The sequence below is a fragment of the Sphaerochaeta halotolerans genome (assembly GCF_003429665.1).
Lineage (GTDB): Bacteria > Spirochaetota > Spirochaetia > Sphaerochaetales > Sphaerochaetaceae > Sphaerochaeta > Sphaerochaeta halotolerans.
Window position 1 is genome coordinate 57672 of record NZ_QUWK01000008.1, and the last position, 57671, is coordinate 115342.

49 protein-coding genes and 1 other RNA gene (2 of these 50 cut by a window edge) are annotated in these 57671 nt (G+C 43.8%); 42 read left to right on the forward strand and 8 right to left on the reverse strand.

Translation table 11 applies throughout. The features are described 5' to 3' along the window. The 7 genes from DYP60_RS08610 to DYP60_RS08645 form a co-directional block, all read left to right on the forward strand. Positions 1–283 carry the final stretch of a peptidylprolyl isomerase gene (locus tag DYP60_RS08610; RefSeq protein ID WP_117330606.1) on the forward strand. It extends 761 nt beyond the left edge of the window, so the window shows 283 of its 1044 coding nt (coding positions 762–1044); its start codon lies off the left edge, out of view; its stop codon occupies positions 281–283. 1 nt (position 284) lies between these two features. Beyond that, the gene (nusB, locus tag DYP60_RS08615; protein ID WP_117330607.1) at positions 285–743 is read left to right on the forward strand and encodes a transcription antitermination factor NusB; all 459 of its coding nucleotides are present in this window, start codon (positions 285–287) and stop codon (positions 741–743) included. Beyond that, positions 724–1479 (forward strand): type I methionyl aminopeptidase, encoded by a 756-nt coding sequence (gene map, locus DYP60_RS08620; RefSeq protein WP_117330608.1) that lies wholly within the window; start codon positions 724–726, stop codon positions 1477–1479. The genes nusB and map overlap by 20 nt, the downstream gene beginning before the upstream one ends. A 19-nt stretch (positions 1480–1498) precedes the next feature. Beyond that, positions 1499–2116 (forward strand): phosphoribosyltransferase, encoded by a 618-nt coding sequence (locus DYP60_RS08625; protein ID WP_117330609.1) that lies wholly within the window; start codon positions 1499–1501, stop codon positions 2114–2116. Positions 2117–2571: 455 nt separating this feature from the next. Beyond that, positions 2572–2736 carry a type II toxin-antitoxin system HicA family toxin gene (locus DYP60_RS14755; protein WP_117330708.1) on the forward strand — a complete coding sequence of 55 codons (165 nt, stop codon included), beginning with the start codon at positions 2572–2574 and terminating at the stop codon, positions 2734–2736. Continuing rightward, complete coding sequence (locus tag DYP60_RS08640; RefSeq protein WP_117330611.1) at positions 2723–3253, forward strand: type II toxin-antitoxin system HicB family antitoxin; 531 nt, start codon at positions 2723–2725, stop codon at positions 3251–3253. Before DYP60_RS14755 ends, DYP60_RS08640 begins: the two co-directional genes overlap by 14 nt. Then, positions 3253–3708: a protein-export chaperone SecB gene (locus tag DYP60_RS08645; protein ID WP_117330612.1), complete on the forward strand. Its 456-nt coding sequence runs from the start codon at positions 3253–3255 to the stop codon at positions 3706–3708. The genes DYP60_RS08640 and DYP60_RS08645 overlap by 1 nt, the downstream gene beginning before the upstream one ends. Positions 3709–3786: 78 nt before the next feature. Here DYP60_RS08645 and DYP60_RS08650 read toward each other — a convergent pair whose 3' ends face one another. After that, positions 3787–4896: a hypothetical protein gene (locus tag DYP60_RS08650; RefSeq protein WP_117330613.1), complete on the reverse strand. Its 1110-nt coding sequence runs from the start codon at positions 4894–4896 to the stop codon at positions 3787–3789. Between the two features lie 11 nt (positions 4897–4907). Continuing rightward, positions 4908–5504 (reverse strand): TP0733 family outer membrane beta-barrel protein, encoded by a 597-nt coding sequence (locus tag DYP60_RS08655; RefSeq protein WP_117330709.1) that lies wholly within the window; start codon positions 5502–5504, stop codon positions 4908–4910. 176 nt (positions 5505–5680) lie between these two features. Between DYP60_RS08655 and folD the strand changes: the two genes are divergently transcribed. From folD to ssrA, 10 genes are all read left to right on the forward strand, one after another. Beyond that, complete coding sequence (gene folD / locus DYP60_RS08660; protein ID WP_117330614.1) at positions 5681–6565, forward strand: bifunctional methylenetetrahydrofolate dehydrogenase/methenyltetrahydrofolate cyclohydrolase FolD; 885 nt, start codon at positions 5681–5683, stop codon at positions 6563–6565. Beyond that, entirely contained in the window at positions 6562–7857 is a 1296-nt protein-coding gene (gene miaB, locus DYP60_RS08665) for a tRNA (N6-isopentenyl adenosine(37)-C2)-methylthiotransferase MiaB (RefSeq protein WP_117330615.1), read from the forward strand. The genes folD and miaB overlap by 4 nt, the downstream gene beginning before the upstream one ends. 11 nt (positions 7858–7868) lie before the next feature. Next, the gene (locus DYP60_RS08670; RefSeq protein WP_117330616.1) at positions 7869–8666 is read left to right on the forward strand and encodes an NAD-dependent protein deacylase; all 798 of its coding nucleotides are present in this window, start codon (positions 7869–7871) and stop codon (positions 8664–8666) included. 37 nt (positions 8667–8703) lie between these two features. Further along, entirely contained in the window at positions 8704–10233 is a 1530-nt protein-coding gene (locus DYP60_RS08675) for a response regulator transcription factor (protein ID WP_165849545.1), read from the forward strand. Continuing rightward, the gene (locus DYP60_RS08680; RefSeq protein ID WP_117330618.1) at positions 10226–11242 is read left to right on the forward strand and encodes a sensor histidine kinase; all 1017 of its coding nucleotides are present in this window, start codon (positions 10226–10228) and stop codon (positions 11240–11242) included. The genes DYP60_RS08675 and DYP60_RS08680 overlap by 8 nt, the downstream gene beginning before the upstream one ends. Before the next feature lie 2 nt (positions 11243–11244). Then, positions 11245–12702, forward strand: a complete 1458-nt coding sequence (locus tag DYP60_RS08685; RefSeq protein WP_117330619.1) for an ATP-binding cassette domain-containing protein — start codon at positions 11245–11247, stop codon at positions 12700–12702. 74 nt (positions 12703–12776) lie between these two features. Next, positions 12777–14300, forward strand: a complete 1524-nt coding sequence (locus tag DYP60_RS08690; protein ID WP_117330620.1) for a sugar ABC transporter ATP-binding protein — start codon at positions 12777–12779, stop codon at positions 14298–14300. A gap of 10 nt (positions 14301–14310) precedes the next feature. Then, positions 14311–15324, forward strand: a complete 1014-nt coding sequence (locus DYP60_RS08695; RefSeq protein ID WP_117330621.1) for an ABC transporter permease — start codon at positions 14311–14313, stop codon at positions 15322–15324. 43 nt (positions 15325–15367) lie between these two features. After that, a complete protein-coding gene (locus DYP60_RS08700) occupies positions 15368–16279 on the forward strand; it encodes an ABC transporter substrate-binding protein (protein ID WP_117330622.1) in 912 nt (303 codons plus the stop codon). A 104-nt stretch (positions 16280–16383) separates the two neighbouring features. Next, positions 16384–16760: a transfer-messenger RNA gene (ssrA, locus tag DYP60_RS08705) on the forward strand. A 203-nt stretch (positions 16761–16963) separates the two neighbouring features. Here ssrA and DYP60_RS08710 read toward each other — a convergent pair. Next, positions 16964–17272 carry a hypothetical protein gene (locus DYP60_RS08710; protein WP_117330623.1) on the reverse strand — a complete coding sequence of 103 codons (309 nt, stop codon included), beginning with the start codon at positions 17270–17272 and terminating at the stop codon, positions 16964–16966. Between the two features lie 472 nt (positions 17273–17744). Here DYP60_RS08710 and DYP60_RS08715 point away from each other — a divergent pair, with 472 nt between their 5' ends. The 5 genes from DYP60_RS08715 (at position 17745) to DYP60_RS08735 (ending at position 25944) form a co-directional block, all read left to right on the forward strand. Then, positions 17745–18911 carry a DUF819 family protein gene (locus DYP60_RS08715; RefSeq protein ID WP_160525529.1) on the forward strand — a complete coding sequence of 389 codons (1167 nt, stop codon included), beginning with the start codon at positions 17745–17747 and terminating at the stop codon, positions 18909–18911. A 331-nt stretch (positions 18912–19242) separates the two neighbouring features. Further along, positions 19243–20466 carry an exonuclease SbcCD subunit D C-terminal domain-containing protein gene (locus tag DYP60_RS08720; protein ID WP_117330625.1) on the forward strand — a complete coding sequence of 408 codons (1224 nt, stop codon included), beginning with the start codon at positions 19243–19245 and terminating at the stop codon, positions 20464–20466. Positions 20467–20475: 9 nt separating this feature from the next. Beyond that, positions 20476–23721 carry an AAA family ATPase gene (locus DYP60_RS08725; RefSeq protein ID WP_117330626.1) on the forward strand — a complete coding sequence of 1082 codons (3246 nt, stop codon included), beginning with the start codon at positions 20476–20478 and terminating at the stop codon, positions 23719–23721. 101 nt (positions 23722–23822) lie between these two features. Continuing rightward, a complete protein-coding gene (locus DYP60_RS08730; protein ID WP_420820488.1) occupies positions 23823–24755 on the forward strand; it encodes an IS1595 family transposase in 933 nt (310 codons plus the stop codon). Between the two features lie 217 nt (positions 24756–24972). Beyond that, positions 24973–25944, forward strand: coding sequence for a calcium/sodium antiporter (locus DYP60_RS08735; protein WP_117330627.1), 972 nt, complete (start codon positions 24973–24975; stop codon positions 25942–25944). A 7-nt stretch (positions 25945–25951) separates the two neighbouring features. Here the strand turns inward: DYP60_RS08735 and DYP60_RS08740 are convergent, their stop codons facing one another. The 4 genes from DYP60_RS08740 to DYP60_RS08755 form a co-directional block, all read right to left on the reverse strand. Next, the gene (locus tag DYP60_RS08740) at positions 25952–26767 is read right to left on the reverse strand and encodes a metallophosphoesterase family protein (protein ID WP_117330628.1); all 816 of its coding nucleotides are present in this window, start codon (positions 26765–26767) and stop codon (positions 25952–25954) included. Positions 26768–26878: 111 nt separating this feature from the next. Beyond that, entirely contained in the window at positions 26879–28084 is a 1206-nt protein-coding gene (locus DYP60_RS08745) for a tyrosine-type recombinase/integrase (protein WP_117330629.1), read from the reverse strand. A gap of 619 nt (positions 28085–28703) precedes the next feature. Continuing rightward, complete coding sequence (gene smpB, locus DYP60_RS08750; protein ID WP_117330630.1) at positions 28704–29174, reverse strand: SsrA-binding protein SmpB; 471 nt, start codon at positions 29172–29174, stop codon at positions 28704–28706. After that, positions 29175–30623 carry a formylglycine-generating enzyme family protein gene (locus tag DYP60_RS08755; protein WP_117330631.1) on the reverse strand — a complete coding sequence of 483 codons (1449 nt, stop codon included), beginning with the start codon at positions 30621–30623 and terminating at the stop codon, positions 29175–29177. A gap of 65 nt (positions 30624–30688) precedes the next feature. Between DYP60_RS08755 and lepB the strand changes: the two genes are divergently transcribed. The 7 genes from lepB (at position 30689) to queA (ending at position 36908) form a co-directional block, all read left to right on the forward strand. Further along, positions 30689–31696: a signal peptidase I gene (gene lepB, locus DYP60_RS08760; RefSeq protein WP_117330711.1), complete on the forward strand. Its 1008-nt coding sequence runs from the start codon at positions 30689–30691 to the stop codon at positions 31694–31696. Next, positions 31696–32877: a radical SAM family heme chaperone HemW gene (gene hemW, locus DYP60_RS08765; RefSeq protein ID WP_117330632.1), complete on the forward strand. Its 1182-nt coding sequence runs from the start codon at positions 31696–31698 to the stop codon at positions 32875–32877. The genes lepB and hemW overlap by 1 nt, the downstream gene beginning before the upstream one ends. A 62-nt stretch (positions 32878–32939) precedes the next feature. Then, entirely contained in the window at positions 32940–33689 is a 750-nt protein-coding gene (locus tag DYP60_RS08770; protein ID WP_117330633.1) for a YebC/PmpR family DNA-binding transcriptional regulator, read from the forward strand. A 3-nt stretch (positions 33690–33692) separates the two neighbouring features. Beyond that, positions 33693–34187, forward strand: coding sequence for a crossover junction endodeoxyribonuclease RuvC (ruvC, locus tag DYP60_RS08775; protein WP_117330634.1), 495 nt, complete (start codon positions 33693–33695; stop codon positions 34185–34187). Further along, positions 34184–34816, forward strand: a complete 633-nt coding sequence (gene ruvA / locus DYP60_RS08780; protein ID WP_117330635.1) for a Holliday junction branch migration protein RuvA — start codon at positions 34184–34186, stop codon at positions 34814–34816. The genes ruvC and ruvA overlap by 4 nt, the downstream gene beginning before the upstream one ends. A 15-nt stretch (positions 34817–34831) precedes the next feature. Beyond that, positions 34832–35893, forward strand: a complete 1062-nt coding sequence (gene ruvB / locus DYP60_RS08785) for a Holliday junction branch migration DNA helicase RuvB (RefSeq protein WP_117330636.1) — start codon at positions 34832–34834, stop codon at positions 35891–35893. Beyond that, the gene (gene queA, locus DYP60_RS08790; RefSeq protein WP_117330637.1) at positions 35868–36908 is read left to right on the forward strand and encodes a tRNA preQ1(34) S-adenosylmethionine ribosyltransferase-isomerase QueA; all 1041 of its coding nucleotides are present in this window, start codon (positions 35868–35870) and stop codon (positions 36906–36908) included. The genes ruvB and queA overlap by 26 nt, the downstream gene beginning before the upstream one ends. Here queA and tmk read toward each other — a convergent pair. Then, a complete protein-coding gene (gene tmk / locus DYP60_RS08795; protein ID WP_117330638.1) occupies positions 36905–37510 on the reverse strand; it encodes a dTMP kinase in 606 nt (201 codons plus the stop codon). The two genes, queA and tmk, sit on opposite strands and share 4 nt — an antisense overlap. Positions 37511–37659: 149 nt before the next feature. Here tmk and DYP60_RS08800 point away from each other — a divergent pair, with 149 nt between their 5' ends. From DYP60_RS08800 to dut, 13 genes are all read left to right on the forward strand, one after another. Continuing rightward, the gene (locus tag DYP60_RS08800) at positions 37660–42303 is read left to right on the forward strand and encodes a translocation/assembly module TamB domain-containing protein (RefSeq protein ID WP_117330639.1); all 4644 of its coding nucleotides are present in this window, start codon (positions 37660–37662) and stop codon (positions 42301–42303) included. A 22-nt stretch (positions 42304–42325) separates the two neighbouring features. Continuing rightward, a complete protein-coding gene (bamA, locus tag DYP60_RS08805; protein ID WP_117330640.1) occupies positions 42326–44869 on the forward strand; it encodes an outer membrane protein assembly factor BamA in 2544 nt (847 codons plus the stop codon). 2 nt (positions 44870–44871) lie between these two features. Next, positions 44872–47472 (forward strand): DNA mismatch repair protein MutS, encoded by a 2601-nt coding sequence (mutS, locus tag DYP60_RS08810; RefSeq protein ID WP_117330641.1) that lies wholly within the window; start codon positions 44872–44874, stop codon positions 47470–47472. Positions 47473–47506: 34 nt separating this feature from the next. Then, positions 47507–48151: a ComF family protein gene (locus DYP60_RS08815; protein ID WP_117330642.1), complete on the forward strand. Its 645-nt coding sequence runs from the start codon at positions 47507–47509 to the stop codon at positions 48149–48151. 118 nt (positions 48152–48269) lie between these two features. Further along, complete coding sequence (locus DYP60_RS08820; protein WP_117330643.1) at positions 48270–48770, forward strand: LSm family protein; 501 nt, start codon at positions 48270–48272, stop codon at positions 48768–48770. Further along, positions 48760–50262, forward strand: coding sequence for a transcription termination factor NusA (nusA, locus tag DYP60_RS08825; RefSeq protein WP_117330644.1), 1503 nt, complete (start codon positions 48760–48762; stop codon positions 50260–50262). The genes DYP60_RS08820 and nusA overlap by 11 nt, the downstream gene beginning before the upstream one ends. A gap of 15 nt (positions 50263–50277) precedes the next feature. Next, positions 50278–53052, forward strand: a complete 2775-nt coding sequence (gene infB, locus DYP60_RS08830) for a translation initiation factor IF-2 (RefSeq protein WP_117330645.1) — start codon at positions 50278–50280, stop codon at positions 53050–53052. Further along, positions 53049–53411: a 30S ribosome-binding factor RbfA gene (gene rbfA, locus DYP60_RS08835; protein ID WP_117330646.1), complete on the forward strand. Its 363-nt coding sequence runs from the start codon at positions 53049–53051 to the stop codon at positions 53409–53411. Before infB ends, rbfA begins: the two co-directional genes overlap by 4 nt. Next, positions 53395–54297 (forward strand): tRNA pseudouridine(55) synthase TruB, encoded by a 903-nt coding sequence (gene truB, locus DYP60_RS08840; RefSeq protein ID WP_117330647.1) that lies wholly within the window; start codon positions 53395–53397, stop codon positions 54295–54297. Before rbfA ends, truB begins: the two co-directional genes overlap by 17 nt. Then, the gene (locus DYP60_RS08845) at positions 54284–55120 is read left to right on the forward strand and encodes an FAD synthetase family protein (protein ID WP_117330648.1); all 837 of its coding nucleotides are present in this window, start codon (positions 54284–54286) and stop codon (positions 55118–55120) included. Before truB ends, DYP60_RS08845 begins: the two co-directional genes overlap by 14 nt. Then, positions 55117–55383, forward strand: coding sequence for a 30S ribosomal protein S15 (rpsO, locus tag DYP60_RS08850; RefSeq protein WP_117330649.1), 267 nt, complete (start codon positions 55117–55119; stop codon positions 55381–55383). The genes DYP60_RS08845 and rpsO overlap by 4 nt, the downstream gene beginning before the upstream one ends. A gap of 116 nt (positions 55384–55499) precedes the next feature. Next, positions 55500–57608 (forward strand): polyribonucleotide nucleotidyltransferase, encoded by a 2109-nt coding sequence (gene pnp, locus DYP60_RS08855; protein ID WP_117330650.1) that lies wholly within the window; start codon positions 55500–55502, stop codon positions 57606–57608. A 1-nt stretch (position 57609) separates the two neighbouring features. Then, on the forward strand, positions 57610–57671 hold the start of the coding sequence (dut, locus tag DYP60_RS08860) for a dUTP diphosphatase (protein ID WP_160525890.1). Its footprint extends 388 nt past the window's final position; only the first 62 of its 450 coding nucleotides appear in the window; it begins with the start codon at positions 57610–57612; its stop codon lies off the right edge, out of view.

Sequence of the window (57671 nt, forward strand, 5' to 3'; positions counted from 1 at the left end):
TGGAGATGCATTCTTTGATGTTGCATTCACCACGGATGTAGGGAACGTGAGCGATGTCGTAACCAGTAATACCGGTTATCATATTCTGAAGATACTTGCCTACAATGATACCAAGATCTTGCAGTTACAGGACCAGATCAGCCCAACCACCTCCACGACAGTAGAGCAATATATAAGAAGTGAACTTGCAGCACAGAAACAACAAGCCAACTACTATGCGGCGATCAACAGTCTGGTGGATGACCTGAGAAAGTCTGCGACCATAAACATTTTATATAAATGATATGAAAACACGACATAAAGCACGCGAATTGGCGCTTCAGACTCTCTACGCAATGGACTTTAACCATACACTTTCGTTGGAATCTATTCCGTATATCTTCAGTGGGATAACCGAGGAAGAGTATGGTTTGCTAGAAGACGAAGTCAAACTGTATGGCATGTACTTGATCAAGGGTACCTTGGAAAATCTAGAAAACATTGATGATTTGATTCGTAAGTACTCACTTAATCGTCCTCTGGAGCGTATTGACATTGTAGACAGGAATATCCTGAGGATGAGTGTATTCTGTCTTATGTATGGGGATATTCATCCTCATATTATCATCGACGAAGCGGTAAAGCTGAGTCAGGATTTCTCCACTGAGGTAAACTATAAGTTCATCAATGGGATTCTGGATGCAATGCAAAAACAGCTTTTCCCGGTTCAGGAGAAACATACTGATGATTCGTTTGAAAACTGAAACTCAGATTGCTGAGATACGGGAAGCCTGCCACCTTACAGCAGAACTTATGCATAATCTTTCCTCTTATATTCAGGAGGGAATGTCCACTTTTGATATTGACCAGTACTGTTATCAGTTTATTGTCTCTCACAAAGGGATACCTGCATTCCTCAACTATGAAGGGTTTCCTGCGACAGCGTGTATTTCTGTCAACGAAGAGATAATCCACGGAATTCCTTCAAAGAAACGAATCATCAAAGAAGGTGATTTGGTGGATGTTGATTTGGGGATCAACATGAATGGACATTTCTCTGATATGTCCAGGACATTCGTGGTTGGAAAGACAAATGATGAATACCAAAAACTCTGTGATGTTACTGAAGAAAGTCTACGACTTGGCATTGAGGCTGCCTCTATGAAAGGAGCACGTATCCAAGATATTGGTGCAGCAGTTTACAAGCATGCCAGGAAACATGGCTATGGTGTAGTGAGAGACTACTGTGGCCATGGTGTAGGCCTGGATGTTCACGAAGAGCCTGAAATTCCCAATTACACCAGTTCTTATCTGCCAAATCCGAGGATTCGGGAAGGAATGGTTTTGGCAATTGAACCTATGATCAACCTAGGGACCCATAAGGTGAAACTTCTCACCAATGACTGGACTGTGGTTACTGCAGATGGGTTGCCATCAGCACATTTTGAGGATACTGTTGCTATTACAAAACATGGCTTGGAAGTTCTGACGGTTTTCTAGTCTCTTGGGGGTCTTTTCTATGGTTAAAAAGGAATTCATAACGTGCGACGATATCCGTGACAGTGCCTTGAAACTTGCACACAGAATGTACAAGGAAGATCATTTCGTTCCAGACATTATCTATGCTTCACTCAGAGGTGGTGCCTATATGGCAAACGTCTTTAGTGAGTATTACAAAATGGTACGTATCAGAGAGCAGGGTAGACCTGTATTCTATGCGGCTGTTGTAGCCCGTTCCTATGGGTATCTCCGTACCCAGACAAATGTCATGGTGGATGGTTGGACCTATAGTCCTGAACATCTCAGGACAGGGGACAGGATTCTTTTGGTCGATGATATATTCGATACTGGGAAAACGGTCAATGCACTTGCTGATATTATTATGCACAAGGGTATCCCTCGTGAAGATCTGAAGATTGCTGTCTTTGATTATAAGGTTCCTCTTTACAAGAAAGAAGAACCTCTTCCAGTTCAGCCTGATTATTACTGTCGTAAACACATTCTCAACAGCCCTGATGATGAGCGATGGATCCATTACAACTGTCATGAATTTCTTGGTCTCAGTAGCAAGGAGATTGATGAACAGTTCCAGGATGAAGAGGTCAGGGATATCCTCCATGAGGTGAGGGGAGACTGAGCCGATTTACTCTTCAAATAGATATTCCAGAAAACCAATGATTGCTTCCTAGTTTGGGGCACTTTCTGGAATAACAAGCACTGAAGCTTCAGAATTGGCATACCTGCTTTCTTCAAGATTGAGCAGGTATGTTTTTCTTTGTCTATTAAGTTCCTTTACCAGTTCTAGATGCGACCCAATAATCTTTAGCGAGGGATATGAATCCACTAGTGTAGAGAGATCCGTCATGGGTAACCTGGCAACGTAGTGCTCCACAACATGGTGTGTGATTTATTATCAATATCACAGATGATTTTACCTCTATCTTAAAATAGCTTGCATATATACTAAATATAGTATCACTGTAAGTGAATTGGAGGAGTAGTGTGCCATCGAAATTGAATAAAGTCATAAGAAAGATGGTAACACAACCGAACAATATTAGCTTCGAAGAGTAAAAGTATGTACTTTTAGCTATAGGATGCGAGAAACGTGATGGGAAAGGAAGCCATTACATTTTCTATATTCCAGGTACTAATTCACGGCTTACTGTTCCCAAACATAAGCCAGTTAGAGCGTGTTATATCAGACAAGCACTGAAGATGTTTGGTTTGGAGGAAATACGAGATGAAGAAAATTGAAGATTATTTAAAATTACCCTATACGCTTGAGTTAAAAAAAGAAGATGACGGATCATATTTTATTTCAGTTAAAGAGCTTGAAGGATGTTTTTCTGTTGGTGATACCGTCGAAGAAGCCCTCGTAATGATCGAGGACGCAAAAAAAACGTGGATTTCGTATAGTCTTGAGAAAGGGTTGCCTATACCTGAACCAGAAAGTATAGATACTAAATCTTATAGTGGAAAATTTATTGTAAGAGTTACTCCAGAATTGCACAAGAAATTATCGCTTCAGGCAAAATCATATGGAGTAAGCTTAAATTATTATGTTAGCGAAATCCTTGCAGGGAAAAGCTCTGTTATCGAAGCTCAAAAGCGTCTTATTGAGACATTTACGAATCAGTTTATGAGACAAACAACAAAGCTATTAACGTCAGGTACTGGGAGATTAGAGATTCAGAAGGAATCTATGACGTCTCAATGGAAATTACAATCCAAAGTGATGGATTTTCCTGCTAAGAAAAAAGGATGTAATTAATGATACTTAAAGAGTTCCTTTCTGAAGTGAACATTAATTCTGTAACGATTCCTGAATACTGTTACTACTTCGACCAAACCAAGTTCGAATCTGGTGCTTCACTGTATTATCAATTTTTTGTTGATGAAAAGAAGGTGTCTTTTAAGCAAAAAGGGGGAAAAATTGACATTAAGATTCCCTATTTCTTTTCAGCTTCAACAAAAGAAGGTGTTAAATCTCGCAAGAACAAAGAAGAAATATTTTTTAGCTTAGATATTATATACAATCTAATAATTACATTAGAGAAGGAAATTGAGATAGAAGAAGATCTCAAGAAGGCCTTTATTGAAAGGATTGCTCCAAGGATTTTGCATCCATATTTTAGACAATCTGTGGCTGAGTCCTTGCAAAAAGCAGGGTTACCTCAATTGAATCTACCTTTATTTGAGAATCTTTCTGAGCATCTAGATTTTTAACTAGTGATTATTCAACATAACTACCCTTCACTAGAGTAGTTATGTTTATAAGAATTTCGAGTGTAAAATTAACAAATGCTACAGTGTATATTCTTCAGGATCAGAAGAGGTATTTCCTGCAATATCAATCTCATACATACCATTTTCCAATGTAGCTACCAACAATTTGCCAGCATCCTTTTCATAGCTATCCTTAATCTCTGCTGCATCAAGGTACTTGCCGTATCCATCATCAACATTATTAGCAGTAACAGTATCACTTGCATCTATATTGATTTCATAGAGCGCATCATTGATCCCAGCTGGCTTGGTGATAAGCTTAGTTACTGAATTAGCAGAATCATAGTAGCCATACATGAATGCATTTTCCTTATAGGATTTGTTCGTTTTATGCACCTCATCAAAGGTAGATGCACTAGGTGTCGCAGTAGCGTAAAGATCACCTTCATCAGTAAGCAAGTATATTTTTGCATCGATAAACGCCATCGAAGCAAACCGAAAACCACTTGTTGAGGTATTGAGTTCTGCTGCAGTACTTCCAGTAATATAAAAATGTTTGTAACCTCCACTCTCATTTACGAATGAAATTAACATTGGATTTGCTGAAAGAGAAGTGTGTTCCTTTCCACTCAGCTGTATCACCGATGATAGATTATATCCAGTGGTTGCATTAATTGAGATTAAAGGAGAGCCAATATTACTTAAAGTAGGGGTAGGGGCCACATCAAAATCATATAAATAAAAATTAGTATTTCCATCTTTTACAAGCACCAATCCATTTGGAAGCAACTGCACATAATCAAATTCAGAGAAATCATAAGTAGGTCCTGCTACACCAGAATTAGTAACAGTCTTTATCGTTTTATAGCCTTCATTCTCATTGCTATTTACCTGATACGCGATTGTTGTTGTTCCATCGAGGGCCGCTGTCTCAATGATATTGTTCTCAGCATTAGCTACAAGTTTCGTTGAACTAGATCCATCTGTCTTATATAGGCCATCATCAGTCAGATAATAGAGTGTTCCTGAATCCAGTTCCACAATCTGCTTGTAGACTATGCCAACCGGTGCAGATGCATTGCTTATCTGTCGAAACAGGCCTGCTGTTGCATCGGCATTACAACTGAGCAACATGAATGAGAGGAGCAGGGAAAGGGCTATTGATGTCAATATAAATTTTTTCTTCATCTGAAGGACTCCTATTGTCTATAACTGATAGAGAGAGTGATGGGCACAAAACCGGCAAGTGCATTGTCTTGCTGCAAATTTTCATAGTAATTGAACTCTGGGATCAGCCAAAGTCCAGTGTTGAGGCCGAAGCCCCAATTCTCTCCTGGAAACCAGGTAACACCAACTTCCATGTTTGCATACATGGTCATTAGCGATGCATCGTTGTATTTGATGTATGCACCACCAAGACCAAAGGAAATTGGAATGTCCCATCCCCCTTGGACCGGGATATATGTATATTTTGCATAGAAGGGGACAGCAGTAAACAACATCTTTGCTGCAGAAAAATTGAAGTTATACCCAATTTCTCCACCAATTGCTGTTTTTGAGGTATTGAATACCTGGTAGCTAATTCCTCCGTATCCTCCAACCTTCATACCCGTATTTCCTTCTCCAGGTCCTACCAAAGTGGAAGAAGAATTATCCGAAAAGAAGTAAGTAAACGTAGGAATTGTGGTTCCTATATTAAAAGAGAAGATTTGATTTCCTTTATCATAGGTATCAGCAGCAAAGAGGGAAGCTGAAAGCAAAACAAGGAATAACGGTAATAGTAGTAATTTTTTCATTCGGTACCTCAGTATATGTACAAGAAACAAGATGATTTCCTGTCAGTTACAATAGCATAGCTTTATACCCACTGGGAAGTATAGTAAGAGAAGTAACGAAAAGCAAACGGACGCTTTGACTTTGTTGCCATACTTTGTCATTTTACGGTACTGTATTGGGTGTTGAGGAGCAAATAATGCAGATACTCTCAGGAAAAGAAGTAGCACAACACGTGTATGATACACTCACCGAGGAAGCAGAACAGTTCTTGGAGGATTTTGGGTATGTCCCAACCCTTGCTGTAGTCCTGGTAGGTGAAGATCCGGCAAGCCAGAGCTATGTGGCAGGAAAGAAGAAAGCCTGTCTTTCTCTGGGCTTCGGCCATAAAGACTATCATCTACCCGCAGATACATCACAGGAACAGCTTCTAGATCTAATCCATCAATTAAATGAAGACTCCTCAGTCCATGGGATCTTGGTTCAGATGCCACTACCAGATGGGCTTGATCCTGATAAGGTTATTCAATCTATTTCTGTCGAGAAAGATGTGGATGGATTCCATCCTCAAAGTGTCGGGAACCTTCTGATCGGCAATCCTGGCTTCGTAAGCTGCACACCACAAGGAGTAATGGAAATCCTTGACTATTACCACATTGCGACCGCTGGCAAGCATGCTGTAATTGTAGGAAGAAGTAATATTGTAGGAAAGCCCATGGCAAGCCTCTTGGTCCAGAAAGGGAGAGATGCAACAGTTACCATTTGCCATTCAAAAACAAAAGACCTTCCGTCCATCACTCGTCAGGCAGATATTCTCATTGCTGCTATTGGCAAACCACATTTTGTTACCTCAGATATGGTGAAAGAAGGCACAGTGGTTATTGATGTAGGAATCAACAGAATTGAAGATGCCAGTCGAAAACGTGGGTATCGTCTGGTAGGGGATGTCGACTATGATCAGGTTGCACCCCACTGCAACGCCATTACCCCTGTCCCTGGTGGGGTTGGGGTAATGACCATTGCAATGTTAATGAAGAATACCATGCAAGCTGCAAGGCAGTTTGCAAACAAGGAAGTGAAATGATTCACACATATTGGCTTGAGACCTACGGTTGCCAGATGAACATCGCAGAGAGCAATGCACTGGAATTGCAACTCAAAGGCGCCGGTTTGGTCCCTTCGGCAAGCGCTGAACAAGCAGATTGCGCAATATTGAATACATGTACTGTACGTAAGAGTGCCGATAATCGTATTTGGGGACGACTTGGATTCTTCGGTCGGATCAAGAAAGAAAGGCCCCTTACCTTGATTGTGACCGGATGTATGGCTGAACGCCTCAAGGAAGACCTGAAAGACGAAGCTCCCCAAGTAGACTATGTGATTGGAACAAATGACAAACAACGTATCGTCAATATTCTTACCAGTAAAGATGGGAAAATGGATGAGCACTCCCAGTCGTACACATTTGGGTCATCGTACTATCAAGAAGGGGAGTTTAGTTCATTTATTCCCATCATGAATGGCTGCAACAATTTTTGTGCATATTGCATTGTCCCCTATGTACGTGGACGAGAGGTATCCCGTCCAGTTGAAGACATTGTCAAGGAATTTGCCTTCCTCGATTCCAAGGGAGTGAAAGAAATAACCCTGCTTGGACAGAACGTGAACAGTTATCACTTTGAACAGGAAGGTGAGATTATCAACTTTCCCAAGTTGTTGAAGATACTGGCTGCACAGAAACACTCCGTCAAATGGATTCGCTTTGAAAGTCCCCATCCTAAAGACTTCACCAGCGAATTGGTACAGGTGATCAAGGAAGAACGGATTATTGCCCGACACTTGCATATTCCATTACAGAGTGGGTCGACAAGGATTCTTTCCCTCATGAACAGGAAATATTCCCAAGAGCAGTTTCTCTCACTAATCAATGAAATAAGGGAAGCCGTCCCGGAAATTACGTTCTCTACCGATGTAATGGTTGGGTTTCCCTCCGAAACAGAGGAGGAATATCAAGAAACTTTGAGCGTTCTCTCCCATATGCGATGTCTTGAGGCATTCATGTACTACTTCAATCCCAGAGAAGGGACCAGGGCTGTAGCTATGGAAGACCAAGTTGATGAGGAAGTGCGAAAGAGACGGTTGAGCGAACTCATCGCATTCCAACATGCCATTTTTGCTGAAGAAAAATCGAAGCGTAGTCATGCGGAGGTTGAAGTCTTGGTTACCCAGGTTTCCAAGCATGACGATTCCCAGATGCTCGGTAAAACTGAACACAACGAAATGGTAGTCTTCTCCGGTTCTGTTGAACCAGGTAGTATTGTTACCGTTCGTCTTACTGGATTGAAAGGAAACACATATAACGGAATGTTGGTATAATTTGTAGTGTTATGGAAAAACAGCTAGCTTTTGAAAAAAAATTCAATACACTGAAAGCAATGATCAGGGGGTCCCGTTCCCTGGTTGTCCTTACTGGTGCAGGTATCTCAACGCTCTCAGGAATACCTGACTTTCGTAGCAATACAGGTTTATATGCCAAACGGTGGAATGAGTATCGCGTAGAAGATATTTTAAGCATTGGTTTCTTCCATGCACATCCTGAACTTTTTTACGAATGGGCAAAAGATTTTTGGTATAAATTGGATTCCTATCAACCGAATGTAGTACATACCAGTCTTGCCGTCTTGGAGAGGAAAGGATACGTTCAAGGTGTTTTTACGCAAAACATAGACATGTTGCACAAGAAAGCGGGAAGCCAAAAGTGTTATGAATTGCACGGGAGTGCAGAACATCATCATTGCACCAATTGCAACAGCTACTACTCTTATGAGTCGATTGCTCCTATCGTATTGAACGGGGAAGTCCCACGATGTAGGCAGTGTGGATCAATCATCAAACCGGATATCACCTTCTATGGTGAGAACCTTGACCCCCTGGTGCTTGCAAAGGCCTATGAAATGTTTAGTCATAGTGATCTTACGCTGGTCTTAGGATCATCATTATTGGTACAACCAGCTGCAAACCTTCCATACCATTCACTACAGAACAGCGCTCCTCTGGTAATTGTCAATAAGCAGGAAACTGGATATGATCGTTCCGCTATCTTACATTTCTCCGATCTACAGCAGTTTGGAAAAGCACTTGAAACATTTGCAGAATCACTTGAAGAGAGAAAATATCGGGTTTGACTTTCACTCCCTTGCCTTTCACCGTACAATAGTAGGTATGAAAGTACTTGTAGCTGATGATGAAAGAAGAGTGTGTGCACTCATTTGTGCTTTGATTGACTGGGAAGGATTATCCCTACAGAACGTTGGAACCGCATATGATGGTTTGGAAGCATTGGAAAAAATCAAAGAGGAGAAACCAGACCTTGTTATTACAGATATTCGTATGCCCGGTCTTGATGGTTTAGAATTAATCAGCCAAGCTAAAGCACTCCAGCCAAATTTGCAATTCATTATCATTAGTGGCCATAAACAATTTGATTACGCTCAAAGTGCCATCAAATACGGAGTAGCCGAATACCTCTTGAAGCCAATTAAAAAGCAAGAATTGAACCAGACACTACAACGGATGAAGAAGTTATATACAGAGCAAACTTCATCAATGATCCTTCAAAAAAAAATAAAGGAAGACAGAGAGTATATAAAAGGAGCAAGTTTCTTATCGTTTTTAAAAAGCCTTGATTCTCAGATTCTTTCACCGTGGGTCACAGAAAATGTATTACTTCGTATCCTCGTAATTGGAATACAGAGTCCTTCGAAAGTCCCTGTAATTCAACTTCTACAACAGAAAGTCCGTACTGCTATAGAAAAAGATTCGCTCAATGTCTGTGTTCAGGCATATCAGGGAGATTTGTATCTGCTCTATACTTATAAGCAAGAACAGAGGTCCCAGTTAATTTCACAAGCCGAAACCTTGGTTGAAATTCTCAAGGTGCAGGCGCAAATCTTTCAAGATTTACGAAGCACTGTAGCCCTAGGTTTGGAGGTACAGCAACTGGAGGATCTTCCTTCATCTTTGCTATCAGGAAAACAGATCCTCTTAAGAAGATTGGTAGACGGGCATCATCGCATGTTCGAAGCAAATATGTTAGAAAAACCTGACTTAGAGCCATATCTGGATTTTATTGCTTCTTGGTTTGAACAGTGTTGCGCACAAGAAAGCCTAAACATGAGACAGTTCTGCCTAGATTTGTTTGATAAGCTTGAGGAAAACCGAATTTCACTCTATGCTACTATGGAAATTTTCCTACAGTCATACCGGCAAGCTTTGCATTTCGCCAAGGAACAGTGTGCACAGGAGAATGCAGTACAGAACAATGAGCAATTAATTAATGAGGCTGAATCCCTTGAGGCTGCAAAAGAAGCGTACTGTAACGTGATGAATAGTCTCATATGTCAGTATCGCGAAGCTCGTGAAGTTCTGGTGAGCAAACCCATCAGGCTCTCTATAACCTATCTCCAAGAGCATTATAAGGATGAGATGCTTAGTCTGGAACTATTGAGTGAGCATGTCAATCTCAACAGTTCATATTTCAGTGCTCTCTTTAAAAAGAACATGGGTGTAGGCTTTAGCGACTATGTACTTACCTTAAGGATACAGGAGGCAAAGCGATTATTGGTTGAAACAAATAAAGGTATTGCAGAGATTGCTTTGGAAATCGGATATCATGATCCTAAACACTTCACCAAGATATTCAAGAAGAACTGTCAGATAAAACCCAATGAGTATAGGAAGCTCTATGGTTGAAAAATTACAGTATATTGAGACACGTATACTCCTTATTGCCTTTTTTCTTGGCGTTCATATCTCACTCATGATTGTGGGTATGTTTCTTTATATGGAAGAACGCATACAATCGCCATTGTTTCTTCTATGGTCTCTTCTTGGACTTATATTTCTTATGGCAGTTAGCTATTGGTGGATTGTTCTGCCCTATAGAAGGACAAAGCATATCTGGCAATTATTTGCTACTGGATATACCTTTCGATCAATTATCGATGAACAAACGCCTCTGGCAAAAGAGCTGGTGGCAGTCAATACGACTATCCAGACAGTACTTAATACTGACCATCTGATGAATGCGAGCAAACGGCAGGCACAGTTTTTAGCGCTCCAAAATCAAATTAATCCACATTTTCTCTATAATACCTTGGAAGGAATCCGTAGTGAGGCTCTTCTTGGTGGGTTAGAGTCAGTAGCCACTATGACTGAAGCACTATCCACATTCTTTCGCTATACCATAAGCAATGTTGAAAATTTGGTTACTCTTGGACAGGAACTGGAAAACACTAAGAACTACTTCTTTATACAACAGTTTCGGTTCGGAACGAGAATCAAACTTACCATTTTGGTTGATGAAGAAGATACCATTGATATCTTGCAGTACCGCATACCCAAACTCGCCCTTCAGCCAATTGTAGAAAACAGCATTATTCATGGGCTTGAATGCAAGGTAGGAGAGGGACATTTACAGATACGCCTGGAACGTACTCAGTCTAGGCTCATTGTTACCGTCAGCGACGATGGAGTCGGCATGGAACTTCCTATGTTGGAAAAAATACAGAAAGAGTTGAATACCAGAAGCTTCGACTATGTGAAGCATGAAGATAAAGAAAGTGGGATTGCCCTGGTCAATGTCAATAACAGAATCAAGTTACTGTTCGGTGAACAGTATGGTTTAACCGTTACCAGCCAGAAAGAAGTTGGAACTGATGTAATAATCTCCTTACCTGCCAGTAAACCGGAGGAAGCTTAAAAATGAAGGAAGAGGTTTTTCGTCTTGAACAGGTTTCACTCCCTCCCTATCTTCATGATATCAACATACACCTATTCAAAGGAGAAATTGTTGGACTTATTGGTTTGAACGCCTTGGGGATAGAACAGTTGCTAACAATATTCCAGAAGAATATCTCACTACATTACGGGCACGTTTATTGTAAGGATGAATTGGTAAACGACTACCTATCAAGCAATCATAAACAGAACAATATCACAGTAATCGAACGTAAATCCATGCTTATTGATACTTTGAGTGTTGAAGAGAATCTGTTCATTCTTAAGAAAGGGTGTAAGCAGCATTTAATTAGATATTCATTGCTTTCTAACCAAATGCAACAACTTTTAGCTCCTTTGCATTTAAAACTAGCAAATAAGACACTTGTAGCGGAGCTTACTTCTTTTGAAAAATTGGTCATCCAATTTATCAAAGCACAACTGAGCAGAAGTAGCATGGTTATTCTCAAAGACATCTCAACATTCGTCAGTGAGATTGACTTGGCAAAATTGAAACCTATCTTGGATTACTTTAGTGCAAATGGAATGACTTTCCTCTACGTTTGCAACCATCATCAAGAAGCTTTCCATTTCTCAAATCGTTGTTATCTCATGCGAGAAGGAAAAATCATTAAACACCTATATCCTGATCAAATGAATGATACCATCATTAGCCAATATTCATATGAATTCAAGGAATCTATTGAAGAAGGTAGTCGCCAAGACCAATATAGCAAGCCTCCACTATCATCCAGAGATTTGGTCTGCAGTAATCTATGGTATCATGATATCAAACAGCTTAATATTGAGTTGCATGCAGGGGAAACTGTTGTCCTGTTGGATAGTGAAAATATGATACTTGATCAACTGTTTGTGTTACTTAGTGGAGTAGATGTTGCAGATTCAGGAAGTTTGCTAATCCATGGAAAACGTCCATCACTAGCAGATCGATCAATTGCTCTAGTTCCTGAAAAACCAGATCAGAGCCTCATATTTCCTCAACTCTCAGTCATGGATAATCTGCTCTTCACGAGCGATCATAAGGTTCCACATCTTTGGCTTAATAGAAAACGGAGAGCCGCTTTAGGATATGAACTTCAGAAGCGCTTTGGAAATAGGCTGACAGATAAAGTTCCTTCTGATTTTCCTCAATCATATAGACTTAGGCTAGTATATCAGAGAATACTCCTGCAAAAGCCTACTTTCCTTTGTGCTGTTCAACCATTTGCTTCAATCGATATGTACCAACGAATGGAACTAATTTCTACTTATGATGTACTGAAACAGCGCGGAACTACAATTCTTATCCTCGCAGTTTCATTATCCGATACTCTACAAATAGCCGACCGATTATTACTTTGCAAAAATGGTCAAATTGAACGCCAGCTTTTACGTCATGAGTTTTCTCAATACAACGGCATTGTTGGTTCACGTCCTACATAATCTAAAGAACAACTACCTTTTTCAAAAGAAATGTCACCTATCGATCTAGTATATCACATGTAATAATTTAGGACATGGAAGATGAAGCATACATTGTAGAGATGGAACATATAGTAAAAACATTTCCTGGTGTTAGAGCACTGGATGATGTTCAGTTCCATCTGAAAGCCGGTCAGGTTATGGCATTGCTTGGTGAAAATGGGGCCGGTAAATCAACTTTAGCAAAGATTCTCAGTGGTGTTTATACGAGAGATAGTGGAACTATGCGCTTATTTGGAAAAACCATAGAAGGTGATTTGAGTCCAAAACAGGCACAGGAAATGGGAGTATCTATCATTCATCAAGAATTAAATATGTGTTCACACCTAACCGTGTGTCAGAATATCTTTCTTGGGCACGAAAAAACAAAAGGAAGTTTACTTGATAATAGAAGTATGCGGAAACAAGCTCAAGAAGTTCTCTCATCATTAGAAATTGACTTAGACCCAGATATACAGGTAGGTGATTTAGCTGTCTCAAAACAGCAAATGGTCGAGATTGCTAAAGCACTGCAATCAAATGCAAAGGTTCTTATTATGGATGAACCGACTAGTGCATTGACTAGTGTAGAAATTGAACAGTTGTTTCATTTGATCAGAGGACTACAATCTAAAGGGGTTGGTATTATCTATATTAGTCATCGTTTGGAAGAATTGCAACATATTGTAGATGTAGTGACAATAATGAGGGATGGAAAATATATTCTTGAGAAACCGTTTAAAGAACTCTCCATGAATCAAATAATTTCTAATATGGTAGGAAGAGAGATAAAGGAAAAGTTTCCACGAATTCCCTCACACCGTGGGAAAAAGGTATTCAGCGTCCAAGACTTATGTGCTGGTCCTTTAGTGAAGCATATACATTTCGACGTTTATGCAGGAGAAATTCTCGGTGTAGCCGGCTTAATGGGTGCAGGGCGAACTGAGATGACAAGAGCTATCTTTGGAGCAGACCCAAAGGAAAAGGGAAGGATAATACTAGATGGGAAAGAAATTGCTATTTCATGTCCTGAAGATGCAATTCGTCATGGATTGGTTCTTGCTCCTGAGGACCGAAAAAAGGATGGCCTTTGTGTTAAACTATCAGTTCGTGAGAATATTGCCTTACCAAATTTAGATTTATTATGTTCAAAGGCTGGAATTGTAAATCGAAAGAAAGAAACAGAAATGGTAGAGAAAGCCATTAAGGATTTAAAGATCAAGCTTTCGAGTACTGAAGCCAATGCTTCATCGCTGTCAGGAGGGAATCAACAGAAAGTAGTGGTAGGTAAATGGCTTGCAAGAAATAGTAAAGTAGTTATTTTCGACGAACCAACTCGAGGAATTGATGTTGCTGCAAAAGTTGAGATTTACCAATTAATGAACCAATTGAAAGAGTCAGGAATTGCAGTCATGTTTATTTCCAGTGAAATGCCGGAAATCCTAGGTTTCAGTGACAGGATCATGGTGATGTGCGATGGTCGAATCACTGGGGAATTAACACGAGAAGAGGCAACGCAGGAGAAAATACTGGAGCTTGCAACTCAATTTGAAAATAAATTTGAAACCCAGGTGGGGTGAGGAATATTACATGGTACTATTTATTGAAAAACCATTCAAAAGATTAATGAGAATTCGAGGAATCGGACAGGTACTGACAGTTACAGCAGGGCTTGTGGTCTTAAGCATTATTTTTGGGATTATGAATCCTATTTTCTTTTCCTCAAGAAATGTTGCAAACTTACTTCGTCAAATTGCTCCTATTTTGTTGATTGGAATCGGACAATCCTATGTCCTCATTACAGGTAACATCGACTTGTCTATTGGGTCGGTTGTAGGCATGAGTACAATGATTAGTGCAACCTTGATGACTAAGGGTATTAATCCTTGGGTTTCTGTCCTAATTACTATAATAGCATGTCTTGGTGTAGGATTGTCTAATGGTTTGTTGGTCTCGTTTGCAAAACTTCCTCCCTTTATTGCGACGCTGGGGACCATGACCATTGCAAGAGGTATCGCACAAATAGCAAATAACAATTACAACACTGATTCCATAGGTGAAGCTGCCCAAGGATTGAGAGATTTCTTTTATTACGGAAAGACCTTTGGGCTCTATAATACTATCTGGATTGCTCTGGTTTTATGGGCAATTTTCAATTTTATTCTTACACGCACAAAGACGGGAAGACATATTTATGCCATTGGCTCCAATGCCGAGGCGGCTAGGCTTAGCGGTGTAAACTTAGTTTCAACAACTACAAAGGCATATCTTGTCTCTGCTTTTGTTTCCTGTGTAGTAGGACTTATCACTACTGCAACTAGTGGAATGGGAACAATGGATGCAGGAAATTCATATGAATTGTATGCTGTAGCTGCTTCAGTAATCGGAGGGGTATCTACTCTTGGTGGTCAAGGCATGCTCTTTGGAACCATAATTGGTGCGTCAATTTGGGGTGTTTTACAGAATGGTCTTCAGTTTGCAGGAGCACCAGTGGCAATAAGGAATATTGTTATTGGAATTATCGTCGTAATCTCAGTCTTGCTCGATGTAATTGTCCGGTCGGGTAGGGGAGCCAGGAAAAAACGGATAGAATCAACAACATGATTATATTCACCATAGGTGAAAATTAAAAAAGGAGCGTATAGATATGAAGAAATTGAGTATGGTACTGCTGGTACTGCTAATTGCAGGCACAATGTTCGCACAGGGGACAAAAGAGAATGCATCTGCATATAATATCTACTTGATCACGATGGATCAGATGGACCAACACTGGGTGAATGTAGACAAAGGAGCACAGAAGGCTGCTGAAGAGTTGGGAAATGTTAACTATAAGTGGTTGGCCCCTGATGTCAAAGACGATGCAAAACAAATCGAAAGCATCAACAATGCAGTTGCTGGTGGAGCGGATGCAATTCTCCTTGCCGCAAATGGACCCAATGCTGTAACAGCTGCATTAAAAGAAGCAGCCGACGCTGGGGTCACAATTGTCTATGTAGACTCTGCAGCAAATTTCCCTGCAGTACAGACATTGGCAACAGACAACACTGCAGCTGGAACTACTGCTGCTAATGTAATGATTGCAGCACTGAAAGAGAATGGTGTTACCTCAGGAAAGATTGGCATTATTTCTGTCAATAGCGCTACTGCGAGCACTGTTGCGCGTGAGGCAGGTTTCCGGAAAGCTTTTGAAGGAACCTCATTTAACATTCTAGAGACACAGTATTGTAATGGTGATGCTGCCGTTTCCAAGGATATGAGTGCAAATTTCATCACTCAAGGGGTTGTTGGACTCTTTGGTGCAAATGAAGGATCAACAGTTGGAGTAGGTAATGCTATTGCTGAAGCTGGGACCGGCGTCATTGGCGTTGGGTTCGATAAGAGTGATATGATTTTATCACTGATAAAGAATGGATATATTCTTGCTACTATGGCACAAAATCCTGATGTCATGGGATATGAAGGGGTTAAAACTGCTTATCGTGCTTTGAATGGTGAGGTCATTTCCCCAGAATATGTAGACACAGGTGTTTCAGTATTAACAAAAGCAAATTTGTAGAAAATCAAGGAAAAGTAAAATCGCGCAAGGAGGACTTAATGTCCTCCTTGCCTTCTTTAAGAATTGTGAGTATAGTTTAGATACCTCAAGGGATTAATCCCTTTGGGGGTGTTTCGGTTTCGACTGGCGGAAGATCAGGCCAGGGGCTGCAAGCGGAGCGCCAACTCCTAAAACTAGCAAAACATTTAACTGCCAAAAAAGAAGACGAAGTCTCCTTCGAAGCAGAATACGCCCTCGCTGCGTAATAGCACGATGACGTACAGGCCCGTCAGCTGCCGCTCTTAAGCGTCGGATACCTGTAAAAGTAAGAGCTTACCCAACCCAGTGCCTATGGGGGGAGGGGACACTAAAGTAGGCTACAAAGAGTGGACGTTTTGCCGGTGAACCTGCCGCACTTTGGAACTATTGATCACCAGCTAAGCTTGTAGACGTCACTGGGTGGCACGTTAGGACGGGGGTTCGAATCCCCCCACCTCCAGAAACACAGCCCGTCTTCTTCGGAAGGCGGGTTTTTTGATGTCTCATGGGATACCACGGCACTACCTATATAAGAATACGAATACATTCCAGATGTCAAAAAAATGGTTTTCAGGAAGGAGTGCCACAAAAAGCCTCTATACTGTTTCCATGCCGACGACTGTAGTGACATAACCCCTCTGCTAAAAGCTCCTCTCTGAGCTAGCACTACCAGTAAACAGACAGGGTGTAGGATCTGCCGCTATACATCCACTTCTTTTTCAGAATCTGGTTTTCCATCTTGGCATTCTGGAGTTCCTGGCAGGTCTCCTCAATCTTCCGCTGGGCTTCGGCAAGCTCTTTCTTCAGCTGCCTTACTTCCTTGGAAAAGCCTCCAGCGCTACTTCTTTCTTGAAAGAATCTGTGAATGTTTTCTTTCCCATCTTGTTTGCTCCTCCTTATAAGGTAGCAAATATTCCTTAATTTTATAATCTCCTGTCCAAAACTACGTCTAAGTACAATCTGTTTTCCTACCATTTGACTAAAAAGTACTATATGATAAGAACACTGCATGATGCTCAATGACTTTTATTTCAACCACACAAGTTGAGATTATTACATTGCACTTGCATTTTGTATTACAATTTTCTATACGTTCTCATATGTGAATAAACAGACTGATAATAAAGATGGAATAGTAATTGTGAACAACAAAAGGAAAAAAAGAGCCTATATAAAGGATGCGGTGTACATAGAGAATCGGGGAAATGCTTTTGCAAAAGCAATGTCGGGTTTATGGTTTCCTATGAAAATCTTTGCTTATATCGCAGAATCTCTGTGAGCCTGAAGAAGGCAACCCTTTTCGAATGTGGTTTGGTACGGCAAAGGGGTATCAGAGTAGAAAAAGATCTAAATCTGGAACTGATGCTACATTGGATCTAGTTTATATCATCTCAGTACAAGAAAATGAATCCTCCAATTTCCTGAAATGCAAATAAGGAGAAAATGCATGGTTTTAAACGTTGTAGCCGCCGTCGCGTTTGTTCTTTTTCCGGCTCTGGTCATTTTGCTCAGTTCTAGATTCGAAATTCTTCAGAAAATGGGTCCGGTCCTTATCTGCTACCTCGGTGGCATGATAGTAGGGAATATCGGAGTTTTACCTGCAGGCTTTGCCGCCGTGCAATCGACGATGCAGGACGTTAGCGTCGCGCTTGCGCTGCCGCTTCTTTTGTTCTCTCTCGACGTAAAAAGATGGCTCAGGATATCTGGATCGGGTCTGCTATGCATGCTTCTTGCAGTCATAGCTATCGTCCTGACGACGTTCATACTTCAGTTCACAATTGCATCTGGGCTGCCGGACGGCTGGAAGCTTGGGGGCATGTCGGTAGCTGTCTACGCTGGAGGCACCCCGAATATCGCTGCTATAAAGACTGCGTTGGGCGTGGACAATGACACCTATATCCTCTTCAATACGTACGATATGATGTTCTCGCTCATCTATATCTTTTTTATGGTCTCCGTTGCGAGACCGTTTTTCCAGAAAGTGTTCAAACTCAGGCCATACGAATCCGTCGTGAACAGTGATGACGCCCAGGCATCGGAAATGGGAGACGATTCACTCGAAACATATTCCAAAATGTTTGAACCCAAGATTGTGAAAGGCTTGTTGCTCGCGTTTTTGCTCTCGGCCGTCATATTGGCCCTGTCGTTTCTTATAGGCGGATTCTTCCCCGCTGTTTTCGGCACAGCGGCCACGATACTGCTTATTACGTCCTTCGGCATTGCGTCCTCGTTTATAAAGCCCGTGCGTAGGCTACGATATACCTTCCCTTTCGGTATGTACATCATCTATGTGTTCTGCTTCACCGTCGCATCTATGACGAGATTCGACGTGCTGATACACATTAACTGGACCATACTGCTGTACGTTGTGATATCAATCTTCGGTAGCATGCTCATTCACGCCCTGCTCTGCAGGATGTTTCATATCGACTCCGATACGATGATAATCACGTCGGTATCGGCCGTATGCTCACCACCATTCGTACCTGTTGTGGTAAGCAGACTCAAAAACCGCGACATCTTAATAAGCGGGCTTGTGACGGGCATCATCGGCTACACTATCGGGAACTATCTCGGAATCGGATTGGCCATGATTTTCAGGTCGTTCGGATGATGGGGTTTATGGTAATTGAAGGGAAACAAAAAGGCAGAATACAAATGCATCCATACATAAAAAAGGCAGGTCTTACGAAGAACTCAACAAATTCGGCGAGGACAATTCCCTCCACAAAGAGTACACCGAAGTATTCTCGACGGAGTAATGACCTCGGTAAAAGCTACAGCAAGGTGTGTATGCCGAAGACACCTGGGTCAATAGAATCCCATACTGCATAGAAGCAACATATTGAAAGGTATAGAGCTGTAAGTACCTTATATGTTGTTGAGAATCATCTCCCAACAGCCTATACTGTGATAACAAGTCCCACACTACCACAGGAGCTTTGATGAACATCCTTCATACATCAGACTGGCATATTGGTCGTTCTCTGTTCTCGCAGAAGCGTTATGACGAATTTGCCTCATTTCTCGATTGGTTACGAGAAGCCATAGAAAGCCAGCATATCGACATACTGCTAGTCTCTGGTGATGTCTTTGACACCAGCACCCCAAGCAACAGAGCACAACAACTCTATTATGAGTTCCTCTATGAAGTCTCCAAGTCCTGTTGCAGAACGGTCGTAATCATCGGAGGGAATCATGACAGTCCCTCGTTTCTGCAAGCTCCGAGTGCTCTCTTGAATGTACTTAACGTCAAAGTGATAGGATCAAAAAGAGAAACCCCAGAAGAAGAGATTGTTATTGCTGAGAAAGACGGTAAACCGTTGGCCATTATCTGTGCTGTCCCGTATCTTCGTGACAAAGACATACGATACGCGGAAGCAGGGGAGACCATTGAAGATAAGAACCGGAAACTCTTGGAGGGAATCAAGGAACACTACAGTACAGTTTGTGACATTGCTAAAATGAGACAATCAGAACTGGGTAGCGATATCCCCATCATTGCAATGGGACACCTCTTTACCCAAGGAGGAAAGACCGTTGATGGAGACGGGGTCAGCGAGCTTTACATCGGCTCGCTCGCACATGTAGATAGCTCTGTATTCCCTGATTACCTGGACTATGTAGCATTGGGACATCTTCATGTACCGCAGCGTGTGGGAGGAAAAGAGACCATACGATACAGCGGTTCCCCAATTCCCATGGGATTTGGAGAAGCAAAACAGCAAAAACAGGTAGTTCTGCTCCATTTTGAAGATACTCTTTCTATTGAGCCTCTTTTCGTACCTTCATTTTATCATTTGGAGAGTATCAAGGGGACCATGGATCAGATTACCTCTAGAATCCAGTTTTTGAGAGAGAAAGGAGAAGCTGCCTATCTGGAAATCGAGTATACCGCACCTGAGATGATCGGTGATCTGAGCGAACGATGTGAGGAACTTGTACAAGATTCAAACCTAACCATACTACGAATTCAAAATCGTCAATTTATACAACGTGTCATGTCATCAATGCAGACGCAGGAGACATTGGAAGACCTAAACCCTGAAGAAGTCTTTACTCGATGCCTGGATACATTTTCAGTAACAGAAGAAGAACGACAACCCTTAAGAGATGCTTATCATGAAATTCTCTTGGAAATGCAAGAAGAAGACATCCTTGCGGAATAGGACAACACCATGAAACTACTCGAACTACGACTCAAGAACCTCAACTCACTCTATGGAGAGTGGATCATCGATTTTACTCATCCTGAATATATATCAAATGGCATCTTTGCCCTAACTGGACCAACTGGAGCAGGCAAATCAACCATTTTGGATGCAATCTGCCTTGCTTTGTATGGCGCAACCCCAAGGCTGGGAAGAATTACCAAGAGCAACAATGAAATCATGAGCAGGCAGACAGGAAGTTGTTATGCAGAGGTATTGTTTGCCTCAAAAGCAGGACGGTTTCGTTGCCATTGGGAACAGAGAAGGGCTAGAAACAGAGCAGATGGAAATCTGCAGGATGCAGAGCATCAGATACTAGATGCTGATACAGGAAAACCCATTGAGACAATGAAAAGTCGTGTTGGGATTGTTATTGAAGAGAAGACTGGTATGGATTTTGACCGGTTCACCCGCTCGATTCTCTTGGCCCAAGGCAGCTTTGACTCATTCTTGAAGGCAGACAGTGAGCAGAAATCCAAGATACTTGAACAGATCACTGGAACAGAAATTTACTCTGAGATTTCCATACGAGTACATGAAAGGCACAAAGTTGAACAGGAAAAACTCAAACAGCTCCAGAGTGGAGCGTTGGATATTGTAGTACTGGAGGCAGAGCAAGAAGTAGCGTTACTCAAAGAACTGGAAGAAAAACTCCAACAAGAGAGTGCCCTTACTGGTAACTTATCAAAAACAAACGATGCCTTGCTCTGGATGAAGAACATTCAGAATCTCACCAAGGAAATTGAGGGCCTTACCCAGGATAAAGAAAAACTCAGCAGTGAAATGGAAACTTTCAAACCGAATCGTTCGCTTTTAAGCAATGCATTGAAAGCTGCTTCATTGGATGGACTATACGCAACCCTCACAGCCCTTCGCTCACAACAATCTGACGACAAGACTGCTTTGAAGAATGAAGAAGCTGTCCTTCCTGAAATGGAAATTTCAGCAACTAAACAGAGTGAAGCACTTACAGTGGCAGAACAACTGACAAGAAAAAGAAAAGAAGAACAGCAAACAGCAGCTCCCATGCTTCAGAAAATCCGTTCTCTTGATCAGAAGCTAGCTGAGTTAGGAAAAACAATATCTGATGAGACAGAGAGCTACTCAAGGGATGTTACTCTCATTGAAAAAGACAAACAGAATCTACTGAGAGAGAAAAAGAAAAAAACTGAAAGTGAAGTTCAAAAAGAAACTGTAGAACACTATCTTGCAGAGCATTCACAGGATGCATGGCTCGTTAGTGGCCTTACCGGTATTGAAGAACAGCTTGGATACCTGCTTGCAAAGCAGAAGGAGATCAAACAAGGGGAGAGAAAACTCGGCATAGCTGAAAAAGCTGTTGAGATTGCAGCAAAGAATCAAAAAGAAGCAACAAAACAGTGTGATGATACCAAGACTGTACTTGAGAAATGCTCTTCTGACCTCCAGAAAGCAAAGAATGAGCTTACGGCACTATTAGGGGATACATCTCTTCGCTCGCTCCGCAATGAAAAGGATTCCTTGCTTCGTGAAATAGCATATATCAAGAAGATCGAAGAATTGGAAAGCCTTCGTGAAAAACTGGAAGATGGGAAACCCTGTCCGCTATGCGGGGCAACAGAGCATCCCTTTGCGAAGGGCAATATCCCTGTTCCTGATGAAATTGAGCAACGAATTAAGTTACTGACAAACCTGATCAAGAAAGCGGAAGATCAAGAGGCTCTCATACGGGAGCTCGAACTAGCAGAAAACAATGCACGTAGCATGTTGCAAGCATGCGAAAAGACAGAGGCCAGTGCTGTCAGCGAAAAGAACTCTAATGAAAGAATATGTGCTGAGATACAGACCAACCTTACAAACCTCCGATCCGAATTTGAAGAGCTTACACAATCTGTAGCGGAGAAACTACAACCATTGGGTATTACTGAACTCGTTGCTTCAGAGGTTACATCTATACGTACATTACTCGCATCCAGACTGAATACCTGGCAGGAACAGACGACACGAAAGACTGATACCGAGAAACGCATCGACAGTATTGACAGTGAGGTGAAGCGGCTTGAAGCTGTGATTTCAACCCAGGAGAAAGCTCTGGAAACAAAGAAGAAGCGGTTGGATGATTTGAAACAGCAATATACCAATGGTTTAGATGAACGGAAGACCTTGTATGGCGATACAAAACCTGATGAAGAGGAAATTCGTCTAACTACAGAAGTTGATCATGCGGAGGCTGCAGAGAAGCGGCACAGAGATCTGCACTACAATCTTCAGCAGAAACTGACGACGGCAAAGAGCCATGTAGAATCCCGTAAAAAACGTATTGCACAGAGAATACCAGAACTTGAAGAAACAGAAAAGAGCTTTCTACAGGCATTGTATTCCTCCAGCTTTACTGATGAGCATTCTTTTAAAGAAGCCAGATTGTCCTATGAGGAACGGGAATCCTTATCCAAGAGAGCAAGGGAATTGGATACTGAAGAAACAGAACTCAATACCAAATTGAAAGATCGAAAGAATCGGTTGGACATAGAACAAGCAAAGAAACTTAGCGCTACTTCGTATGATGACTTACAGGAGCAGGCATCTACCTATGAGGATTCTCTAAAGAAGGTACGAGATGAAATCTCGACCTGCAAGTACACCCTACATAGAAACAAGGAAGCAAAGGAACGTCTGAAAGACAAACAGGAGTCAATAGAAGCACAAACACGGCTCTGTGCTCGCTGGAGTAATCTTCATGACCTCATAGGCTCAGCCGATGGGAAGAAGTACCGTACTTTTGCCCAAGGCCTCACCTTTGAATTGATGGTAGGCCATGCGAATCGTCAGTTGGAAAAAATGACAGACCGCTATCTCCTCATCAGGGATGATTCGCAGCCTTTGGAACTGAATGTCGTTGATAATTATCAAGCTGGTGAGATACGTTCAACCAGAAACCTCTCTGGCGGCGAGAGTTTCATTGTAAGTCTTACTCTGGCTCTCGGACTATCCCAGATGGCAAGTAAAAAGGTGAGGGTGGACTCGCTTTTCCTTGATGAAGGGTTCGGCACTCTTGACGAGGAAACCTTGGAAACAGCATTGGAGTCGCTTTCTGCACTGCAACAGGAAGGAAAGCTTATTGGGATTATCAGTCACGTCTCTGCGCTGAAAGAGCGGATCAGCACACAGATATCCATAACTCCTCTCTCTGGAGGACGCAGTATGCTTAGTGGGCCGGGTTGTACTAAATGCTAAAGGTCCCTGTTCATCTTTGATGATTTCTCTTTACTCTATGGGTGGTCTTAAAAATGTAAACTGGGTATCCACTTGACTCAGGTGCACACCACTGCTAGCGTATGGCTATGGAAAACCAATATCCAAGGACCTTGGAAGAATTCGAACAGGAATTTTCTACTGAAGAGAACTGCAGGGATTACCTATTTTCAATAAGATGGCCCCACGGGTTTATCTGCCCCAAGTGTGGGAACGACAAGTATTGGCGGGTAAGGACTGTTCTGATGGAATGCACGAAGTGCCACCATCAGGTATCGGTTGTTGCTGGAACCATCTTCCAAGATACCCGCAAGCCACTGGCGATGTGGTTCAGGGCTATCTGGTGGGTTACCGCCCAAAAGAACGGTGCGAGTGCGTTGGGTCTCCAAAAAATCCTTGGGCTGGGAAGCTATCAGACCGCATGGGCCTGGCTCCACAAACTTAGGACAGCCATGATAAGACCGGGAAGGGACGATCTTTCCGGTTGTGTTGAGGTTGACGAGACCTATATAGGAGGGGCGAAGGCTGGAAAGAAGGGGCGTGGATCGGAAAACAAGATATTGGTGGCAGTCGCAGTCGAGATGAAGGACAACAGAATTGGTAGGATACGGCTGGGTATCGTCGATGATGCCTCATCTTCCAGTCTTCATGGATTCGTGCAGGATTGCGTACAGAAGGGCAGCACGATAAGAACCGATGGATGGAGTGGATACAAGGGCATTGAATCCTTGGGGTATGTCCATGAGGTCATCAAAATCAAAGGGCAGGATCTGGCTGCATCGGAGCTTTTGCCCAATGTTCATCTGATCATATCGCTTCTGAAAAGATGGATATTGGGAACGCATCAGGGTTCGGTAAGCAGAAAGCATTATGGGTACTATTTGGATGAGTTCACGTTTAGATTCAATAGAAGGACTTCAACTTCCCGTGGAAAGCTGTTCTACCGGTTGCTGGAGAATGCAGTATGTATCAAACCAACTACCTATGGCGACTTGACTGAGAGAAGCGAAAACTGATGGACCGCTATATGTAGCGTCAACCTGAGTCAAGTGGATACCCAGTAAATGTAATTACAAAACGGCAGTGTTTGATGACTTCCAGTATCAACGATGATTGAATAAGCAGAAAATTCTCATTACACTAGCAATTTGTAAAGTAAATGCAGTCTATCAGGTATTGGATGCCGATGCATCATGAATACTATAGTTCAGCATTCACAGGAAAGGAACCTAGATGTTACTACCGATTCTTGCCGTCATCGGCGGTCTTATTGTACTGGTATTGAGTTCAGATAGATTTGTTGATGGTGCTGCAACTACTGCTCGCCATTTTGGAATGCCATCACTGCTTATTGGAATGGTCATCGTAGGCTTCGGTACTAGTTCCCCTGAAATGGTGGTTTCTACACTTTCATCGATACAAGGCAACCCAGGTATAGCATTGGGAAATGCCTATGGTTCCAATATTGCCAATATTGGCTTAATCCTTGGAATTACTGCCATTATAAACCCGGTGACTGTCAGCTCCAATATTCTCAAGAAAGAATTACCCATACTTTCACTAATAACTCTACTCTCAGTAGCTTTGCTCTATGACTTGAATTTCTCACACTTTGATGCAGCGTTGATTCTGGTACTGTTTGTACTCTTGATTTCCTGGAGTGTGTATCAAGGGCTGAAGAATGGGAAGGACAGACTTGCTGATGAGATAGATGAGGAAGTACCAAGCCCGTTATCAATGAAACGTGCAGTTCTCTATCTGATCTTCGGTCTTTTATTCCTGATCATCAGTTCCCGGATTTTGGTTTGGGGTGCTGTGGAAATTGCTAGGTATTTTGGGGTGAGTGATTTGGTGATCGGACTTACTATCGTTGCAATGGGAACCAGTCTTCCTGAGCTTGCTTCTTCAATACTTGCTGCACAAAAAGGTGAACATGATATTGCATTAGGTAATGTCATTGGTTCAAATCTGTTCAACACAACAGCTGTCGTAGGCATCGCTGGTGCAATACACCCTTTCGCTATAGATCCAATGGTCATTAAGAGAGACATGCTCGTCATGACCTTGCTTACTATTAGTCTATTCGTGATTGGATATCGATTCAAGAAAGATAGACAAGGCCGCGTCAATCGTTTTGAAGGAGTTGGGTTGTTGCTCTGTTATTTCACGTATACAGCATACCTAATCCAGACTTCACTTATCTGAGGATTGCTTACATTTTCATTTGTTTACCATGTTTCAAGGAATAAAGTAATCGGCCAAAGAGCTGGAATCCTTCTAAAGCGTGTTCAACTTCCATAATGTAACGATTGATGTCATAATCTACCCTGCGGTGGATACATCTAATATGAGAATCCTCAATATCAACAAGTGCATAACTTGGGCGAACATCTCCATCGAAAGAATACCCTACAGCTCCTGGATTAATGAATCTGATCCCATCACGCTGAAAGTCAGCAGGAATATGGGTATGAGCACTAAGAATCAATTCAACTTTTTCTTCAGCAAGTCTTTTGGAGAGAGCGGGGGAGAAAGGAATATCCTTTGCAATGCCTTCATCCTCATCATAGGGAGTGCCATGACAGCAGATCAGCGAGATACCCCCAATATCCAGCCTCTCTACCGAGGGAAGATTGCAAAGTTTTTCTTTTGCTTTTTGATGCATTCTGATGGACGTATATTTCAAGAGTTTTAAAATCTGTGCGTCATGTTCATTCTTGACTGGAAAAGCTTTGACATTTTCCAGAGAAGAGTCTGTATTTCCCTTGATCATAACCAAAGGTTTTTGTTCCATGAGTAAATCATAACAGAGTTGTGGATCAAGCCCCATAACCACCAAATCGCCTAGGAAGATTACCTGGTCAACTTTAGAGGCTTTGGCATCATTTAGCACTGCTTCAAATGCTCTAATATTACCATGGATGTCACCAAGAACAGCCAATCTCATTGTTGCCACCTCCCAAAAGTGTTGTAAGAATTTTACCATATGGCCAATTTGAATAAAACCACATGAGCATTCAGTTTTCATCAAATTCTTGTTTTAATGACCTCTATTTTGATTCTTGGACAAGGTGATAGGTTTTCGAGCGTTGTTTCTTTTCACCATGTAAAAGATAACAATACTTGATGAGAACCCTTTTTATAGATTTAGCAGGGGAAGAATCATGTTCTGTTGGGCTAGTTGCACACTCTCAAGCCCTCGTTGGCTTAAGTGGGTATAGAGATTACTCAGCTGTTCACTGCTATGCCCAATGGTCATTCTCAACACATGCTCATCAACAGTGCCACGCAAAAGTGTATTTGCCATATGTCTCAGTGAATGGAAGGTGATGTTTCTTTCATTCAGGGTTTCATGACTGAACACTCCACTTCGTATCAATTCTTGTCGAAAACGTTCAGAGAAATAGTGACTTGACACAAATGATCCATTCTTTTTACTCCAAAACACCAATGCATGGGTATGTGCAAAAGGATTCTCCATGGCGAGGGCACGAAGCTCTTCACACAAGAAGGTAGGGCAGGGCACCAATCTTGTCCGTTTCCCTTTAGGGGCTTTCAACCCAGCTCGATCTGCATAGGCTTGCGATATGGTGATCATCCCATCTCCAATTGCTTCCAAACACAAACCTCTCAACTCTCCAGCACGCATTCCAGTAAGAAGAGCCAAGAGGCACGCAAGATAAATCCGCTTTTCACTCTTTGTTTTTGCATAATGCATGAATGCTGATAATTCCTTTTCACTGAGTATCCCTCGCTCGACATGTTGTGCTGCAAGATTTTTCATACGTAACACCACTGTCGAAGCGATATAACCTTTTCTTTGGGCTTCTCGAAGTGCTACAAGAATTGTCGTTATAGCCATGTTTATAGTCGTATTGCTAATTGCACCCTCTTGTACAAGCTCCAATTGCAATCGTTCCAATTCTGCAAGCGTTACTTTAGAAAGGAACAGATCCGTGTGGAGTAGTGGAAATACATGGTTTTCCAAAAGATTAAGTCGCGTAGCAAGATAATCTGGGGAAATTGAACCTGGATCCAATAGATTTCGCCGTTTCGCATATTCACTGGTTTCCCAGGTATAAAACTCCCTAAGATAGCCCACCAGGGTTTGCTCCGTCTGTTTAGAGAAGATTATTCCTGCATCCAAAGCTTTATAACAGATACGGATAGCTTCGTCTCTCCTTTTAATTGGAGATGTATCATAGATTCCCAAGTGTTTCTTCAATATCTCCACGCTTTTCTTGTTCGTCCGTTTTCCAGTCTCTGGATCTCGAAATAAAGCATAGTAATATGCCCTTTCCCCTCGGAATATTCTACATAAGGTAAATGGTGCTGGACTGGCCATCTTTGCTCCTTGCATTCGTTGTTTGTTCATTTTTTTGTTCAATCTGTTATATATGTTCATTTCTTATACTATGCCAAAAAATCTTTTATATTCTATTATTATAGTACTTTAAGAATCTACTTATGTCTAGAGTAATGTTACTATCTACTTACTGTGACACAGTAAGTACTATATTTGTCTATAAATATTTATATATAGTATATATTTTGCATATTCATTTTATATTAATATATAAATGTTTTTAAAAATTATGATATACTGGTTAATTAAAATAAATTATATAATATATAATAACCAATTTATATTTTATATTGTAGAAAATATCAATTTAGGATTTAAAAATATATTTTATTGGAAATTTTTTAATAATATATAATACAAGCCATCTATTTTATAATTATAATAAATTTTATTACATTACAATTTTTTACAAAAAATATATAATATACTTTTATATACATTTAAATATTGACACATATTGCACCTATGTATTTTTAAACAACTTGGACTCATTGCTTTTACCTGATTCCTTACAAAACAAAAAATCCTTTCATTGCAAATCACAACAAAAAGCCACCAGAAAGCTTGTTCCTGATGGCTTTGCATTGAATGGATTGTATTAGTATTGCAGCTGTTTCAACTCACGCCGCGTATCACGGTTCAAATCCCGTTCCTTGACTACAGCTCGCTTGTCGTGCAACTGTTTACCTCTACAAAGTGAAATTTGTACCTTTACAAGATTTCCTTTTAGATAAATGGAAGTAGGGACCAAGGTAAACCCTTTCTCATCAACTTTCCGCTTAAGGCGTTTGATCTCACTCTTGTGGGCTAGAAGACGACGATTTCGATTAGGCTCATGATTGTTGATATTGCCATGCGTATAGGGCTGAATGGTAAGACCAACCAGTGTCAAACCATCCTTATCGACAGTTACATAACTATCAGAAAAACTGAAACGCCCACCTCTCAATGATTTTACTTCTGTACCTGCAAGAGCTATCCCACATTCGAGATCTTCTATCACCTCATAATTGAAGTAGGCCTTTTTGTTCTTCTGGAGAAGCTTGAATTTGTTTCTATCTTGTTTCATTTATTCATACCAAGCAACACGGAATCCAATTTGGTCCCCACAAGCATCTGGCTCGATTACACCGACCGTGTGCGCGGTGATTGTCTGGGGATCGTTCAGGTAACTGCCACCTTTCACGATGGGCTGCATCTGAAGAGAAAACGCTTCATGTAAGGCAAGACTTTCCTCATAACCAGTAAGACGGGAAAGGGGAATATACGGCGTCTGGGTGAGCTCCCAGACACCCCCCAACAATGATACAGGACCACTGCTATAATCAGGATAAGGGGAAAGTGATGTGTTATAGTTTAATTCATTCTGCTGAAGTGCAGCAAGGGTCCACATCGCCTCCGTAGGGAGGAACACTTTTTTTCCTGTTTTTTCAGACAGCCAAGCACAGAAGGCTTGAGCTGCATGGTAACTCACATTAAAAACAGGTCTGCTTGTGACAAACACTGGGGAAATGGTCATTCCCTGCATATATGAGTCATCAACCAATCCTTTGCTGATCAACTCAGCCTTGTTGCTCTTATCCCAATAGGGATTCTCCTCCACGAATAAAGCCCACTGATATTGGCTGATCTCTGTTGCCCCCAGCACAAAGGAAGGAACAGCTACTGACACACCGGCTTCATTCACCTGAGGATAGGAAGCGGGAGTTTCCCTGCCCATGACCAATGACGATGAAGGATAGGAAAATCCTGCTAACTGGAAATCACCAGAAGCGAGTGATCGTCTTTCAGTTGTAACTGAAGGGACAGCAGATGCAAGCCCAAACGTAGAGCCGGAGTCATTCTTCACTACCGCTTCTGCAATAGTAATCACCTCAAGCATGGTATCACTCATCTCAACAGCCTCAAGCGCCTCTTTCGCTTCCGAAAGCATGGTCTCATTGCTTATATAACGCAACGCAGTTTCAATGGTTGCTTGGGTGGTATTCTGATCAAGTTCAAGCGCCTGCAAATCCTGAATCAAATTTGAAAAGAGAGGACGGCTCCGGTTCACCATATCATAGCTAAGGATTGCACTTGCATCAGCAATTTCCTGAAGGTTGAATTGATTGATAACCGATTTCTTTTCCTCATCCAAGGCTAGAGAGGGAAGAGGTGCCTCGAGTTTCCGGTGAAAAAGCCAGGTCAAAAAGACAGGATGGTCCACATCAAGTGTATAGGACGAATAGGAAATACCAGCCTTCATTACCTGGACTTCATGACTTCCACTCTCAATAAAATACGGATAATCGGTCACTCCAATGTAGGTACCATCAACCACCACCCCGCTTTCACTGAGTGGAGCACGGAATGTGACGTATCGTCCTCCCTTTATGACTCCAGGGAAGAAGGCTATGAAAAAGAGTACCGCCACAAGGACGATCAGGAGTATTATAAGGATGAGAACACCCGGCCTCAGACCAAATAGGTGGGGCAATTGCACCTGATCAACCTCAGGAAGTTCGATTCGTCGTTTCATACACGATAAGGTATCTTTCTGATGTTCTCTTGTCAACTGAACTCTATTGTGATAGCTTGCTTCCTATGGAATCATTGTTGAGTTTTCTCGAACGTCATACGGTACGCATACTTACTCATCGCAAGGCATTGAAGGCCTTTGAGAAGTCACAGCGTACTAAACGCACCTTTCTTGGTGAGGTAAAGGGCTGGGTTGATGCCCTGGTGTTTGCTGTTTTTGCAGTATTGCTCATCAATCAATATATTTTCCAGCTTTTTGTCATCCCTTCCCCTTCCATGGTTTCAACCCTTAACGTGGGAGACCGGGTGTTTGTAAGCAAGACCATCTATGGCATTGAAGTGTATCCCAGTGGTCCGAAGATTTTTTCTGCAAACAGGCAAGTACAACGTGATGATATTATCACCTTCTATAATCCTGAATACGACTCCAAGGGACCTGTGTTCGATATACTCTCACAGATTATCTACATGGGGACATTCTCTCTGGTGAATATTGACAAGAATGAAGATGGTTCCATCGCTGAACGACTGTATGTAAAACGAGCTGTAGGATTTCCCTCTGAGACAATCCGTTTTGTACAGGGTAATGTGCAGGTTCGCCCTGCAGGTTTTGCGTCATTCGTTGATGAAGCGTCGTTCAGAAATGAGCTTTTTTTGTCAGACGGACCCCATAGAAGTCTTGAATCTTCTTCCTATGAAGGAATTATGGCATGGGGAAGTTTGTTTGGGTATCAGGAAGCGGGGGTAGACCTTGCTGCAAGCCCGGCATATCTTAAAAGCCAATATGCAAGCGTACAAGGGGATTCATATCCCGATGACATGTATGCATTCGAGACTGCTGCAAAGAGGGCCAAGCATCTTATCAACCCAGCGGATATGCAATCGCGCAGTGATAGCGCAAAATATAAGAGCGGGATCTATGTACCGCAAGGCTCTATTCTCCCGCTTGGGGATAATCGAGACAACAGCCGTGATGGACGGTATTTTGGCCCTGTGAACCAGAAAAAAATCAATGGTTCGGTTCGCTTCCGCTTCTGGCCCATCACAAGCATGCGGTATCTAGGGGATGCATAGTGCTTACTTTAGGTGGCTGCAAGCCAAAATCACTGTATCTCCATATTCCTTTTTGTACTACCCGTTGTTCTTATTGTTCCTTTTACAGTGAGCCCGAGACGAATTGGAAAGGATTTCGGGAAGCGTATGTTTCCCGTCTTGAACAAGAGATTGCTGTTGTGGTTCAGGAGACTGGTGGATTTGAAACCATCTTTATCGGTGGTGGCAATCCTGGGTCTCTTACGTGTGAGCAACTTTCACGTCTGCTCTTGGCAGCAAGAAGTACACAATGCCGTGAAGTTACCATTGAGATGAATCCAGATACTTTTTCTGAAGCATTTTTCCCCTTGTTCGAGCAAAAACTTGTCACTCGTTTGAGCATGGGTATCCAGAGCATGGATGAGGAAGTTCTCCGCCAATTGGGTAGGAATGCTACACTTGAAGACAACCTACAAGCAATTGCATTGGCCAAGAAAGCACGCGAACAGTACGGTATCGATCTCTCATTTGATGTGATGGCAGCGCTTCCCGGCCAAACCATGCAAATGGCATTGCAGGATATCGAAACCGTGGTTTCCCTCAGTGAGGCCGGACATATCAGTCTGTATTGCTTGACCGTGGAGGAAGGGACAGAGCTTGCAAGAAACGTTTCAAAGCGAGAGGTACAGGTTTGGGATGATGATGGACAGAGAGAACTGCTACAAAGTCTATGGGCAAGACTTGGACAGCTGGGGTATGAGCACTATGAAGTATCGAACTTTGCACGAGAGGGGAACGTGTGCAATCATAACCTTGTATATTGGGACTTGAATACCTACCTAGGGTTGGGGAGTAGCGCAGCATCCTTTCTTCATTCTGGAAACGAGTCATGGCATTACAGCCAGAACCAAGACCTCAAGGATTTTGCTGAAGGTGCTCTCTTCACTGGGTATGACAAAGAGATACTCAGCAGTGAACAATTGATGGAAGAATACCTGATGATGGCCTTGCGAACAAACCGTGGCATCGAAAAGAAGCATTTTTCAGATCGCTTTTTATTGGATTTCGACTCTCTTTTCTCCAATACCATTGCACATCTTGATCCTCTTTGGTACAACAATACTTCTCATCTATTTGTATTAACTGAAGTTGGATGGATGGTACTTGATGAGATTGTCCTAAGGCTCTGCCTTCAAATTCCACAACCCCTTGACCGCCACTAACGCATATGATAGGTTGAATGGGCTATAGAATTCATGATATTTTACTAATAAGAGGTTCAATTATGTCCGGCCATAGTAAATGGGCTACCATTAAACACAAGAAAGGTGCTGCTGACGCAAAACGCGGCCAGAAGTTCACGAAGCTGATTAAAGAGATTTCCGTTGCTGCCAAGATGGGCGGCGCTGACCCTGACTCCAATGCAAGGCTTCGTACGGCTATTCTCAAAGCACGTACTGAAAATATGCCCAAGGACAATATAGATAGGGCAATCAAGAAAGGTTCCGGGGAAATGGAAAATTCCACGTACTATGAATTGACCTATGAAGGGTATGCAATAGGTGGAGTAGCACTCATCATTGACACGCTTACCGACAACAAGAACCGCACAGCCAGTGATGTTCGTTCCACCCTTACGAAAAACGGTGGAACGCTCGGGAACAGTGGGTGCGTCTCCTACATGTTCCAGACAAAGGGAATCATAACCTATGATTCTTCCAAGTATACGGAAGAACAGATATTTGAAGTTGCGCTGGAGAACGGTGCCGATGATGTCACTACTTCTGATGAAGTGATTGAAGTGATTACGACTCCGAGTGATTTTGCAAACGTCCTGGAGGCCATGCAGGCCGCAGGGTTTGAACAGGAGAGTGCAGAGGTGGAGAAAGTTGCAGACCAGACGGTTACACTTGACACCGAGAAGGCACGCAAAGTACTCAAGATCATTGACAAACTGGAAGAGTTGGATGATGTCCAGCAAGTTTTCTCCAACTTGGAATTGCCTGATGATTTTGAGGACAGTGACGAAGAATAAGGCATGCGAATCCTAGGAATAGATCCAGGATATGCACAGACAGGCTGGGGTGTTGTCGAATCAGACGGACAGCATAACCGGCCTGTTTCTTTTGGGGTTATCAAAACCAGTACTTCACAACTTGATAGCCAGAGGATACACTTCATAGCGAAATCGGTTGGGTTGTTGGCCGAAGAGCACAAAGTGGATATCTGTGCCATGGAAGACATCTTCTTTACCAAAAATGTTAGTTCTGCCATTCCTGTAGCGAAGGTTATTGGAGCATGTATCCACCAGATGGGATTGCAAGATATTCCGGTACGATTGTACAGCCCTCCGACCATCAAGAGTGCTGTAACTGGATTTGGAGGTGCTGAAAAGCATCAAGTACAGGAAATGGTTCGTATTCTACTGGGATTTGAAACAATTCCAAGGCCAGACCATGCAGCAGATGCCCTTGCAGTGGCAATCTGTTTTGCTGTCTATGATTTTTCAAGAATAAGGATGAAATTGCCATGATAAACGCATTGATTGGAGACATCGTTTCTATTGAAGAAGGGACCCTCTTTTTGCGATGTGGCCATATTGAGTACAATCTTTCAATTTCCAGCCAGACAGCCAGTACTTTGAGCAATCTCTCTCTTGAGGCTCGTAGGGGAGTCCGAGTCATGACGGTATTGGTGCACCGTGAGGATAGTATGTCACTTTTTGGATTCTCTGATGCAGATGAACGGGAAGCATTTCTTCAGTTACAGACGGTATCGGGAATCGGTGCGAAACAAGCACTCAAGATTCTCAGTGGTATTAATGTTCGCAACCTTGCTGAGGCGTTGGATAGTGGGAACCTGAAGTTGCTTTCATCCATTCCTGGCATTGGTCCAAAAACCGGTCAGAAAATGATTCTTGCACTTCGTAATGTGTTGGTATTGGATGAGGACAAAGTAAAAAGTACATCAGGACCCAGAAAACAGGCGCATCATCCGTATAGCGACATTATCAACGCACTTGTTGACATGGGTTATGATCGTCGCCTTGTAGAGGAAACTGTGGACAAAGTCACGGAAAATCAGGCCTCTGAGCTTGAGAAAATGAGTCATCATGATGCCGAGGAACACCTGTTCCGTCTGAGCATCAAGTTGCTCGGATGATAGGATAAGAAGCATATGGACACCAATCAACCAGACCTCCATGAACTGATCGAGAACTCTGTAATCTCTTCTTCATTCCAGGAAGAGGGGGACAGACAGGAGAATATCCTCAGACCAAAGTTGTTGAAAGATTTCCAGGGGCAGCAACGCCTCAAGGATAATCTTGCAGTCTTTGTGCAAGCGGCACGGGAACGAAAAGAACCACTGGATCATACCTTCCTTATCGGCCCCCCCGGACTGGGGAAAACTACGTTGGCTAGTATTATTGCCAATGAGATGGAAGCAGAAATCAGAATGACCAGTGCTCCTGCTTTGGAAAAGCCAAAGGATCTTGCAGGCATTCTTACCAATGTCACAGAAGGGTCTGTGTTTTTCATTGATGAGATTCATCGGCTCAAACCAGCTCTTGAGGAGATGTTGTACATTGCCATGGAGGATTTTGAGATTGATTGGGTCATCGGTCAAGGGCCTGCAGCCCGAACCATGCGTATTCCCCTTCCAAAATTCACCTTGGTAGGGGCTACTACCAAAGCAGGTTCTGTTTCAAGCCCCCTCTCCTCAAGATTTGGTATTACCTGTCATATTGAGTTCTACAATGAAAAGGAACTGGCAAATATCATCAAGCGCTCTGCCCAGATCATGGACATACATATTGAGGAAGAGGCAATCATTCTCCTATCTCGATGCAGTAGGGGAACTCCCCGTATTGCTAATCGTCTCTTGAGAAGATTGAGGGATTTTGCTTCGGTTATGGGTGATGGCATTGTTACCACTGCCGTCGTTGAACACGGAATGGAACGACTCGGCATCGATGCCAATGGGCTCGAGATGCAGGACCGAAATATTCTGAGGACAATCATTGAGTTCTATGACGGGGGGCCAGTCGGTGCAGAAACCTTGAGCATCAGTGTAGGGGAAGCAATTGAATCCCTCGAGGATTTCTATGAACCCTATCTGATCCAGAAAGGGTACTTGAAACGAACACCTCGTGGTCGTATGACTACTAAGCTAGCCTATGAATTGCTGGGGTTACCCTGTAAAAGGAATATGGATGAAAATCAAGGAATTCTCTTTTGACCTACCACCACATTTGATTGCACAAACACCTGCTGATAAAAGGGGTGAGGATCGTCTCTTGGTTCTGAACCGTTCTGATGGTTCCGTCATTGACGAGCAGATGCATAATTTTGCTTCCTATCTTGATGAAGGCAGTGTTGTTGTAGTGAACAACAGTAAAGTCAGAAAAGCTCGCGTGTATGCGACCAGTGACACGGGAAGTATGGTCGAATTTCTCTTTTTGGAAGAAAATCTCGACAACACCTGGCAGTGCATGGTTACAAAAGCAAAACGTCAGAAAGTGGGAAAACACTATACGTTCAGTGATGAAGAGGGTAGCTACATTCAAAAGGCTTGGATTACTGAAATCGGTGATGACGGGACAAGAACCGTTGCATTCGAGACTCCCCTGGATGAGGAATTCTTCAGACGGCTTGGACATGTACCGCTACCTCCGTATATCAAACGGGAGGATTCCTTTGCTGATGAAAAACGGTACCAGACCATTTATGCAGAAAAGGAAGGTTCGGTTGCAGCACCCACTGCTGGGTTGCACTTCACTGAGGAAATACTCTCTTCTATACAGGAAAAGGGGTGTACAATTGTTCCCATAACACTCCATGTTGGGCCGGGAACTTTCTTACCTGTGAGAACCGAGCACCTTGATGACCATACGATGCACTATGAGCGGTACAATATTAGCGAAGAAGCTGCAAAGCTCATTACCCAGGCGCATAAGGAAGGTAGAAAAGTCGTTGCAACAGGAACTACCAGTGTAAGAACGCTAGAGAGCGCCTTCAACAGCGAAACAGGATGCTTGGAAAGTGGGGAAGGGCGGACAAATCTCTTTATCCGCCCCGAATACCAATGGAAGGTGGTTGATCAACTTTTAACCAATTTCCATACTCCTGAATCCACATTGTTGGTACTCGTTTCCACTTTTGCGGGGAAACAACTCATAGACAGCGCATACCGGCATGCCGTGGATAAGGAGTATCGCTTTTTCAGCTATGGGGATGCTATGTTTATCCGCTAGAAGAGCAATTCCTGGATTTTTCTTGCAATCTCCTCCTTCGGGAGGAGCCCATCAAGTCGTACCAGCGTTACTTCCTCACTGAGTGCCTCGAAGATGCGTTCATAATTTTCCTTCACCTTTTCAAGGAACTCATGACGCTCAAACAGCTCCTCTTGGTCGCCTCTTCCCTTGATCCTTCTCAGGCATTCCTCTACCGGAGTATCGATGAAAAACAAGTACTGGGGGGAAGGGAAGGCGTTAAGGCTCCGTATGGTCTCGAAATTGCTGTCAACGCTTTGGTAAGCCAAGGAAGAATAAAGATACCGGTCACAAATGACCAACTTGCCTTCTTCCAAGTCCCGCATAAGGCCATTAACAGGATTGTTGAGATGGTCCTCGCGGTCCGCTGCATAGAGCATTGCCAAACATAAAGGTGTGGTGACGATTTGTTTTCTCAGCACGGAGCGCACAAGTCGCCCGATTGGTTTATCAGTAGGTTCAAAGGTTGCACGGCAGGGACGATCCCTCTGGTCACAATATTCTGCAAGCAACTGCATCTGGGTCGTGGTACCTGCACCATCCAATCCCTCGAATACAACAAAATTCTGCAATACTGAAGGCATATTCATATCTCCTCTTGTATCTCTATGGTACGGTAAATACATCATAAGGTAAATCAGTTTTTTCACGCAATAATGAGAGATAATCAGGAAAAGAGAGGTGCCCAAGCAATGCACAATCGGCTATACTGGCAAAGAAAGGAATAAGAGGCGTGCGATATCATACAACGTTGAAAGACATAGCCATCTCGTTACTCGTTCTTTTTAGCTGTGCCATTCTCACCCTATATGGGATGGTATATCTTGATATGCGCAATCCAAGCCGTTTCCTTTCCGATTACTTGATATCCTCCCTCGATAAATCCGGTTCATTCACCTTCACTGCGACCGGACTCGAACGAACGTTTCTCAAGGAATTGATAGTTCTCAACCCCTCCTTGAAAAAGGATGAAACAGTTCTCGTATCCGCAGAAGAGGGGACTATCGAGGGAGGGGTTCCCTTGTTGGTGCAATCATTCGTGCAAGGAGGCAAACGTGTCTCTCTTGAATTGGAACAGGCACAGGTGAAACTCGACGATTCGTTCTCCATCCCACAGGGTGGGGGATCCCCACCTACGCTTATCAGCCATTGGTTGGAAGAAAACACGTTCCAAATACACTCAAACTCTTTGGAAGGGACCTTCAATTCATCTGTTTTCACTGCAGAGATACATCAAGCAGCATTCAATTTTGAGATGGAAAGAGGGAATGAACTTCCTTCGTTGCAAGCAAGAGCAGGTGTGGTTTCCCTGCAGTTTGTTGATTCAGCTATAGCACTGGAAGGCACAAATCTCAACCTAAATAAGCAAGGAGATGTTTCCTTTACTTCCTCTCACACGATGTTCACGACTCAGCAAGGGAACGGAAGCATGGAAGACCTTGTCGCCCAAGGTTCCATCACAGGCTTCAACCTTCCCGACGATGTAAGTACATTTTCTCTCTCCGCCTCTGTTGTTGCTGTACAGATGCCCAACCTATCTATTTCTGTTCCAGAGTTCAGTGGTACTGCATTTCTTGAACTTGGGATTCCACGACGGGCAACCCTCTCTTTTGACCAGATGATTCTCAGCAGCGACGAAATGGAATTACATGCGCCAACAACCACATTACAAGGGACCTGGAGTAATGGACTGTTTTCTCTCGATGCGGCAACCAGAAGGGGAGAACCTCTTACCTTCATTTTACATGACATACTCGCTTTACACAGTGAAGACCTGATTCTCGATGCCCGATACATGGGCGATGGGGAGCATATCGAAGCGACTGTATTGCTTGATCAAGTGACCTACAGCAGAGAAGATCTTACAGCCCGGTTGGACTCTGTTTCCATTACTGGTGACGCACAATTGAAAGATACAATGGTGGAAAGTGCTTCTGTACACTTGACAGCTTCAAGTATGCTTTCTCTGGATTCTCAGGGAATTCAGGCTACTTCTCCTCTCACCTCAAGCTTACGGTATGAGCGGGAACGGTCTGCGTTGAGCGCATCCTTTACTTTTGAGGAACTGGCCTCATCTTTTACAGATATACCTCTTTATACCCGCCTTTCTTACCAAGGAAATGCTCAGGATAGACAGTTGCAGGCGGAAATCTCACTTGATGAGCGGTTCAATCTTCTTTCAGTGTACAACCTACCATATGAAGGAAATGGTTCCCTCCATATCAGCACACGTATGGACGAATTTCCGCTCTCATTTCTTTCTCCCTCGATTATACGCTATGCCCCATTCTTACAACCGTATTATGATGATGCAACGAACTTGATTGGAAACATCACGTTCCAGTCAGAAACAGGGAATGGTACCGTCATGCCATTTGATGGTACTTTGGCTATTGACCTGGCACTTCGAGAGATGAAGGTCGGTAAGCTTGAACTTGATGCCGGTTTTATTTTCCAGGGGTACGTAGCCCAGGATGTTCTGGATGTGGAAGCTTTGACGATTGCTACCAGTGGTTATCGTTTGGTGTATTCCGGAAAAACAGACCTGACTGATTGGCTGCCAAGTGGGCAGTTGGACCTCTTCAGGAGCTTTGACGGGCAACTGCTTGGAAGTATCAATTTCGATAAGGAACCACCAAAACAGTATCGTTTCATGATAACCACTCCTTTTGAGCGCTCACTCTCCATTGAGGGGATGGTCAGCTCCTCCCCCCAGAATCTCTTGCTTGGAAATGCCCAACTCGATATTTTTGATACACGCTATCCTTTCTCCTTTCGTCTTCAGACCAATACATTACAGCTTTCCATCAACCAGGAAAAGGCATTCTCACTTTCCACAAATCTAGCGCCTCCGATTATGGCAGAGATCACCAGTAGTGGTTTGACCTTGCCAAATCAAGGATTCTTCGCCAATGCCGAAATTTCAGGTGATCTACGGATTGGTTTCAACAATTCCCGCAGTTGGAATGTGTTAAGTGATCTTATTACCATCGGTGGTGTAGCATTCCAGGGACACACTTATACACTACAAACTGCCGTATTACTAACACAAGACACACTATCTCTTCCTGATATCTCGCTTACTGATGAACAGAATACAGAACTAAGGAGCAAGCTTTCCTATACTGGCTCAGATTTCCTTACCCTGGGTGAACGCTCCTTCCTTGCACCCTTCGATGCATCGTTTACGCTAGAGGCCAACAACGAGCGAACCATTGCCATCTCCCTTATGGGTGAAGATTCACGTATCAGTGCACTTGTAAAACTTGATGAATTGCCTCTTGATCGATTTTTCACGTTCACAGAAGGTGTAGTCGTTGATTTGGATCTCCTAGGCTATACCGATCTCAAACAGACAATCAGTGCTGACGGCATACTGAATCTCAGAAGAGGAGACGGGACATTGTCCACCAAGATTGAAGCTGGGAATACAACGCTCAACCTATTCGATTCGCAATTTTCACAAGGAGACCTTTCCTATGCAGGCAATCTGTTGCTCATCAAGGGAAACAAAGCCTTAAGCGAGGGTACATTCTCTCATATTCGCCATCTTTCCTATAAAGACCAGGAAAGTACACTCAGCTATACCCTTGCACTCGATCTGGGAATGATGGAAAGTCTCTTAGACCTCCCTTCTGCAATATCCCCAATCCTAGGGGGAAAGGCAAAGGCTGTACTTTCGCTTTCAGACATCCTGCTTTATGGAGAGGGAGGGGTTGCCGATGGTGTCTATACCATTTCTCTGGATAAGCCGAACCTTTCTATTGAAAGTGATCTTCTTTCATTCAATTACAACCTAAGCACACAGCAGCTCAAGGGAGAGGCAGATCCCTTATTTGGTGTTGGTTTATCTGTAGAGGGGTCCCTTGCAGAAGAAGACTTCGGCCTTATTGTGGAAGATATATATTTCCCGTTGCATCTTCTCAACAGGACCATCCAGAAACCTGTATTCAGTTTTCTGGATGGTATTGCAGAAGGTGAGGTTTTCATTGGAGGAAGGAAGGATGCCATCCGTATCTATGGACAAGTTGCTGTTGACACAGCAAGGATGGAGCTGTTCTGGCTTCCTGAAGATATCATCACCATGAACAACGCTATAGCAACCCTGGATGGGACTAGGGTCATGACACCAAAGATTCCTTTCTTCTTAACCAATACTATCACAGGAAGAACTAGTGAAGGCTATGGTACCTTTGGTGCAAACTTCGATGGGTTTCATCTGCTCAATTATGAGATGCATGCAGACAGTGGGGAAGACATGGTCTATGTCTGGATTCCGATACAGGAAGTCGATGTGGACATCCGTACGTATGCCGGAGGTACCATAAACCTCTTTGGCGTGGGATCTGAGACGAGGCTCGAAGGTGATGTAACTGTTCAGAACAGCACTATAAGCCTGGGAATCAAGGACCTTCCCTCCTGGTATGTTGGAAGTTATCCAACCTATACCGAAATTTCCATAGTAACCGGTAGGAATGTGTCCTTTTTATACCCAAATACACCGAATCCCTTCATCCAGGCAACCATCACTGAAAACCAGAAGATCAATTTCTCCTATGATCTTATTGCCGATGATTTTGTCATTGATGGTGATCTCACCTTTAGAAGCGGGGAGTTTTATTATTTCCAAAAGAACTTCTTCATTACCGAAGGTTCGCTCTCGCTCCATAGTGATGCACTCTCTGGTCAGAACACCATCCAGCCAACAATCAATATGAGAGCAAAATTGACAGATTTTGATGCACAGGGAAATAGGGTGGACATTTTTCTTGTCCTAAGGGATTCAAGCCTTACCAATCTTAATCCACAATTTGAATCGACGCCGCCAAAGGATGTGAACGAAATACTTGAGATTCTTGGTCAGTCGATTCTTCCGACCGGTGCTTATGGACAGGTGAATCTGTATAGTGTTGCCAGTCTTGCAGCTGCTGCTACTGATGTAGCCGAGAGACTTGGGTATTTACAAACCAGCCAATCTACCCTACTCACTGATTCAATCCGCATTTCACTTGGACTCGATATGTTCAGCATCCGTAGCAATATCTTGCAGAATATTCTCATCGACGCCCTACCGGGAGCAAGCTTGGCCAACCTCAGCCCACTGGCACGGTATCTGAACAATACCACGATATTCATGGGCAAGTACGTAGGAGAGCAATTCTTCCTGCAAGCATTGGTGCACCTTACTGCTATCGACGGAACTGAAGCTACCCGAACATTCATCTATCCCGACCTTTCACTTGACCTTGAGCTGTCACTTGACTGGCAGAACCCAATAGGGACATTCTCCTTTTTTACCCAACCCAACGAGTTGTCGTTCGTCAATATTTTGGATACCATTGGTTTTAGTGTAACCAGAAGGTTTGTTCTGCGTTAAACAAGAATATAGAGGAGCTATCATGAACAAGCGGAAATCGCGCCGACTTTTTTGCGCAATCCTTATCCTACTTTTTTCCCTTTCTCTGGTTAGTGCCGCTGAAGAGACCCCATGGTACATGGGTAAACGAATTGCATCTTTTTCCAATACAGGACTGCAAAATGTTGAAGAAAGCATTATCTTGGATATTCAGTATGCATACTTGAACGAACCTTTCAGTGATGCGTTGTTCAATAAATTGCAGGGAGAACTCTACGCTCTCGATTATTTCTCATATTTCCTTGCAGAAGCACAACGAACAGGGGAGGGTAACAATGAACTTAAAATAGCCATGGAATTTCATGAGTTGCCCTATATCAGCCAAGTTACGATTCAAGGCAATGCTGGGATCAAGACAAAGAACATCAAAGATGTCTTGCTCAGCAAGGAAGGAACATTCCTACAAGAACAGAATATTGAACTTTCCAAGAATGAGATTCGGGGGCTCTATGAAGAGAAGGGATATGCCGATACGGTTATATCATCCTCGTATGAAATTGATGAAACATCAAACACTGTGAGTCTGGTGTTTACCATAGAGGAGAACAAACAGAAACGTATTGGTGAAATAGTCTTTGAAGGTAATACACAATTAGCAAGCGATCAGCTTGCAAAACAACTTTCCTCAAAGACTATCAGTTATTTCAACAGTGGCTACTATAATCCATCAACCATAGAGACTGACAAACGGAACCTTATCACGTTCTATCAGAGTAAGGGCTTTGTAGATGCTACTATCTCTGATGTAAAGACAGAAGATATCAGCAGAGAGGATGATGAGTATACGAGGTTGAGGGTCATCTACCAGATAGATGAAGGAGAGCAATGGCGCTTCGGTGGCATCCAGGTCGAGGGGAACTCTGTATTCAGCGATGAACAGTTCCAAAGCCTCATCAGCATGAAAGAGGGGTCAATTCTTGACATCTCTCGGGTCCAGAAAGAGATAGAGGCCGTTACGGACCTGTATTGGAACAATGGGTATATTTTCAATGTAATCTCAAGTGACATGGTACGGGATGAAGAGAACAAGGTCATCACATTCGTTCTAAACGTCCAGGAAAACCAGCAGGCCGTTGTGGAAGATATTCGCATCGAAGGACTCACCAAAACAAAGCCCTATGTATTCGAACGTGAGTTGACCTTCAGCAGAGGTGATGTTTTCAGCAAAGAAGCATTGATCCGCAGTGCACAGAACATCTACAACACACTGATCGTCACTGATGTCAAATTTGACATTATCAATGGCAGTGAGCCAGGAACAGTCATACCTGTCTATACCGTTGTGGAAGGGAACCAAATGGATATCCAGTTCGGAGCTACCTTCGGTGGTAATGTGGATGGATTCCCCGTCTCTGGATTCCTGCAATGGTCTGACAAGAACTTGGGTGGTACTGGTAGGGATCTTGCGATTACCACCAACCTCAGCCCTGACACACAGAACTTCTCCATATCATTCACTGATGGATGGTTTAAGGATTATCGTTGGTCAAATGGTTTGACCTTCAATTTCGAGAGAAGCAAAAAAGAGAGAGTCTTGCAACGAGGTTTGGGAAGTGACTACTACACTGGTCATGATGATACTGCGTATCCCCTTGGATACAACAGTTATCTCAGTTATCTGGCCGCAGATAAAGCACTTCCTGCAAACTCGTATTTGATGAACTATCTATACTATCGGGTTTCCCTTGGTTACAACACCGGGTATACATTCATGTTCCGCCCCGGTGCCCTCACAGTCGGTGGAGGGCTTTCCATCGGTTTGAACTATGCTGATTACAATCATGCTGTTTATGACCCATTTGAGCGCTTGATCAAGGCATATGGAGAGCGTTGGCAGTTCAGTAACCGTCTCAGCCTCTCCTTTGCGTGGGATGGCCGTGACCGGATAGAGAATACCAGCAGGGGGTACTATCTAAGCCAGAGTTTCACCTATGCTGGTGGCATTCTTGGAGGCCTTTCCAACTACATCAAGTCTTCAACGTCTGCAAGTGGGTATGTTACGCTCTTCACATTTACCCTTGCAGAGAAAGATGCCAATGTCGTATTGGGTGCCACTACCACTGTCAGTGCTATGCTCCCACAGTACTATAATAACAAATATGATACACAGGGTTGGGATTGGTACGATGCAAAACAGGGTGCTACCCGCTATGAGATGCTTTATATCGACGGTATGAATACCGGTCGTGGTTTCTCCGTCATCTTTGACCAGGCGTACCTTTGGGACAACCAGGTTTCTGTCAGCTGGCCACTTGCACATAATGTACTTTCTGCAGAAATCTATGGAAGTGCTACGGGCGTCAGCACTGATTTGCAGAATATTGCTCCCTCTTCCCTTGCTTGGTACTACTCCATGGGAGCGGGGATCAAGCTGAAGGTACCAGGATTCCCTCTGGGATTGTATCTGGTGAAGAACGCAAGTTTTATCGACGATACCTTTTCTTGGGATGGTGGAACCATTTTCAAGGGAAGCAGTGAAGACAGTGGGTTTAAACTGGTACTTGCGATCACCACGACTTTGTATTGAGTATGAGCGCAGATGAAATTTTGACTCCAATGATGGTCCAATACCATCAGATAAAGGAGCAACACCAAGGGGAAGTACTGTTCTTCCGCCTTGGTGATTTCTATGAGATGTTCGAAGATGATGCAAGGGAAGTTTCACGACTTCTCAACCTTACCCTCACGAAACGTAATGGTCAGCCGATGTGTGGAATTCCCTATCATGCGGCAAAGACTTATATCAAACGGTTGCTCGAGGCCGGCAAGAAAATTGCAATCTGTGAACAAATCAGTCTTAATCAGGATGGTGGGAAAAAACTTGCGACACGTGAAGTGGTGCAGGTAATCACCCCTGCAACGGTTATCGAAGATGACTACCTTGATGCAGAACAATCCAGCTATGTCCTGAGCATCTCATTCCAAAAGCAAGGGATTGCAGTCAGCTATGCAGATATCACCACAGGGGAGTTCTCTCTGAGGACTGTAGCGAAAGATGATCATTATGGGTCACTGCTTTCAGTTCTGGAACAAATCCGTCCCAGGGAGATATTGGTCAATGAGGATGATTACTTTCTCTACCAGGACTTCCAAGGTCTCCTTGATGCCCAGCAGGCAATGGTCAGTAAACTTCCTCCTTGGCGTTTTTCAATCATTGATGGATACAGTTTACTGTGCAACCATATAGGCAGCACGAGTCTGAAAGCCTTTTCGTTGGAAGAGAAGGACCATCGTCTTTCCAGCGCCGGGGCATTGCTCTGGTATTTGCGGGAGACCGCCAAGACAAGCTTGAATCAAATTGAGTCGTTTACCGTGGTTGAAGAGAACCATTTCCTGCATATCGATGAAGCAAGCAGGAAAAGTCTTGAACTTGTCAGCAATACCAGTGACGGTAGTGAAAAATTCACGCTTTTCTCTGCAATCAATGCCACACTCACCAGCATGGGGACACGGCAATTAAAAAATTGGATCACTCGTGCCCTTACTGATGTCGATCAAATCCGTGAACGTCAGAGATGGGTCGAAATGCTTGTTGAAGATCGCGATGAACTCAGCCGGGTCAGGTCAATCCTGAAACAGGTATTGGATATCCAGCGTCTGACGACAAGGATAGCCATGAATAGGCAGGTCCCAAGGGATTTGACAGGAATCGCTCAGTCAATCTCAGCCTTTTTCCATTTGGTGGATGAACGGTATCAGGATCTTCTCCCAACAAAGTTGGAAGAAATGCAGCTCCAGACTTTACTGCAACTTGCCTCAGAAATACAGAAAGCAATCAACGATCAGTGGCAGGGACCTTTTGAGGAAGGGAAGGTCATCCTCAAGGGTTATGATGCACAACTGGATACACTGAGAAAAACCAAAACTGGTGGAAAGGAGTTGTTGGACTCCTATTTGCAGCAGGTAAAGGAAGAGACTGGTATTCCTACCATAAAACTCGCTTCAAACAAGATTCTTGGCCACTATATGGAGGTTACCAAGACGCATGCCGCAAAAGTTCCTGCCACCTTCTATCGCAAACAAACGCTGGTAAATGCCGAACGATTCACCAGTGATGCGTTGATCAAGCTGGAGCAGCAGATCTTACAGAGTGCTGCCTTGGCGGAAGAGAGAGAGAAAGAAGTCTATGAATCCTTGGTTTCCAAGACCAAGGACGTGCAACAGATGCTGCTCTCCATCAGTAGTTTTCTCAGTGACTTGGATTGTTTACAGAGCTTTGCAAGTACGGCAATCACCCACCAATATACCAAACCGAGTTTTGCGGAAGAGGATGTGCTCATTCTGGAAGGCGCAAGGCATCCAGTGGTTGAACAACATCTCCCTCCAGGGGAATTCGTTCCAAATGACCTTACGATCAAGAGTACAGGCAAACGGTTCTGTTTGATTACGGGCCCGAATATGGCAGGTAAGTCAACGTTCCTCAGGCAAAGTGCCTTGCTTGTTGTACTTGCACAAATTGGAAGTTTCGTACCTGCAACCAAGGCTAATCTTTGTGTAGTCGACCGTCTCTATTGCAGGGTGGGTGCCAGTGACAATCTTGCTCGTGGGGAGTCCACCTTCCTTGTTGAGATGCAGGAAGCCGCCCATATTCTCAGGACGGCAACAAGACATTCACTGGTTATTGTTGATGAACTGGGAAGAGGTACCAGTACCCAGGATGGCATGTCAATTGCCTATGCCATGATGCAGAAACTCCTTTCGATGAATTGCAAAACGCTGTTTGCTACTCATTACCATGAACTAGCCAGAATCGATACCAGTGCCATCCAACTCTTGACGTTACAGGTTAGTGAACAGGGAGGGGAGGTTAAGTTTCTGAGACGGGTCATTGAGGGAATTGCCAACAGCTCCTACGGATTGAACGTTGCAAGAATGGCAGGGGTGGGGCGTGATGTTATAAAACAAGCCCGCCAATTTCAGAGACAACACTTCGCTGAATATGACTTTGCAGCCATGCAACCGGATTTATTCAGTGCTGCAACTGAGGGTGATGAATCTTCTTATACTGCATTTGACACAAATGAAAGCGAAGTCATTGATGCCTTGGAATCATTCAACATTGATCAGTCCTCTCCCTTGGAGGCACTCTTGTTCCTGAAAGAATTACAGGAAAAACTGCAAGCGAAGTGACCATAATCCCTACTTGAAGGGTATGTGGTGCCGTATGTGTAAAACACTTTCTGATGCAACACTCTGTCCATCCTGTGCGCAGTCAATCAGAAAAGCAGGGTATGCGTTTCTTTTCAAGCATCGTTGTCCAGTCTGTGGAAACCCGGTGCTTGATTCCTCGTATGTATGTCCTGTCTGTACGACTGGGATGCTCGCATACGGACCCTATGAGAAAACACTTGCATCGTTGATCAGAAGGTACAAATTCGGGGGTGAAATTGCTCTTGCCCCGCTCCTCGCTGGATTGTACCTACCTCTGCTCTCTTCGCTGGAATCTCCACTGCTTCTTCCTATTCCCTGTTCCAGAGAGGGATATAAGAGACGTGGGTTTGACCAGATGGAGGTAATCACTTCATATCTTGCAAGAAGAGAGGGCTATGCACAGCTATCTCTCTTCACCAAGCATAAGGGTACACAATATAAGTTGCTTTCCAAGGAACAGCGTTCCCTTGAACATGCATTACAATTAACCAGTTCAAGAAGAAAGAAAGAACGATTCTCCCAGTTTTTGTCTGACGGTTACACGGCGGTGCTTCTGGATGATGTAGCTACCACGGGTACCACCTCAAACCAAGCGAGGGAGTTGTTACGATCATGTTTTGGGTGTAATGCAACGATTGTGGTACTTGCTGATGTATAAGTGTACGTGCATCGTTGACAAAGATAGGGGTTATCGATACTATTTTGACAGGATTAGTTGTTTATTGGGGATCGCCAACAGGCGCATCCCTTTTTTATGAACTTTTTTCAGGAGTAGTATGATACAGAAAGGAATTGAAGAAACACCTTTGTTTCGTGAATATGAACCTCTGCTCAGTGCAATGGGTATTACGTTGGTGGACATAGACGAGCTTATTCGTGGAAACAGTGTCCTGGTTACCATTGTGATCATGGCAAAGGAAGAAGAAGTAAACGTCGATCATTGTGCCAAGGTGTACCGTTTGGTGTATCCTCGAATGGAACTGACATTGGGAGACCGTGATCTTCAACTTGAGGTCACCACACCGGGACTGCAACGTACGATTAAGGATTTCTATGAGTTTAGCTTGTTTACCGGCAGGCGTGTACGGGTTTATGATACGAGTAAGCCGGCATGGGTAAGTGGCATCATCAAAGCATGTGATGACCATGCACTCACGCTTGACGAGGTATATATTGAGGATGGAAAAGAGATGATTGCAACGATGGTCGTCGAGTTGGCTAGTATACAAAAAGCTAAACTCGATTATAGATGGGAGGACAATTCACATGGCAACTGAAATTGGTGACGCTATTAGAAGTATGGTAGCGGAAAAGAACATTTCCGAGGAGCTGGTTATCAGCACCATTGAGGATATACTCCGCGCAGCATACAAAAGAAAATTCGGTACCGATGAGAATGCCGTCATAGAGTTCAGTGAAGACTATACCAGCGTTGAACTCGCAAGCAGACGCCAGATTGTCGATGATGACGAATGGTATAATGAAGTAACTGAAATTCCACTCAGTGAGGCAAAAGAAATCCATGAGGAGTGTGAGATTGGTGATGAGCTGCTCATTCCTGTTGACCTCAAGGAATTCGACCGCATCAGTGTGCAGAGTGCAAAACAACGAGCCCATCAGAGCTTTCGAGATATCCAGAAGGATACACTGTACAGCGAATTCAAGGCAAAAGAAGGTCAGCTGATCATTGGTTACTATAGAAGACAGTCTCCTACCGGTGATATCTATGTCGATATCGGGAGTACCGAAGGACTTTTGCCCAGGAGAAACCAGTCCAGTAGGGAAAGTTACCAGAGCAATGACAAGATCAAGTGTTATGTAGAGAGTGTAGAGAAGGCTGAGCGTGGTGTACGGGTCATCCTCTCGAGAACAAGCAGCGAATTGATTCGCAAGCTTTTCGAGGTTGAGGTACCGGAAATTGCACAGAACCAGATTGATATCATCAAGATTGTCCGTGAAGCAGGATACCGTACAAAGGTGGCTGTGGCATCACGTAATGATGATATTGACCCTGTAGGCGCCTGTGTTGGGTTGAAGGGAAATCGAATTCAGACTATCATGAGCGAGATAGAGGGTGAGAAGATTGATATCCTTCGCTACGATCCCAACCCGATCAACTATATCCGCAATGCGCTCTCACCTGCGCAAGTAAAGGATGTAGTGATTCTTGACAAGAATATCTATCATGCAGTGGCCATTGTGGAAGACACTCAACTTTCATTGGCTATTGGAAAACAGGGCTTGAACGTTCGTTTGGCAAACAAGCTGGTTGACTGGATGATTGATGTAAAAACCCAAGCTCAGTTTGACGAGATGGATATTGCCAAGGAAGCTCGTAGTAGGGCAGAAAGCATTTTCCTCGATGAGCAGGAGTATTATAACGAAGAGCTCGTTGCACAGAATGCAGGTGATATGCTGGAGACACAGGAAGGTGAAGTTGCCCTTCAGGAGAGTTTCGTCGATGAGGATGAGATTGCCCTCACTGAACTTCCTTTGGATGAGATGTTGCTGAAGAAACTCCATTTCCATGATGTGTATAGTGTTGAAGAGTTCATCAATCTCAGCGAAGAGGATCTTGCGAGCTTCAGTGATTTGAGCGAGGAAGAGATTATTGCAATCAAGGATACTATCAATGAGTATGTTGATATTGTTGAAGATGAAGAGGAAACTGAGACTGAGTATGTCTGTCCCAATTGTGGTTCTTCCATCACAGAGGATATGAATGTGTGCCCAAACTGTGGTACAGGTCTGGTATTTGAGGTAGAGTAAATTATAGAGGAAATAATGTCGGAAGAGAATAACAAGCCAAAAGCAACGTTGATCAAACATGTTGTGAATCCTGTGGAGCACAACAAAGAGCAGATGAGTCCCGCCAAAGAACCTGAGTCAAAACAAAAGGCCACTGAAAAACGTCGAGTGGTCGTGGTAAAGAAGAAGGTTGTCGTGGTGAAGCCTCAGGCTCGCAAGGAGGCTGAAAAGCCCGAGAAAGAGAAGCAGGAGAGTCAAAAAACCTCCAAGGAAGAAGGTACTAAGGAAGCAATTGAAAAGAAAAAGACAGCTTCTGAAGGCCGCACAAGCAGTGTGGTACGAAAGGCCCATCGCCATAGTGGGTCAGACAGCCTATCCTCTTCTCCCTTGCATAATGGTCCGGTCGTAATCAGACCGACCAATCTGCCACCGGTTCCCAACCAGGGATTAACGGTGAAGGATCATAAAGAGTTGCAAAGCAAAAACCCAGGAGGGATCTCTTCCAAGGAGAGTCCGGTGCCCAGTACAGGTCCTCGTGTTGCTGGCATGGTTGGTGGGCGTCCAGCTCCTGGAACCAGGCCTCCATACCGCCCCAACAACAATAGGGGTGGGTATCAAGGCCAGGATTCTCGTGGACCTGCAAGACCTGCAGGCACTGGATATCAGGGACAGGACAGCCGTGGGCCTGCAAGACCTGCAGGCACGGGATATCAGGGACAGGACAACCGTGGACCTGCAAGACCAGGCGGGTACAGACCAAATTCCAATGGTCCTTCTAGGGGTGGGGCACCCTTTCAACGTGGCGGTGGATTCAGAGGGCCAGGTGGTCCGAGGCCTCCATTTGGTGGGCCTCAAGGTGGAGGCAATACCTCTCCCATGCAGGATATGGCTCCTGTAAACCAGCGGACCAATAAAAAGAGTTTCAAGAAAAAGAACAACGCTACCTATAAGAAACGGAACGCCGAAGAAGAAAAGGAGTTCCAGATTCAGAGACGCAAGCAACAGGCAGCAGCCAAGCTTGCTGCTGTACCCAAGTCCATCGACATGATGGAGGTCATTACAGTAAGTGACCTCGCCAAGAAGATGAATTTGAAAGCAAATGAAATCATTGCAAAACTCCTCAAGATGGGCATGATGGTTACTATCAACCAGCAGATTGACCATGAGACAGCTGAAATTATTTGTAGCGAGTACAACTGTAAGGTGAATCTGGTCTCACTCTATGATGAAACATTGATCGGTCGTGAACTGGACAAGGATGAAGACCTAATTGATCGTGCACCAATCGTTACGGTTATGGGACACGTCGACCATGGTAAGACCAAGTTGCTCGATGCAATTCGTTCAACCAAGGTAGCCGAAGGTGAGTATGGGGGGATTACCCAGCACATTGGTGCCTACAAGGTTGATCTTCCTGGAAGAGGGGAGGTTGTATTCCTTGATACTCCTGGACACGCAGCCTTCTCTATGATGCGTGCTCGAGGTGCACAGGTTACCGATATCGTCATCCTGGTAGTTGCTGCCGATGATGGTGTGATGCCACAAACCCGTGAGGCTATTGACCATGCCCGTGCTGCCAATGTACCCATCATAGTTGCAATCAATAAGTGTGACCTGCCTAACGCGAAGCCTGAGCGAGTCATGCAACAGCTCTCTGATCTTGGTTTGATGCCGGAAGCTTGGGGCGGTCAAACGCTTTATTGTGAAATTTCTGCACTGAAAAAGATCGGTATTGATGAATTGCTTGATACAATCCTCCTCCAAGCAGAAATGCTTGAATTGAAAGTCAATGCAAACTGCAGGGCTGAAGGAAAGATCATTGAGAGCCGAATCGACCAGGGTAGGGGTATTGTTGCCTCCGTCTTGATTGAACGAGGAACCTTGAGACAGGGTGACCATTATGTAGCCGGTATTTATCCTGGCCGTGTAAGAGCCATGTTTGATGATAAAGGTAACAAGATTGAAGAAGCTGGTCCTTCCACTCCTGTTGAGATTATCGGACTCTCGGATATACCGGGGGCCGGAGATCCATTCCAGGTCACGGAAGATGAGAGACAAGCCCGTCAGGTTGGTAACAAGCGTCAGGAGCTTGAGAGAATCGGGGATAGCCGTAATGTGAAGAAGGTTACCTTGGACAATCTCTACTCCAAGATCAAGGAAGGAACCATCCAGGAGTTCAATGTCATCATCAAGGGTGATGTACAGGGCTCTGTTGAAGCCTTGCAGGGCGCACTACAGAAACTCTCCAACGATGAGATCCATCTCAATGTCATCCATGCAAGTGCCGGTGCAATCATCGAGAGTGATGTCACCTTGGCCAGTGCATCTGCTGCCTTGATAATCGGGTTCAATGTTCGCCCGACTCCCAGAGCCCAGGTACTCGCCGACCAGGAGAAAATCGAGATTCGTAAATACAATATCATTTATGATGTTGTTGACGATATCCGCAGTGCCATGGAAGGCATGCTCAAACCTGAGGTACGTGAGGTTGAAATCGGTACTGTTGAAGTCCGTGATACCTTTAAAGTACCCAGAATTGGAACGATTGCCGGATGTATGGTTACCAGTGGAAAGGTCAAGAGAAATGCTTTTGCAAGGGTCTTCCGTGATTCCGTCCAGCTCACTGCTGACAAGGTCAAGATTTCGAGCTTGAAGCGGTTCAAGGATGATGCGAAGGAAGTTGCTGAAGGTTTTGAATGTGGTATTGGACTTGAGAATTTCAACGATTTGCATGTTGGTGACATTCTGGAGATCATTGAGACTGAGGAAATTGCCCGTAAGTTGGAAACAAAAAGTGAAAAACAACAATGAGTGAATATAGTCAGAAACGAATAGAAGCAAAACTCTCTGAGGCGATCAGCATGTTGATCGTCACAGGAGAGGTTAAAAATCCCCTGGTAAGCACACTTTGCTCAGTAAGCAAAGTGGAGCTTTCCCAGGATAATGCCTATGCAACCGTTTACATCTCCTCTGTTCTTGATGACAAGAGCCTCGAGGAAAGTGTAGCCGGATTGCAGAATGCGAGTGGATTTATTCAGAAACGCGTAGGAGCATTCCTGAAAACCCGGAATACTCCTGTGCTCAAATTCAAAGCAGACTTTTCTCTTAAAGAAGGGCAAAAGATCAATGCCTTGATTGATTCATTGGTGGAAGATGGGAAAGAACGCTAGTATTCTCCTCATCAAAAAAAAACGGGGACTGACCAGTTTTTCCAGTCTGAACGATATCAAGCGTACCATAGACCCAAAAGTAGGGCATGCTGGTACGCTTGATAAGTTTGCAGAGGGGCTCTTGATTGTGCTCACGGGGAGTATGACCAAGCTGAATGTTCTATTTTCCCGGATGGATAAGCAGTATCGTGCACACATCCAGTTTGGAACAGAGACTGATACCCTTGACCCGGAAGGTACAGTAATCGCAGAAGCATCTATACCTCACTATGACACCATCTTAGAAGCCATTCCCAGCTTCATCGGTGAAGGAGAGCAGGAACCACCTGCCTATAGTGCTTTGCATATCAATGGGAAACGGGCGAGCGAGCTTGTCAGGCAAGGCAAGCAGGTTGTCATGCCTAAACGACCGATAACAATCTACGCTTTTTCCCCGATCAGCTACCAGAATGGTGTACTGGTTGCAGATATTCATGTTTCAAAAGGTACCTACATTAGAAGCATTGCCAGGGATTTAGGAAAAGCATGTGGAAGCAGGGCTCATCTTACTTCCTTGGTTCGTACGAGCATTGGGCCGTTCTCCTTGGATGAGGCGGTTGATGCAAGGAATACGGAAGCACTTGTATCCTCCATGCAATATACTGATGCATATTTGAAACGGTTGGAAGATGTCAGTGTGTTTGAAATGCCTGAGAGTGAATTGTTTCGGGTAGCCAACGGGTCCTATCCCCATACGGTTACTTGCATCAAGGAAGGTAAAGATGCTGTCTTTGGGGCCTTGTATAGCAAGGACGGTGTCTTACGGGCTGTATCCAACCTTCAGGAGAAACGTCTCATTGCCCAGATACATCCATATACAGGGGGAAAACAGTATGAAACGATATGATTTCATGCATCTCTCAGCTCATCCAGTTCTCTGGCAAGTGCCCATGGTGGTTTCCATCGGTGTATTCGATGGCATCCACCGTGGACACTTAACTATTCTGGACCGCACAATCTCTTTTGCAAAAGAAAATGGGTGGGAAAGCATGGTGATCACATTCGACAAGAACCCAAAGATGGTGACAAAAAGCCAACCCTACCATTCCAAACTCACCACAGAGGCGCAAATGCAGGAAATCCTTGCCAATCTTGGTGTTAACCATATGGTAGTCATTGACTTTTCTGCTGATTTCAGTAAACTCACAGCTGAGGAGTTCCTTGCTTTGGTTTGTGCTTTTTGCCAAGTCAAAGCTATGGTTGTCGGAGAAGATTTCCGCTGCGGTGCCCCGGCGTCAAGTGCCGGACCTGTTCAGCTGCAGGAACATCTGAACCGATTGTCACCAGGTGCGATTGTGGAAGTTCCTCCTTTTGTCCGAACAGACAAGAGAGAGGTTGTTTCAAGCACATTGGTGCGTAAAAAACTTCTTGAGGGCGCCTTGGAAGAAATCCAAGGTATGCTTGGCAGACCGTATGAATTGGATTTGGTCGCTTATCCCTCCAAATTCACTGAAGACGGGTTGCTGTACCGTACGGCTTCCTTCATGCAACTACTGCCAATGGCGGGTGTGTATGATGCCTACCTTACACTTTCGGATGATACAAAGGTTCCAGTGAAAACAATCATTGGGAATGAAGACCTTCTGATTATTCCAAAAGTTGGGATGTGGGACAGGAAACTGTTACGTACAAAAAGACTTGGCTTAATAGCTAAGGGGAGTAGTTCATGATCTCGAAAGAACAGAAACAAGAAATCATTACGAAGTATGGTGGTGATGAGAAGAACACTGGATCAACACAGGCACAGATTGCCTTGCTGACCGCCAGGATCAACGACCTTCAGATTCATTTCAAGGCCAATCCCAAGGACCATGCCGGAACTAGAGGGTTGTTGCAGATGGTCGGACATCGCAGGCGCCTCCTGAAGTATCTGCGCAACAACGACATAGACGCTTACCGTGCGCTGATCGCAGACCTCGGTCTGAGAAAATAACGGTGGTGTTTTCACTGTAAATTTGTGTGAATGGCTCCGATGGCTTTTCAGGCTGTTGGAGCTATTTATATGATATAGTAAAGAAGAACAAAAAGAACGAAGAAAGGAAGAAGAACATGGAAGTTAAGAAAGTATCTGTACGGATCGGTAATTCCGACATGGTTTTTGAAACCGGGAAAATTGCCAAACAAGCCAACGGCTCCGTTTATGCCCATTATGAAGGGAGTGCGGTAATCGCAACGGTCTGCTGTGGCAAACAACCCAACGAAGGCTTGGATTATGTACCACTCAGTGTTGAATATAATGAAAAATACTATGCAGCTGGAAAGATTCCTGGTGGATTTCTCAAGAGAGAATCCCGCCCCAAGGACAAGGAAATCCTTGTCAGCCGTTTGATCGACCGTCCAATGCGCCCCTTGTTCAACAAGGCTTTTGGCAGGGAAATCCAGATTGTCCCTACTGCAATCTCCTCTGATATGAGCAATACCCCAGACATCATTGCCATGAACGCAGCCAGTGCCGCAGTCACTATCAGTGATATCCCATTTGGTGGTCCAATCGCTGCTGTTCGTATTTCTCTCTTGGATGGCAACTATATTGTCAACCCAACGTTCAGTGAAATTGAAAAAAGCGAGCTTGATATTGTAGTTGCTGGTACGCGCGACGGGATCACCATGGTCGAAGGTGGTGCAAAAGAGGTGAGTGAAGAGGTGATGCTTGAAGCAATTGCTACTGCTCAGCCTTTCATTACCAAGCTCTGTGATGCACAGCTTGAGTTACGCGAACTTGCTGGGAAAGAAAAGCTTCCTATCATAGAGAGCACAGTCGACCTTTCCTGGCTTGCTCCCGTGAGAGAGTTTGCCTATCCATTGATCAAGAAAGCTTCTTTTGTCAAAGGGAAGATGAATCGCTATGCTGCACTTGCTGAAGTACACGAACAGGTACAGGAAACGTTTGCAGACCTTATTGGTGAGGATGAAGATCGCCCAAATCAACTTGGTGGTCTTTTTGAAGATCTTGAGTACGAGATTCTTCGTTCCTCGATTCTCAATGAAGGTGTTCGTACCGACGGTAGAAAGGTTGATGAAATTCGCCCGATTACTTGTGAGGTTGGACTGTTGCCCAGGACTCATGGTTCTGCACTTTTCACTCGTGGTGAGACACAGAGCTTGGCTGTTACCACCCTTGGTACCGCCAGCGATGAACAGATGTTTGACACTATTGATGGTGAAAAGTCCTTCAGTTCATTCATGTTGCATTATAACTTCCCTCCATACAGCGTTGGTGAAACGGGAAGGCTTTCTACCGGAAGACGGGAGATTGGACATGGACACCTTGCCCAGAGAGCTCTCGAAGCTATCATCCCATCCAAGGATGTCTTTCCGTACACCATCAGAGTTGTAAGTGAAATCATGGAATCCAACGGCTCCTCCTCCATGGCTTCCGTTTGTGGTGGCTGTCTCTCATTGATGGATGCTGGTGTGCCCATCAAAACTCCTGTTGCTGGCATTGCAATGGGCTTGATCACTGAAGGTGCTGATTACTCCAAGTATGTGGTTCTCAGTGACATTCTTGGTGAAGAGGACCACCTCGGGGACATGGACTTCAAGGTAACAGGATCTCGTGAGGGTATTACTGCTTTCCAGATGGATATCAAGATCGCAGGGGTCACCCCTGAGATTATGAAGAAAGCACTTGAGCAGGCGAAGAAGGGTAGAATTCATATCCTCAATATCATGGAAGATACCCTGAAAACTCCTCGTGGGGAAATCAACGAGTATGCTCCCAAGATTTTGACCATGAAGGTCGATCTTGAGAAAATCGGCGCTGTCATCGGCACCGGTGGCAAGACAATCAAGGCAATCGCCAGCCAGAGTGGTGCTGAGGTCAACATCGCTGATGATGGAACCATCACTATCTACGGCAAGAATGCTGCAGCAGCAAAACTTGCCAAGGAACTCGTGCAGTCCATCGTTGAAGAACCTGAAGTAGGGAGAATCTACCAGGGAACGGTTAAGCGAATCATGGACTTCGGTGCATTCATCGAAATCCTGCCAGGCAAGGAAGGACTCTGCCATATTTCCAAGCTTGCAAAGACTCGTGTCCAGAACGTTGAAGATGTACTTTCCGTCGGGCAGTCCGTACCGGTAAAGCTTATTGAAATAGACCGTCAGGGTCGTTTGAACCTGAGTTACATTGATGCAATCGAAGGCAATGCCAAATAACATGGAGATCCGTTCGGTTGTGGTAAAGATCAAGAAGCTCAATGAGCATGCTCTCCTTCCCAA

What these genes read in the sequence shown, in the direction of transcription:
- ruvC (WP_117330634.1), top strand. Translation starts at nt 33,693, where the DNA reads ATGCGAATCCTAGGAATAGATCCAGGATATGCACAGACAGGCTGGGGT.
- DYP60_RS08670 (WP_117330616.1), top strand. Translation starts at nt 7,869, where the DNA reads ATGGAAAAACAGCTAGCTTTTGAAAAAAAATTCAATACACTGAAAGCA.
- DYP60_RS08720 (WP_117330625.1), top strand. Translation starts at nt 19,243, where the DNA reads ATGAACATCCTTCATACATCAGACTGGCATATTGGTCGTTCTCTGTTC.
- rpsO (WP_117330649.1), top strand. Translation starts at nt 55,117, where the DNA reads ATGATCTCGAAAGAACAGAAACAAGAAATCATTACGAAGTATGGTGGT.
- mutS (WP_117330641.1), top strand. Translation starts at nt 44,872, where the DNA reads ATGAGCGCAGATGAAATTTTGACTCCAATGATGGTCCAATACCATCAG.
- DYP60_RS08735 (WP_117330627.1), top strand. Translation starts at nt 24,973, where the DNA reads ATGTTACTACCGATTCTTGCCGTCATCGGCGGTCTTATTGTACTGGTA.
- DYP60_RS08645 (WP_117330612.1), top strand. Translation starts at nt 3,253, where the DNA reads ATGATACTTAAAGAGTTCCTTTCTGAAGTGAACATTAATTCTGTAACG.
- truB (WP_117330647.1), top strand. Translation starts at nt 53,395, where the DNA reads ATGGGAAAGAACGCTAGTATTCTCCTCATCAAAAAAAAACGGGGACTG.
- ruvA (WP_117330635.1), top strand. Translation starts at nt 34,184, where the DNA reads ATGATAAACGCATTGATTGGAGACATCGTTTCTATTGAAGAAGGGACC.
- DYP60_RS08740 (WP_117330628.1), bottom strand. Translation starts at nt 26,767, where the DNA reads ATGAAAACTGAATGCTCATGTGGTTTTATTCAAATTGGCCATATGGTA.
- DYP60_RS08655 (WP_117330709.1), bottom strand. Translation starts at nt 5,504, where the DNA reads ATGAAAAAATTACTACTATTACCGTTATTCCTTGTTTTGCTTTCAGCT.
- smpB (WP_117330630.1), bottom strand. Translation starts at nt 29,174, where the DNA reads ATGAAACAAGATAGAAACAAATTCAAGCTTCTCCAGAAGAACAAAAAG.
- ruvB (WP_117330636.1), top strand. Translation starts at nt 34,832, where the DNA reads ATGGACACCAATCAACCAGACCTCCATGAACTGATCGAGAACTCTGTA.
- DYP60_RS08700 (WP_117330622.1), top strand. Translation starts at nt 15,368, where the DNA reads ATGAAGAAATTGAGTATGGTACTGCTGGTACTGCTAATTGCAGGCACA.
- DYP60_RS08640 (WP_117330611.1), top strand. Translation starts at nt 2,723, where the DNA reads ATGAAGAAAATTGAAGATTATTTAAAATTACCCTATACGCTTGAGTTA.
- DYP60_RS08725 (WP_117330626.1), top strand. Translation starts at nt 20,476, where the DNA reads ATGAAACTACTCGAACTACGACTCAAGAACCTCAACTCACTCTATGGA.
- DYP60_RS08695 (WP_117330621.1), top strand. Translation starts at nt 14,311, where the DNA reads ATGGTACTATTTATTGAAAAACCATTCAAAAGATTAATGAGAATTCGA.
- map (WP_117330608.1), top strand. Translation starts at nt 724, where the DNA reads ATGATTCGTTTGAAAACTGAAACTCAGATTGCTGAGATACGGGAAGCC.
- folD (WP_117330614.1), top strand. Translation starts at nt 5,681, where the DNA reads ATGCAGATACTCTCAGGAAAAGAAGTAGCACAACACGTGTATGATACA.
- DYP60_RS08685 (WP_117330619.1), top strand. Translation starts at nt 11,245, where the DNA reads ATGAAGGAAGAGGTTTTTCGTCTTGAACAGGTTTCACTCCCTCCCTAT.
- rbfA (WP_117330646.1), top strand. Translation starts at nt 53,049, where the DNA reads ATGAGTGAATATAGTCAGAAACGAATAGAAGCAAAACTCTCTGAGGCG.
- lepB (WP_117330711.1), top strand. Translation starts at nt 30,689, where the DNA reads ATGGAATCATTGTTGAGTTTTCTCGAACGTCATACGGTACGCATACTT.
- miaB (WP_117330615.1), top strand. Translation starts at nt 6,562, where the DNA reads ATGATTCACACATATTGGCTTGAGACCTACGGTTGCCAGATGAACATC.
- DYP60_RS08745 (WP_117330629.1), bottom strand. Translation starts at nt 28,084, where the DNA reads ATGGCCAGTCCAGCACCATTTACCTTATGTAGAATATTCCGAGGGGAA.
- DYP60_RS08815 (WP_117330642.1), top strand. Translation starts at nt 47,507, where the DNA reads ATGTGTAAAACACTTTCTGATGCAACACTCTGTCCATCCTGTGCGCAG.
- DYP60_RS08650 (WP_117330613.1), bottom strand. Translation starts at nt 4,896, where the DNA reads ATGAAGAAAAAATTTATATTGACATCAATAGCCCTTTCCCTGCTCCTC.
- DYP60_RS08730 (WP_420820488.1), top strand. Translation starts at nt 23,823, where the DNA reads ATGGCTATGGAAAACCAATATCCAAGGACCTTGGAAGAATTCGAACAG.
- infB (WP_117330645.1), top strand. Translation starts at nt 50,278, where the DNA reads ATGTCGGAAGAGAATAACAAGCCAAAAGCAACGTTGATCAAACATGTT.
- DYP60_RS08715 (WP_160525529.1), top strand. Translation starts at nt 17,745, where the DNA reads ATGGTTTTAAACGTTGTAGCCGCCGTCGCGTTTGTTCTTTTTCCGGCT.
- DYP60_RS08625 (WP_117330609.1), top strand. Translation starts at nt 1,499, where the DNA reads ATGGTTAAAAAGGAATTCATAACGTGCGACGATATCCGTGACAGTGCC.
- tmk (WP_117330638.1), bottom strand. Translation starts at nt 37,510, where the DNA reads ATGCCTTCAGTATTGCAGAATTTTGTTGTATTCGAGGGATTGGATGGT.
- DYP60_RS08675 (WP_165849545.1), top strand. Translation starts at nt 8,704, where the DNA reads ATGAAAGTACTTGTAGCTGATGATGAAAGAAGAGTGTGTGCACTCATT.
- pnp (WP_117330650.1), top strand. Translation starts at nt 55,500, where the DNA reads ATGGAAGTTAAGAAAGTATCTGTACGGATCGGTAATTCCGACATGGTT.
- DYP60_RS08690 (WP_117330620.1), top strand. Translation starts at nt 12,777, where the DNA reads ATGGAAGATGAAGCATACATTGTAGAGATGGAACATATAGTAAAAACA.
- queA (WP_117330637.1), top strand. Translation starts at nt 35,868, where the DNA reads ATGAAAATCAAGGAATTCTCTTTTGACCTACCACCACATTTGATTGCA.
- bamA (WP_117330640.1), top strand. Translation starts at nt 42,326, where the DNA reads ATGAACAAGCGGAAATCGCGCCGACTTTTTTGCGCAATCCTTATCCTA.
- nusB (WP_117330607.1), top strand. Translation starts at nt 285, where the DNA reads ATGAAAACACGACATAAAGCACGCGAATTGGCGCTTCAGACTCTCTAC.
- DYP60_RS08820 (WP_117330643.1), top strand. Translation starts at nt 48,270, where the DNA reads ATGATACAGAAAGGAATTGAAGAAACACCTTTGTTTCGTGAATATGAA.
- DYP60_RS08710 (WP_117330623.1), bottom strand. Translation starts at nt 17,272, where the DNA reads ATGGTAGGAAAACAGATTGTACTTAGACGTAGTTTTGGACAGGAGATT.
- DYP60_RS08845 (WP_117330648.1), top strand. Translation starts at nt 54,284, where the DNA reads ATGAAACGATATGATTTCATGCATCTCTCAGCTCATCCAGTTCTCTGG.
- DYP60_RS08680 (WP_117330618.1), top strand. Translation starts at nt 10,226, where the DNA reads ATGGTTGAAAAATTACAGTATATTGAGACACGTATACTCCTTATTGCC.
- DYP60_RS08755 (WP_117330631.1), bottom strand. Translation starts at nt 30,623, where the DNA reads ATGAAACGACGAATCGAACTTCCTGAGGTTGATCAGGTGCAATTGCCC.
- DYP60_RS08770 (WP_117330633.1), top strand. Translation starts at nt 32,940, where the DNA reads ATGTCCGGCCATAGTAAATGGGCTACCATTAAACACAAGAAAGGTGCT.
- nusA (WP_117330644.1), top strand. Translation starts at nt 48,760, where the DNA reads ATGGCAACTGAAATTGGTGACGCTATTAGAAGTATGGTAGCGGAAAAG.